The sequence below is a fragment of the Tannerella forsythia genome, from assembly GCF_003860135.1.
GTDB classification, from domain to species: Bacteria; Bacteroidota; Bacteroidia; order Bacteroidales; family Tannerellaceae; genus Tannerella; species Tannerella forsythia_A.
In genome coordinates this window covers 1-57,315 of sequence record NZ_RQYN01000015.1, presented here as the reverse complement: position 1 = coordinate 57,315, position 57,315 = coordinate 1, and the positions used below count along the sequence as shown (strand labels likewise).

45 protein-coding genes and 1 pseudogene are annotated in these 57,315 nt (G+C 48.8%); 28 read left to right on the top strand and 18 right to left on the bottom strand.

Annotated features, from left to right (window positions below; genetic code table 11):
* The 4 genes and pseudogenes from EII41_RS14545 to EII41_RS05740 all read right to left on the bottom strand — a co-directional run.
* A partial coding sequence (locus EII41_RS14545) for a DUF4469 domain-containing protein (RefSeq protein ID WP_260425497.1) occupies positions 1-234 on the bottom strand: 234 nt, incomplete at its 3' end.
* A 6-nt stretch (positions 235-240) separates the two neighbouring features.
* Positions 241-531: pseudogene (locus EII41_RS14540) on the bottom strand (DNA-binding domain-containing protein); the annotation flags it as partial.
* 678 nt (positions 532-1,209) lie between these two features.
* Complete coding sequence (locus EII41_RS05745; protein WP_124789794.1) at positions 1,210-1,683, bottom strand: CYTH domain-containing protein; 474 nt, start codon at positions 1,681-1,683, stop codon at positions 1,210-1,212.
* 4 nt (positions 1,684-1,687) lie between these two features.
* On the bottom strand, positions 1,688-2,758 hold the full coding sequence (locus EII41_RS05740; RefSeq protein WP_124789793.1) for a DUF2027 domain-containing protein: 1,071 nt from the start codon (positions 2,756-2,758) through the stop codon (positions 1,688-1,690).
* Positions 2,759-3,195: 437 nt separating this feature from the next.
* On the opposite strand from EII41_RS05740, the gene EII41_RS05735 reads away from it, so the two are divergent.
* On the top strand, positions 3,196-3,990 hold the full coding sequence (locus tag EII41_RS05735; RefSeq protein WP_124789792.1) for a hypothetical protein: 795 nt from the start codon (positions 3,196-3,198) through the stop codon (positions 3,988-3,990).
* Here the strand turns inward: EII41_RS05735 and ybeY are convergent.
* Together ybeY and EII41_RS05725 are read right to left on the bottom strand one after the other, a co-directional pair.
* Positions 3,983-4,411 (bottom strand): rRNA maturation RNase YbeY, encoded by a 429-nt coding sequence (ybeY, locus tag EII41_RS05730; protein WP_124789791.1) that lies wholly within the window; start codon positions 4,409-4,411, stop codon positions 3,983-3,985. The two genes, EII41_RS05735 and ybeY, sit on opposite strands and share 8 nt — an antisense overlap.
* Positions 4,408-5,643 (bottom strand): nucleoside recognition domain-containing protein, encoded by a 1,236-nt coding sequence (locus tag EII41_RS05725; RefSeq protein ID WP_124789790.1) that lies wholly within the window; start codon positions 5,641-5,643, stop codon positions 4,408-4,410. Before EII41_RS05725 ends, ybeY begins: the two co-directional genes overlap by 4 nt.
* A 97-nt stretch (positions 5,644-5,740) precedes the next feature.
* Between EII41_RS05725 and EII41_RS05720 the strand changes: the two genes are divergently transcribed.
* Positions 5,741-6,706, top strand: a complete 966-nt coding sequence (locus tag EII41_RS05720; protein WP_124751039.1) for a 2-hydroxyacid dehydrogenase family protein — start codon at positions 5,741-5,743, stop codon at positions 6,704-6,706.
* Positions 6,703-7,467, top strand: a complete 765-nt coding sequence (locus EII41_RS05715; protein WP_260425495.1) for a DNA alkylation repair protein — start codon at positions 6,703-6,705, stop codon at positions 7,465-7,467. Before EII41_RS05720 ends, EII41_RS05715 begins: the two co-directional genes overlap by 4 nt.
* 229 nt (positions 7,468-7,696) lie before the next feature.
* On the opposite strand, the gene EII41_RS05710 is transcribed toward EII41_RS05715, so the two are convergent.
* Positions 7,697-8,611 carry a ribonuclease Z gene (locus EII41_RS05710; protein ID WP_124789789.1) on the bottom strand — a complete coding sequence of 305 codons (915 nt, stop codon included), beginning with the start codon at positions 8,609-8,611 and terminating at the stop codon, positions 7,697-7,699.
* 118 nt (positions 8,612-8,729) lie between these two features.
* Here EII41_RS05710 and rpoN point away from each other — a divergent pair, with 118 nt between their 5' ends.
* The 7 genes from rpoN to EII41_RS05675 all read left to right on the top strand — a co-directional run bounded on the left by rpoN (position 8,730) and on the right by EII41_RS05675 (position 15,576).
* The gene (gene rpoN, locus EII41_RS05705; protein ID WP_124789788.1) at positions 8,730-10,187 is read left to right on the top strand and encodes an RNA polymerase factor sigma-54; all 1,458 of its coding nucleotides are present in this window, start codon (positions 8,730-8,732) and stop codon (positions 10,185-10,187) included.
* An 80-nt stretch (positions 10,188-10,267) separates the two neighbouring features.
* Positions 10,268-10,648: a glycine cleavage system protein GcvH gene (gcvH, locus tag EII41_RS05700; RefSeq protein WP_124751042.1), complete on the top strand. Its 381-nt coding sequence runs from the start codon at positions 10,268-10,270 to the stop codon at positions 10,646-10,648.
* A 4-nt stretch (positions 10,649-10,652) separates the two neighbouring features.
* Complete coding sequence (gene purE / locus EII41_RS05695; RefSeq protein ID WP_124789787.1) at positions 10,653-11,159, top strand: 5-(carboxyamino)imidazole ribonucleotide mutase; 507 nt, start codon at positions 10,653-10,655, stop codon at positions 11,157-11,159.
* Complete coding sequence (ispG, locus tag EII41_RS05690; RefSeq protein WP_124789786.1) at positions 11,156-12,904, top strand: (E)-4-hydroxy-3-methylbut-2-enyl-diphosphate synthase; 1,749 nt, start codon at positions 11,156-11,158, stop codon at positions 12,902-12,904. The genes purE and ispG overlap by 4 nt, the downstream gene beginning before the upstream one ends.
* Positions 12,905-13,158: 254 nt before the next feature.
* Positions 13,159-13,437 carry a hypothetical protein gene (locus EII41_RS05685; protein WP_124789785.1) on the top strand — a complete coding sequence of 93 codons (279 nt, stop codon included), beginning with the start codon at positions 13,159-13,161 and terminating at the stop codon, positions 13,435-13,437.
* A gap of 337 nt (positions 13,438-13,774) precedes the next feature.
* Positions 13,775-15,193: an adenosylhomocysteinase gene (gene ahcY / locus EII41_RS05680; RefSeq protein WP_124751045.1), complete on the top strand. Its 1,419-nt coding sequence runs from the start codon at positions 13,775-13,777 to the stop codon at positions 15,191-15,193.
* A gap of 119 nt (positions 15,194-15,312) precedes the next feature.
* A complete protein-coding gene (locus EII41_RS05675) occupies positions 15,313-15,576 on the top strand; it encodes a tetratricopeptide repeat protein (protein WP_124789784.1) in 264 nt (87 codons plus the stop codon).
* A gap of 1 nt (position 15,577) precedes the next feature.
* On the opposite strand, the gene EII41_RS05670 is transcribed toward EII41_RS05675, so the two are convergent.
* On the bottom strand, positions 15,578-17,383 hold the full coding sequence (locus EII41_RS05670) for a TonB-dependent receptor (protein WP_124789783.1): 1,806 nt from the start codon (positions 17,381-17,383) through the stop codon (positions 15,578-15,580).
* 32 nt (positions 17,384-17,415) lie between these two features.
* Positions 17,416-20,415, bottom strand: a complete 3,000-nt coding sequence (locus tag EII41_RS05665) for a tetratricopeptide repeat protein (protein ID WP_124789782.1) — start codon at positions 20,413-20,415, stop codon at positions 17,416-17,418.
* Between the two features lie 312 nt (positions 20,416-20,727).
* Between EII41_RS05665 and EII41_RS05660 the strand changes: the two genes are divergently transcribed.
* Together EII41_RS05660 and EII41_RS05655 are read left to right on the top strand one after the other, a co-directional pair.
* Positions 20,728-22,782: an alpha-L-fucosidase gene (locus EII41_RS05660; protein ID WP_124789781.1), complete on the top strand. Its 2,055-nt coding sequence runs from the start codon at positions 20,728-20,730 to the stop codon at positions 22,780-22,782.
* Positions 22,783-22,834: 52 nt separating this feature from the next.
* Positions 22,835-23,494, top strand: coding sequence for a MarC family protein (locus tag EII41_RS05655; RefSeq protein ID WP_124789780.1), 660 nt, complete (start codon positions 22,835-22,837; stop codon positions 23,492-23,494).
* A 124-nt stretch (positions 23,495-23,618) separates the two neighbouring features.
* Here EII41_RS05655 and EII41_RS05650 read toward each other — a convergent pair whose 3' ends face one another.
* From EII41_RS05650 to EII41_RS14530, 3 genes are all read right to left on the bottom strand, one after another.
* Positions 23,619-25,967 (bottom strand): carboxypeptidase-like regulatory domain-containing protein, encoded by a 2,349-nt coding sequence (locus EII41_RS05650; protein ID WP_124789779.1) that lies wholly within the window; start codon positions 25,965-25,967, stop codon positions 23,619-23,621.
* A gap of 88 nt (positions 25,968-26,055) precedes the next feature.
* Entirely contained in the window at positions 26,056-26,187 is a 132-nt protein-coding gene (locus EII41_RS14535; protein WP_260425494.1) for a hypothetical protein, read from the bottom strand.
* A gap of 62 nt (positions 26,188-26,249) precedes the next feature.
* Positions 26,250-26,381, bottom strand: a complete 132-nt coding sequence (locus EII41_RS14530) for a hypothetical protein (protein ID WP_260425493.1) — start codon at positions 26,379-26,381, stop codon at positions 26,250-26,252.
* A gap of 542 nt (positions 26,382-26,923) precedes the next feature.
* On the opposite strand from EII41_RS14530, the gene EII41_RS05645 reads away from it, so the two are divergent.
* The 4 genes from EII41_RS05645 (at position 26,924) to EII41_RS05630 (ending at position 31,708) form a co-directional block, all read left to right on the top strand.
* The gene (locus EII41_RS05645; protein ID WP_124789778.1) at positions 26,924-28,267 is read left to right on the top strand and encodes a sensor histidine kinase; all 1,344 of its coding nucleotides are present in this window, start codon (positions 26,924-26,926) and stop codon (positions 28,265-28,267) included.
* Positions 28,264-28,953 carry a response regulator transcription factor gene (locus EII41_RS05640; protein WP_124789777.1) on the top strand — a complete coding sequence of 230 codons (690 nt, stop codon included), beginning with the start codon at positions 28,264-28,266 and terminating at the stop codon, positions 28,951-28,953. Before EII41_RS05645 ends, EII41_RS05640 begins: the two co-directional genes overlap by 4 nt.
* Positions 28,954-29,332: 379 nt before the next feature.
* Positions 29,333-30,973 (top strand): fumarate hydratase, encoded by a 1,641-nt coding sequence (locus tag EII41_RS05635; RefSeq protein ID WP_124789776.1) that lies wholly within the window; start codon positions 29,333-29,335, stop codon positions 30,971-30,973.
* Positions 30,974-31,063: 90 nt separating this feature from the next.
* Positions 31,064-31,708: a carbohydrate-binding family 9-like protein gene (locus tag EII41_RS05630; RefSeq protein ID WP_260425492.1), complete on the top strand. Its 645-nt coding sequence runs from the start codon at positions 31,064-31,066 to the stop codon at positions 31,706-31,708.
* A gap of 276 nt (positions 31,709-31,984) precedes the next feature.
* Here EII41_RS05630 and EII41_RS05625 read toward each other — a convergent pair whose 3' ends face one another.
* The 4 genes from EII41_RS05625 to EII41_RS05610 form a co-directional block, all read right to left on the bottom strand.
* On the bottom strand, positions 31,985-32,572 hold the full coding sequence (locus EII41_RS05625) for an FKBP-type peptidyl-prolyl cis-trans isomerase (RefSeq protein WP_124789775.1): 588 nt from the start codon (positions 32,570-32,572) through the stop codon (positions 31,985-31,987).
* A 31-nt stretch (positions 32,573-32,603) separates the two neighbouring features.
* Complete coding sequence (locus tag EII41_RS05620; protein WP_124789774.1) at positions 32,604-34,148, bottom strand: glycine--tRNA ligase; 1,545 nt, start codon at positions 34,146-34,148, stop codon at positions 32,604-32,606.
* An 81-nt stretch (positions 34,149-34,229) separates the two neighbouring features.
* Complete coding sequence (locus tag EII41_RS05615; protein WP_260425491.1) at positions 34,230-35,078, bottom strand: hypothetical protein; 849 nt, start codon at positions 35,076-35,078, stop codon at positions 34,230-34,232.
* Between the two features lie 36 nt (positions 35,079-35,114).
* Positions 35,115-35,585, bottom strand: a complete 471-nt coding sequence (locus EII41_RS05610) for a CAP domain-containing protein (protein ID WP_124789773.1) — start codon at positions 35,583-35,585, stop codon at positions 35,115-35,117.
* A gap of 231 nt (positions 35,586-35,816) precedes the next feature.
* Here EII41_RS05610 and EII41_RS14115 point away from each other — a divergent pair, with 231 nt between their 5' ends.
* The 10 genes from EII41_RS14115 (at position 35,817) to EII41_RS05565 (ending at position 48,725) form a co-directional block, all read left to right on the top strand.
* The gene (locus EII41_RS14115) at positions 35,817-35,975 is read left to right on the top strand and encodes a hypothetical protein (RefSeq protein ID WP_185711841.1); all 159 of its coding nucleotides are present in this window, start codon (positions 35,817-35,819) and stop codon (positions 35,973-35,975) included.
* 2 nt (positions 35,976-35,977) lie between these two features.
* Positions 35,978-37,537 (top strand): SUMF1/EgtB/PvdO family nonheme iron enzyme, encoded by a 1,560-nt coding sequence (locus EII41_RS05605; RefSeq protein ID WP_124789772.1) that lies wholly within the window; start codon positions 35,978-35,980, stop codon positions 37,535-37,537.
* A 39-nt stretch (positions 37,538-37,576) separates the two neighbouring features.
* A complete protein-coding gene (locus tag EII41_RS05600; protein WP_124751059.1) occupies positions 37,577-38,974 on the top strand; it encodes a Gfo/Idh/MocA family protein in 1,398 nt (465 codons plus the stop codon).
* Positions 38,974-39,912, top strand: coding sequence for a TIM barrel protein (locus tag EII41_RS05595; protein ID WP_124789771.1), 939 nt, complete (start codon positions 38,974-38,976; stop codon positions 39,910-39,912). Before EII41_RS05600 ends, EII41_RS05595 begins: the two co-directional genes overlap by 1 nt.
* A 50-nt stretch (positions 39,913-39,962) precedes the next feature.
* Positions 39,963-40,820, top strand: a complete 858-nt coding sequence (locus tag EII41_RS05590) for a helix-turn-helix domain-containing protein (protein ID WP_260425490.1) — start codon at positions 39,963-39,965, stop codon at positions 40,818-40,820.
* Positions 40,821-40,836: 16 nt separating this feature from the next.
* Entirely contained in the window at positions 40,837-41,016 is a 180-nt protein-coding gene (locus EII41_RS05585) for a hypothetical protein (protein ID WP_124751061.1), read from the top strand.
* A gap of 784 nt (positions 41,017-41,800) precedes the next feature.
* Positions 41,801-42,541 (top strand): DUF6261 family protein, encoded by a 741-nt coding sequence (locus EII41_RS05580; protein ID WP_124751062.1) that lies wholly within the window; start codon positions 41,801-41,803, stop codon positions 42,539-42,541.
* Positions 42,542-42,617: 76 nt separating this feature from the next.
* Positions 42,618-45,854: a SusC/RagA family TonB-linked outer membrane protein gene (locus tag EII41_RS05575; RefSeq protein WP_124789770.1), complete on the top strand. Its 3,237-nt coding sequence runs from the start codon at positions 42,618-42,620 to the stop codon at positions 45,852-45,854.
* An 11-nt stretch (positions 45,855-45,865) separates the two neighbouring features.
* A complete protein-coding gene (locus tag EII41_RS05570) occupies positions 45,866-47,824 on the top strand; it encodes a RagB/SusD family nutrient uptake outer membrane protein (RefSeq protein ID WP_124789769.1) in 1,959 nt (652 codons plus the stop codon).
* A gap of 343 nt (positions 47,825-48,167) precedes the next feature.
* Positions 48,168-48,725 carry a hypothetical protein gene (locus tag EII41_RS05565; RefSeq protein ID WP_124751065.1) on the top strand — a complete coding sequence of 186 codons (558 nt, stop codon included), beginning with the start codon at positions 48,168-48,170 and terminating at the stop codon, positions 48,723-48,725.
* Between the two features lie 839 nt (positions 48,726-49,564).
* On the opposite strand, the gene EII41_RS05560 is transcribed toward EII41_RS05565, so the two are convergent.
* A complete protein-coding gene (locus EII41_RS05560; protein ID WP_124789768.1) occupies positions 49,565-50,305 on the bottom strand; it encodes a helix-hairpin-helix domain-containing protein in 741 nt (246 codons plus the stop codon).
* A gap of 49 nt (positions 50,306-50,354) precedes the next feature.
* The gene (ychF, locus tag EII41_RS05555) at positions 50,355-51,458 is read right to left on the bottom strand and encodes a redox-regulated ATPase YchF (RefSeq protein ID WP_124789767.1); all 1,104 of its coding nucleotides are present in this window, start codon (positions 51,456-51,458) and stop codon (positions 50,355-50,357) included.
* A 329-nt stretch (positions 51,459-51,787) separates the two neighbouring features.
* Here ychF and EII41_RS05550 point away from each other — a divergent pair, with 329 nt between their 5' ends.
* A complete protein-coding gene (locus EII41_RS05550) occupies positions 51,788-54,898 on the top strand; it encodes a SusC/RagA family TonB-linked outer membrane protein (protein WP_124789766.1) in 3,111 nt (1,036 codons plus the stop codon).
* 18 nt (positions 54,899-54,916) lie between these two features.
* A complete protein-coding gene (locus EII41_RS05545) occupies positions 54,917-56,521 on the top strand; it encodes a RagB/SusD family nutrient uptake outer membrane protein (RefSeq protein WP_124789765.1) in 1,605 nt (534 codons plus the stop codon).
* Positions 56,522-57,315: the final 794 nt, after the last annotated feature.

Below are 57,315 nucleotides of genomic sequence, written 5' to 3'. Positions count from 1 at the left end.
GATGATCATCAGCTCCGAGGGGTTGTTGATCACGATGTCGCCTTCGTCCACCTTCGTGGCGGTGTTCGTCGCCGTTTCGCGGAAGAAGATGCCGACGCCGGGCTTGTCGCCTACCACGCGGAGCTTCGTCCCCGTCACGCGCAGGTTGAACCCGGGCGTGAGCCGGTCGTTCACCGTACGACTCTTCATGTCCTCCACCTGTCCGATGGTGAGTCCCGTCTCGGCGACACCCATGATCTCGACCTCGACGCTCTCGATCTCGCGACGCATCAACTCGCCCTGCGCGAAATGGAACTGGAGCGTGTGACGCTGCGGATCGAACGTTTCGTTCGGATTGAGGAATACGCCGCGGATCACGGGCATGGCCGTAAAGTATCCGGTGTTGACGGCGAAGCCGTCGCACAATCGGTAGGCCATCTCCTTGAGGAAGAGTTCTACGGCGTGACTCATGGCGGCGTCGGAGACGTCGGCTCCGCCGCGCGTGGCGGCCGAGTGACAGATGTCGTCCACGGAAAGACTTTGTCGTAGAGATACGCTTTGATGGTGTGCCTTGTTTTACTCATCGTTGTGTCCTCCTGCTAAAAGGTTGGTTACCGCGGGTCCGCTTCGTGTCGTGCGGCCGGAACCCGTCGGCCGCGAAAGAAACTGTTCTTTTCATAAGCTTTGTGTTTTTATGATGAAACCATACGTAACGCCCTTGGCTCCGCATGCGACATACGGAGACGTAAAGGGGTATGATGTTTGTATTAATAAATGTTAACGGGAGGGGGGGTAAAGGGACGTTTGCGGGTTCGGGCGGCGGCGTGTCGTGCGCGTCGTCGTCGTCCATAGCGTTTGTTTCGGTATGCGTTTCATGCCCGTTCGTCCGTGTTTATCGTTCTTACCGGCACAAAGATACGAGTAAAAAGTGAAAAACGAAAAAGGAAGGGGGAAAAAAGTGGAGCCCTGCGGGCGTTGAGGGGGTGAGGGGAACAATTACGAATTACGAATTACGAATTACGAATTACGATGTTCCGAATTGTCAATGGTTATTCTTTACTACTCTGACTACCTTTGACTACTTTGCTTTACTTTTCACTATTCACTTTTCACTATTCGTTCATTTGCGTTGATTCGCGCCATTCGCGTAATTCGCGTTCTGAACATCGTCATTCGTCATTCGTAATTTGTCATTCGTAATTGTTGTAGCCAACCCTTCAACAAAAAAAGCTACTCCTGCCAGCGGGAGAAAGGGTGGCGGGAGAGCATGGCGTTATAGTAACGCGGGTCGCCGCTGACTTCTTCGCCTACCCACGCGGGTTTCTCGAAGGGTTCGTCTTCCGAAGGCAGCTCGATCTCGGCCATGACGAGGCCGGCATTGTCGCCGTAGAAGACATCGACCTCCCACGTATGACCGGCAAAGGGAATCCAGTGCCGTACCTTCTCGATCACGCCCGAACAGCAAAGCGTGAGCAGTTCTTCGGCGTCAGCGGGCGGTATCGGCTGTTCAAATTCGTAACGGCTCCATCCGCGTTCGTTCGTCGCGCTTTTGATGGTCAGGAAAGCCTCGTCGCCGCAGAGGCGTACCCGCACCGTGCGCACCTCGTCCGAGCACAGATACCCCTGCACGATCCGGCTGCGGCGAGCCACCATCGGCTCGAAGTCGCCCCGTACCAAAAACTTGCGTTCAATTTCCAATCCCATCGCCTCAACGTATTTTGACCATCGTAGCCCCGAATCCGTACTCACGAAACGACGCGTCCTGATAGTCGCACGATTTGTAACGCGTTTTCAGCTCCTTCTCGATGGCGGCACGCAACACGCCTTCGCCCTTGCCGTGTATAAACACGATCTTCCGGCCCTTCTGCCCGGCATGCTCCTGCATGACGGCATGAAACTTATCGAGCTGATAGTGGAGCATATCCGAAGCGCTCATGCCCGTCGTGTCGTCGAGGAGCTGCGAGATATGCAGGTCGATTTCGAGTATCGGAGCTTCGGGCGCTTTCGGCTTCGAAACGGGTTGAGGCTTGCGGCGGTCGTCGCGTTTCTTCTCCATCATCGCCTCTTGCAGGTCGGTGGCGGAAACGAGCAGCGGACGCTCCGGCACATCGTTCCGGACGAGGGGAAGAATGAGGGCGTCATCGTCGAAGAAATCGTTCGCGGTGAAGCAATGTATTTTGTAGAACTTGACCGTATCGAGCCGCAGCTCTACCGAGAGGGCATTCTTCAACGCGTACGGCTTCTTTTTCTTGAAAGCGATCAGTTGCACGCAGATCCGTTCGAGGTCGTTCAAGTCCTCCTTCCCGAACTCCTCCATAAAAATGCGTGTGTTAGGCTCGATGAGCCCCGACGAACGACTGGTCCAACTCCGGTTCGAGGCACTCATGTAGTTATAGTACAGATAATAGTTGCTGTCGTTCACCAAATACGCCTCGTATCCGCTCGACGTGAGGTTCTTCGGATCGACCGGCAGGTAGGCGATCGAGAGGTTGAGGCGTTCGCCTTCGGGCGTCTCCTCGACCCGATACTCTTCCGGCTCCTTACGCACGGGCGGTTCTGCCGGCTCTACCGCCGGCGAGCGTTCTTCGCGCGCGGCAAGGCTGTTACGGGCCGTCCCTCCGCCTTCGTCCACGACCACACATTCGCTCACCGAAACGGGAAACTCGAACCCGCTCTCATCTTCCACCCATGCCGTGTGCTTATCGCGGAACCCTCTGACGATTCCTCCGCCCACGCTATTCAAAAAACGTACCTTATCTCCTTTTTTTATCATTGTCATTGTATCTGTTCGAGTTGTCAAAGATAAAGAGAAAACACCGGCCGAAGAAGACAGGTGCCGTTTTTAACATTCCTCCGCGCATATCGAAAGATGAAAGAGAGCCTTATTATTTAATTGTCAGTTGTCAATGGTTATGCGTGTATCACCGATTCCCCCTTCGCTTGTTCATATCCACGCCATCGAAGGGCGAACACACAGGTTCGCCCCTACACGGCAAACAACTCAACACTTCAACAACTCAACACCTCAACACCCAATACAAGGGCTGAAGGCCTGAATGAAATTCATGCTTATTTGTTCTATTGCGGAATCCGGGTTGAAAACCGTACCATCCTCGTTCGTCTGTCATTCGGCACGCAAATAATTCTACCGAAAAGAGTAGACCGTTCTCGAAGTTTCCTTATCTTTGCGTTCGAATACTTTTGATATGTAGAACGATGAATGTACGAATGACATGCGTGAGTCGGCTTCTTCCGATCGTTCCTTACCGGACCACTCGCGCACAGAGGCAAGAGCGTTTGAAGCCGCCGTTCGTCCGGATAATAACGAAACTCTTGGGCGTAGGGTGTCTGTGTTGTCTCCCGCTTGTTTCCGCGGAGGCGCAAGAGCATGAAAGCAAGCTGAATCTGAGAACACCCGCCCTGCCGGCGATGGGAAAAAAAAGAGAGATAAAGATGACGCTCGATCTGCCCGATACTCGGTGGGAGTCTTCCCGTTATCCTCTGCTCAGCACGATGAATCTATCGGACTATTTAAATGTGGCTTCGTATACGGCAGACCAGAAACTCCGGCTCCTTCTGTATAACGACAGGGAAGTGGCGCCGGGGGTGAGTGACGTGTATAAGGCCGGTGGCGGCGTTCAAGCCCGCATCAACGAGTCGTTTCTCGTTCAGAGCGGCTTTTACGCGATGCGATATACCCATAATTTCGGTCATCGCCCGTATTATGACGGCGTGGGTTACCTTATGGCGTCGTATCAGGTAAACACATGGCTTACCGTCGGAGCTTACGGCCGATACTCGATGGGAGCGGACTATAATGCGCGGCACGGCTCCATGTTGCCTTCGCCTTTCGTGCCTAATACCGGTTACGGAATCTCTGCCACGACGATGTTCAACGAGATCTTTGGGCTTTATGGCACCGTCGGGCGGGAGTTTGATCCGTTCGAGGGCAAATGGAAAACTGTTTACGACGTATCTCCGGTGATCAACCTCTATAAGCTGTTCAAGTAGCCGGAGGCGCTTCGAGCAGTCGCAACGCCTCGTCCTCGTAGCGCTCCATCACGGCGCGGGCGCCCGGCGCTTTGTCGTCGATCCCGCACAGATGCAGGACGCCGTGGATGATCACCCGGTACAATTCGCTGTCGTACGCCACGGCGAACTTTTCGGCATTGGTACGCACCGTGTCGAGGCTGATAAAAAGATCGCCCGATATCGCGTCGCCTTCGGAATAATCGAACGTAATGATGTCCGTATAATAATCGTGCTGTAAATACGTGCGATTTACGTCGAGAATCTTCTCGTCCGAACAGAAAATATACGCGATATCTCCAACCGTTCTGCCGTGCAGGGCTGCTACGCGTTTAATCCAGACACTTGTCTTCCGCTTGGGAAATACGGGCATTTTTACATCGTCTGTATGATAAGTGATCATGCTGAAAAGAATAAATATGTCATGGCTATCGCGGTGAGCGCCCCGGCCAGATCGGCCAACAGCGCGCACGAAATCGTATGCCGCGTGTTACGGATGGCTATGCTGCCGTAGTAGACGGCCGCGACGTAGAAGACCGTATCCGTCGAGCCTTGCGCCACGCAGGCCAGCCGCCCCACGAACGAATCGGCTCCGTACGTCCCCATCGCATCCAACATCATGCCTCGCGCTCCGCTGCCGCTCAACGGCTTCATCAGCATGGTCGGCACACCTCCCACAAACGTGGCGTCCAAACCGACGGACGTTACGCACCAGCGCAGCCCTTCGACGAGATAATCCATCGCTCCCGACGCCCGGAACACCCCGATGGCCACCAAAATGGCCACTAAATAAGGAATGATTTTTACGGCGGTGAGGAAGCCCTCCTTCGCGCCTTCGATGAAAGCGTCGTAGACATTCAGCCTTTTCCGTACTCCGCAAACGATGAATCCGCAAATGATGGAAAAAAGCAGGGCGTTGGCGAACAGCGTCGAGTATAGCGATACTTTCTCTTGCGGAAGCGAGCGGAAGAACCATACCAGACTGCCGATAAAGGCGAACGCGCCCAGAAAGAAAAGCAATAAGTTGCGTTGGAAGAGGTTGATCTTTTGAACGATGCCGACGGCTATAATGGCTACAAGCGTAGAAACGAAGGTGGTAAGCAGAATAGGCAGAAAGATATCCGAGGGATTGGCCGCACCGTACTGGGCGCGATACATCATGATGGTAATCGGGATGATCGTCAGGCCGGACGCGTTGATGTTCAGAAACATGATCATCGCATTGCTGGCCGTGTCCTTCTTCGGGTTCAGCTCCTGCAATTGCTGCATGGCGCGCAGCCCGATGGGCGTGGCCGCGTTGTCGAGTCCCAGCATATTGGCCGAGATATTCATAAAGATAGAACCCGCGGCCGGATGATCTTTCGGTAGCTCCGGAAACAGTTTCCCGAAAACGGGAGACGCGAATCGGGCAAAAGCGTGTATCAGACCCGCTTTCTCGCCGATCTTCATCAAGCCGAGCCAGAGAGAGAGAATGCCCGTCAACCCGATGGACACATCGAAGCCCATCCGCGCCGAATCGAAAGTCGAAGAGATGATCTGTGTGAAAACATCGGTGTCCTGAAGAAAAATCAGTTTACACAAAGCGACCGCGAAAGCTACTAAGATAAAGCCGATCCAAATGTAGTTCAATGCCATTTTTTCTTTCTTTAGGGCAACAAAATTAGTAAAACTTCATGGCATTCAACGGATGTTGTGTATTTTTGTCCGACAGTAAACCGTTTTTTAAATGATCATGAAGAAGATATTGATTACGTACGACATGTTCCGCGAGGGGTTTGCGGAGCTGGAAAGCAGGTATGACGTGACCTTCCCGCCGAAAGGCAAAGATTTTACGTACGATGAGGTGATGGAGATGATTCCGGAGTACGACGTGCTCTGCTCCATGTTGGATTTTCCGGTCAATAAAGAGTTGATCGATCGGGCGACGAAGCTGAAGTTGGTGGCTAATTATGCCGTGGGATACAATAATATCGACGTGGCCTATGCGTTGGAGAAAGGGATCACGGTAACCAATACGCCGGCACCGACAACCGAGCCGACGGCCAACCTCGCGCTCGTACTCCTGCTCGATACGGCTCGCCGCATTTCCGAATGCGACCGCAAAGTGCGCCAATTCGGCGACCAAATGAAACGAGGCACGCTCGAAAACTTAGGGATGCCGGTGACGGATATGACACTCGGCATCATCGGGATGGGACGTATCGGGAAAGCCTTGTGCAAACGCGCCAGAGCCTGCGGCATGGAAGTGATCTACCATAACCGTCGCCGGCTCGATCTTCATGAAGAAACAACAGCCGAGGCAACATACGTTACGATGGACGAACTACTTACGCAGTCGGACTTTGTCTCCCTGAATGCCCCGTACACTCCCGAAACGCACCATATCATCGGCGAAGCGGAATTGAAGAAGATGAAGCCCACGGCCATTCTGATCAATACGGCACGCGGGGCCATGGTAGACGAGAAGGCGCTGATCAAAGCGTTGCGGAATAAAGAAATCTACGGAGCGGGGTTGGATGTCTTCGAGTTCAACGACCGTCCGTCTCCCGAACTGCTGACGATGGATAATGTGGTGCTCACGCCGCATATCGGTACGCAGACGACGTATTCGCGCATCAAGATGGCGCGCGCCGTCAGCGATAACGTCATCGGATTCTTTGAGGACGACCGCCCCGTCAGCCGGGTATTGCGTCCATGACAGCCGTTTTCATCATCGCGGAATTACAGTCTGTCGGTACGCCGGACAAGGCGGCGCATCTGCAACGCTTCTTTAAGACAGGCCCCGGTCAGTACGGCGAAGGCGACGTATTTATGGGGGTCGTTGTGCCGCATACCCGCAGCATTGCCAAAGCGAATCTCAAGATGCCCCTACCGGAGCTGCGCAAGCTGCTGCGAAGCGATTATCACGAAGCGCGTCTTTGCGCCCTGCTGATCCTGACGGAGCGATTCAAGAAAGCTTCCGAAAAGGAACGATCGGAAATCTACGCGTTCTACCTCAAGCATGCCGATCGGGCGAACAACTGGGATCTGGTAGACCTGACCTGTCCCACGATCGTCGGACTGTATCTGCTCGATAAAGAGCGGGACATCCTGTATCGGATGGCGGAAAGCGCGTGTCTGTGGGAGCAACGCATCGCGATCGTTTCGACGATCTCGTTTATCCGAAACGGTGAATTTGCCGATACGTTCGCGCTGGCCGAAAAACTTCTTTCTCATCCGCACGATTTGATCCACAAAGCCGTCGGATGGATGCTGCGCGAAGTCGGCAAACGTGACCGGGAGGCGTTGACGGGTTTCCTCGAGCAACACGCACTCCGGATGCCGCGTACCGCATTGCGATATGCCATAGAACATTACCCCGAACCGCAACGGCAATATTTCCTTCGAGGCAAGAAATACGATTGGCAACTTTTTTCAGGACAGGACACAACACCCGAAGGACTGACCGCTGAAAGCTGATTGCTGTAAGAGCCCTGAAAGGGCGCATTAATTTAGCCCAATGTGGAGCGAAGCGTTGGGGAAAAAGGCATCGCATCTCGGAGGAGGGCTGTAAGCCTGAATTATAATTGTTAATGGTTAATTGTCAATGGTTAATTGTTAATGGTTATGCACTGACACTTGACAATTAAATAATAATGGTAAACGCCGAACAGTGTATCGCGTAATTTGGTTTGAATAGGTCGTTGTGTCATATTTGTACAATCATACCTTCTTGGCCTGCAATGGTATTCGAAAAAACGGCTTGGGCTTCTCCAAGTAACGGATTAATATCTTCGTAACGAGCCGAATAATGTCCTATTACAAGTTTTTTTGCACCTGCCATACGGGCAATTTCGGCGGCTTGACGAGCCGTAGAATGAAACGTTTCTTTGGCCCGTGCCAACTCACTCTCCATAAACGTAGCTTCATGATATAAGCAGTCAACCCCTTCAATATAAGGAACAATAGACGGTTCAAAAGCGGTGTCCGAACAGAACGCGTAACGTCTCGGCGGTTGTGCCGGTCGCGTCAGCCGCGTATGAGGAACGGTTACTCCTTCGGGCGTGATGAAATCTTCTCCTTGCTTGATGCCTCTCAACGCTTTGACAGGCACTTGGTAAAAATCGATCATCTCACGTATCAGATGAGCTTCGCGAGGTTTTTCGGCAAAAAGGTAACCGCACGTAGGTATGCGATGCCTTAGCGGAATAGACCAGACACTGAGCGAACGATCTTCCATCACCAACGCATGCTTCTGCGGATCGATCAGGTTCAGTCGTACGGTGTATCCCATTTCTTTGCAGAATAAGGCAAGAACAGGACGGATAAAATCTCCGAGAGCATGAGGCCCGTGAATCACCAATTCGCCTTTGCGTCCCAACATACCGAGCGTTGAAAGTAATCCGGGCAGTCCGAAACAATGATCGCCGTGCAGATGGGAAATAAAAATATGGGTCAGACGATTGAATCGGATACGCATCCTCCTCATTTGTAGCTGCGCTCCTTCGCCACAATCGATCATATACAGTTTATCGTGCAGATTTACGACTTGAGCGGTTGCCTCGTGACGCAGGGTCGGTGTCGCCGAACCGCATCCCAGCAAGGTCACATCGAAACGTATCATATTTTTCTCTCTGTTCATGAGCCGCAAAGGTACGCATATTTTCTGCTTTCTTCTCGCTGTTCTTTCCCTGTTTCTTTTTTTGCACTACCTTTGCACATACGTTTTCAGATGCTTTTTTATGCAGAAACAGCAGTTACAACAAAGTTTACAACAACGTCTTTCACCCCAGCAGATTCAGATTATCCGCATGCTCGAATTGCCGGCCATCGAAATGGAAGAACGCATCCGGCAGGAGCTCGAAGAAAATCCGGCGCTTGAAGAAGGACGCGACCCTTTGTCGGATGGTGAAACCGATGGTACCGAGGCGGATGAAACGATGTATGAAAGTTCGGAAAACGAGACCGATTTAACCCTTGGCGACTATCTTACCGAAGATGACATTCCGGATTACCAGCTTCGTGTGATGAACGGCACAAACGAACGACGCGAAGATATTCCCTTTTCTGCCGGCCCTTCGCTCCACGACTTTCTTGTCGAACAACTCAGTCTTCGCGATTTGACCGAGGAAGAAAAGAAAATAGGCGAATACATCATCGGGAATATTGATGACGACGGTTATTTGCGTCGCGAACTGTCTGCCATTGCGGACGACCTGATGTTTAAGGCCGGGGTAGACGTCAGCGAGTCCGATATCGAACCGACCTTGAAAGTTATTCAGGATTTCGAACCCATCGGGATCGGAGCACGCAACTTGCAGGAGTGTTTGCATATCCAACTCGAGAAAAAAGAACAGACGCCTTACACCCGTCAGGCCGCAGAAATCATTGACTATCATTTTGAGGCTTTTATTCGGAAGCATTACGACAAGATTCAGCGGGCGCTGAATATAGATGACGAAACCTTGCGAGCTGTTTTGCATGAAATAACGGCGCTCAATCCCAAGCCCGGGAACGGTTGGAACGAATCTTCCGAGAGTGCGATGAACGAAATCACACCCGATTTCATCGTCGAAAATCACAACGGTGAACTCACGCTGAGCATGAATCAGCGGGACGTGCCCGACTTGCGCATCAGCCGTGAATACAGCGATATGTTTCGGGACTATGCCGGCAATAAGACGAATCGAAGCCCGGAGATGCGCAATGCCGTTCAGTTTGTGAAACAGAAGCTTGATGCTGCACAGTGGTTTATCAATGCTGTCCGGCAACGTCAAGAGACTTTACAGCGCACCATGGAAGCGATCGTCGTCTTGCAAACCGAGTTTTTCCTCACCGGTGACGAGACGAAGCTCCGCCCCATGATTCTGAAAGACGTAGCCGAGCGTGCTGGATACGATATTTCGACGATCTCGCGCGTTAGCAACAGCAAATACGTGCAAACGAACTTCGGGATTTTCCCGCTCAAGTACTTCTTTTCCGAATCGGCTCGTAACGAGAGCGGCGAAGAAATATCCACACGCGAAATCAAACAAATTATGCGCGAAACCATCGATGCGGAAGACAAACAGAATCCTGTCACCGACGATGCGCTTTCAGTCCTGCTGAAAGAGAAAGGCTATCGATTGGCACGCCGTACCGTGGCCAAATATCGAGAACAAATGGGAATCCCCGTAGCCCGTCTGCGAAAAGAAATTTAAAACAGATTGCTCCATTACGGTTATCGGAAAGTTTTTTATCTTTGTCGCGGAATAACATTAACCCATAAAAAATTAGAATCATGAATTTCCCGACAGAATTGAAGTACACCAAGGATCATGAATGGATCCGTGTCGAGGGCGACTGCGCCTATGTAGGTATTACCGATTATGCACAGAAAGAGCTGGGCGAAATCGTTTATGTTGACATTCCCACCGAAGGCGAGCATGTGGCTCAGGAAGAGGCTTTCGGCTCTATCGAAGCCGTAAAAACCGTTTCGGACCTGTTGATGCCTGTATGTGGCGAGATTCTCGAAGTCAATTCCGAGCTCGAAGACAAACCGGAATTGATCAATGAAGATCCGTACGGCAAAGGGTGGATCGTAAAAATCAAACCGGACGACGTGAGCAAGGCCGATGCCCTGCTTTCTGCCGCCGATTACCAGAACCTTATCGGGCAATAAGCGAATGAAACCGGTTGTAAGTATCATCATGGGCAGTACGTCAGACTTGCCCGTGATGAATAAAGCGGCACAATTCCTCGACGAGATAGAGATCCCGTTCGAGATGAACGCTCTCTCGGCACACCGTACTCCCGAAGAGGTGGAACGGTTTGCCAAAAACGCCGCCGGACGCGGAATCAAAGTTATTATCGCGGCTGCCGGTATGGCGGCACACCTCTGCGGCGTGATCGCTTCGATGACAACGTTACCCGTTATCGGTGTACCCATCAATGCTTCGCTCGACGGTATGGACGCGTTATTGGCCATCGTACAAATGCCGCCCGGTATTCCTGTCGCGACAGTAGGCATCAACGGAGCACAGAACGCCGCTATTCTCGCCGTACAGATGCTTGCGCTTGGCGATGAGGAGTTGAGTTCTCGTCTGGCGGCTTATAAGGAAGACTTGAAGAAGAAGATCGTCAAGGCCAATGAAGAATTGGCCGCTGTGAAGTTCAAATATAAAACGAATTGAAACGCCGTCATACATCGGTTGTAACGATCGGGAATACTCCCCTCGGAGGAACCAACCCGATTCGCATCCAGTCCATGGCCGACGTTTCGACTATGGATACGGATGCGGCCGTAGCTCAGGCGCTCAGTATGGCCGAAGCGGGTGCCGAATACATCCGCTTCACCGCGCAAGGCGAGCGGGAGGCGCATAACCTCGGTCTCATCCGCGGCAAATTGCGCGAAAAGGGTTGCGAGACTCCGCTCGTGGCCGATATTCATTTTAATCCCAAAGCGGCCGAGGTGGCTGCCGTTCATGTCGAGAAAGTTCGAATTAATCCCGGTAACTATGTAGACGGAGTGCGTAAATTTCGAAGCGTAGACTATACGGACGAAGAATACGCAGCCGAGCTTCAAAAGATACGCGACCGTTTCGTTCCGTTTCTCCATCTCTGTCGCGAGCATGGCACGGCGATCCGCATCGGGGTGAATCACGGCTCTCTTTCCGACCGTATCATGAATCGTTACGGCGATACGCCCGAAGGCATGGTGGCTTCGTGTATGGAGTTTCTACGTCTTTGTAAAGAAGAGGATTTTCAGGATGTCGTACTTTCCGTCAAGGCTTCGAATACGGTCGTTATGGTGCGTACCGTACGACTGCTCGTGCGCACGATGGAAGAAGAAGACATGCATTATCCGTTGCATTTGGGGGTGACCGAGGCCGGTAATGATGAAGACGGACGCATCAAAAGCGCCACAGGCATCGGAGCGCTGCTGACCGACGGCATTGGCGATACCATCCGCGTATCGCTTAGCGAGCCTCCCGAAGCCGAAATACCCGTCGCGCGTAAGCTGGTGCGTCATATCGAGGCTTGCAGGGAGACCGAATTCACCGGTATGCCTTCGACCTATCAAGGCACGGCCACGGATTATACGCGGGTGACGGACGCCGTCGAAATCATCGGGGGAGAACATCTTCCTGTCGTTATTTCATGCCGGAAACCGGATGATGTCGCGATTTCATCGACCGATCGGCCGGATTATCTTCGGATATCTTCCGAAGTGAACGAAACACAACTCTACCGTACAGGCGAGACTTCGACGCCGAGTCATGCCCGTTTCATAGAGGTGACCATCGCCGATCTGACTCCTGCGTTTGTGGAAGAAATCAAGGGAAAGGGAAGAGATACGGCTGTCTTAGTTTTAAAGAATCTGTCGGCCGACGGGGTCAACGAGACGCGTGCAGCCGTTCTGCGTCTTAAAGAAGCGCAATGTCAAACACCGCTGATCCTGCATCGTCATTACAATGAGACCGATCTCGAAAGTCTTCAGATCAAAGCGGCGGCCGATCTCGGTGTACTGCTTCTCGATGGAATTGGCAACGGCATTATGATTACAAGCGATGGATTCGATGCTTCGGTGACCGATCGCCTTGCTTTCGGTATCTTGCAAGCCGCGCGTGCCCGAATCAGCCGAACGGAATACATTTCATGTCCCGGGTGTGGACGGACACTCTACAACCTGCAAACAACCATCGCCCGTATCAAGGCGGCGACTTCGCACTTAACGGGGCTGAAGATCGGGATCATGGGCTGCATCGTCAATGGCCCCGGCGAAATGGCCGATGCGGATTACGGCTATGTCGGCGCGGGACGTGGCCGGATCAGTCTGTATAAAGGGAAAACGTGTGTGCGGAAGAATATTCCCGAAGAAGAAGCCGTAGAGCAATTACTCAAGTTGATTGCCGAAAACGAACAGCGTATTGATTGATAGCATCTCTCACCGGAAGAGATGCTTTTTTTTTTCGACAGCTTACAATACGGTGCTCCCTCTCTTTGTACTTTTTCGGTGTATGCTCCGTAAGACAATGTATGAAAAACAAAAACGAACGAGGCATTGACTAATAGTCAAAGTGCCGAAAACAGAAAAAAAGTGACCATTGACTATAAGTCAAAGTGTCGAAAACAAAAAAAAGTGACCATTGACTAATGGTCAAAGTGTCGAAAATGAAAAAAAAGTGTCCATTGACTATTAGTCAAAGTGTCGAAAACAAAAAAAGTGGGTCATTGACTAATGGTCAAAGTGCCGAAAACAAAAAAAAGTACACATTGACTATAGGTCAAAGTGTCGAAAACAAAAAAAGTGGGTCATTGACTAATAGTCAAAGTGCCGAAAACAGAAAAAAAGTGACCATTGACTATAGTCAAAGTGCCGAACTCATGTTTAGCCCGAATTCCGCAATAGAACAAAGAAGAATGAATTTAATTCAGGCTTTCAGCCCTTGTATGCCCTGCCGGCGTTGAGGTGTTGAAATGTTTATTTGTTGAGTTGTTTGCTGTGTAGTGTTTGCCCGCGATGGCGTGGATATGGACATCCCCCCTGTCCCCCCTTCGAAGGGGGGAAAAGCGAAGCGAAGAAGGAATGCCCGGTACACACCGAACCATGTACCCGGCATAACAATTGACAACTGACAATTAACCATCGACAATTCATTTGTCATTCCGAACGCAGGGAGGAATCTCACCCGGAAAAGGAAAGAGAAGAGCGAGATTCATCGCTCGCGCTCTGAATGACAAAAGAGGTGAAAAGTTATATCCGAAATTTTCATACCTTTGCGCCATAAAATCATACAAGAAAGTTATGGCAAAGGAAACAACGAACACGCTGCCCTATAAAGTGGCAGACATTACACTGGCAGATTTCGGACGTAAGGAAATCGAAATCGCCGAACACGAAATGCCGGGGCTGATGGCGCTGCGCAAAAAGTATGCGGATAAGAAACCGCTTCAAGGAGCACGCATCACCGGATCGCTGCACATGACCATTCAGACAGCCGTTCTGATCGAGACACTCGTAGACCTGGGCGCCGACGTGCGCTGGGCAAGTTGCAACATTTTTTCTACGCAAGACCATGCGGCGGCAGCTATCGCCAAGGCCGGTGTGCCTGTATTCGCGTGGAAAGGCGAAACGCTTGAAGAATACTGGTGGTGTACCGATCAGGCGCTGCGTTTCCCCGACGGCAAAGGGCCGAACCTTATCGTCGACGACGGAGGAGACGCTTCACTGCTCTTCCATCAGGGATATGCGGCCGAAAACGATCCCCGGATTCTTAAACGCAAAGCCGCCAATCACGAGGAACAGGTGATTCTCAATCTCCTCGAAAGCATCCATAAGGAAGACCCGCAACGCTGGCATAACATGCTCAAAGAGATGAAAGGCGTATCGGAAGAAACGACGACGGGTGTACATCGTCTTTATCAGATGATGGAGCGCGGCGAACTGCTCGTGCCTGCCATCAACGTAAACGATTCGGTAACGAAATCGAAGTTCGACAATCTGTACGGCTGCCGCGAATCGTTGGCCGACGGGATTAAGCGCGCTACCGATGTGATGATTGCCGGTAAGGTCGTGGTCGTAGCCGGCTACGGCGATGTGGGTAAAGGCTGTGCCCATTCGATGCGTTCGTACGGCGCCCGCGTGATCGTGACGGAAATCGACCCTATCTGTGCGCTTCAGGCTTCGATGGAAGGTTTTGAAGTGACGACGATGGAAGAAGGCGTAAAAGAAGGCGATATCTTCGTGACGACGACCGGCAACTGCGATGTCATCACCATCGATCACATGAAGGCGATGAAAGATCAGGCAATCGTCTGCAACATCGGACACTTCGACAATGAGATTCAAGTCGAGAAACTGGTGACGTTCCCGAATATCAAGCATCAGAACATCAAACCGCAAGTCGATAAGTATACGTTTCCCGACGGACATTCGATCTTCCTGCTGGCCGAAGGTCGCCTCGTCAACCTCGGCTGTGCGACGGGACATCCCTCGTTCGTGATGAGCAATTCGTTTACGAACCAGACGTTGGCGCAGATCGATCTCTGGCAGAAGAAGTACGAAGTAGGCGTTTATTGTCTGCCGAAGCATCTCGACGAAGAAGTGGCTCGGCTGCACCTCGAGCGGGTCGGTGTCAAACTCACGAAACTTACCCAAAAACAAGCCGACTATATCGGCGTTCCGGTAAACGGGCCGTTCAAGTCGGACATCTACCGGTATTGATACACGCGAACGGCGCTGTTCCTCTAAAAAGGCAGCGCCGTTCTTGTATACCTGCGATTCGGACGATTTTTGCGGCAGGGGAGCCTCGTTGTTCGCAAACAAGTCCCTATCTTTGCCGTATGAACGAGATAAAACAACTGATTCACGAAGGGCAAACAACCGAAGCTATCCGCCGGCTCGATGCCTATCTGACCGACCATCCCGAGTCGGACGAGGCTTTCTTTTTGCGTGGCAATGCGTATCGTAAGCAGGGCAACAGCCGCGAAGCGTTAAATAACTATTTGGCGGCAATGGAGCTGAACCCTGACAGTCCTGCCCATCGCGCCTATCAGAGCGAGATCGAAATCCTCGACTTCTTCGATAAGAATCTGTATAATCAGTGAATCAGAAATTGATGTTGACACCTGCCAGCGCATGAAGCTGCTGCGTCGGGTAGCCGTACCACAACTCCTGTTGCCGGTTCAGCATATTGTTCACTTTCACATACGCCCCGAACGTATCGTTGAGGTTGTACGTCGCCGTAAAATTGAGATCGTTAATATTCGTCAGCTTGATTTCCCGGGCATGGAACAGCGTATACCGATTGGCTCCTAAATAATATCCGAGAGCCAGCGTTAGCGGACGGATGGGGCGGATGGCAAGGTCGGCATGGACTTCCAACTCCGGGCGTCCGTAAGCCTTTTTGTAGCCATTCTCCTTGCCCGAAAGCCATGTGTTTCCGTCTCCGTCGCGCAACGACCAGTTATGATATACGCCTTTGATCGAGGCATCAAACCATTTCTGATAAGCGTATTTAAACGACGCACCGACGCGGAACAGCGATGCATCCGGCTGATAGGCGAGGCTGTAGTTCCCAAAATCGTGCTTGGCACCGATATAATTGGCCGGCACGAAGAACACCTCGTTCTCCGTGATCTTGAAACCTCCGAAAAACTCCATCCATACATTCGGAACGACTCCTGTCCGGATTCCCGCCTCCAGATCGAGCCACGTACGCGACGGTTTCACCATCAGCGCGTGGTCGGTATAACGGTTCAGGCGCGAGATCGAGAGCGCGTCATTCACCCCGATTTCGCCTCCGGCACGTACATAACACACCGTCTTGTCCGCAATCTTTCCTTCGGCCGAGATGTTGGGCGATAAGAAAAGTTTGGACGAGTCGCCGGTGATAAGCATCACGTTAGCTCCTAATTGTAATTTCCAGTTAGCGTCTTCGTAACGGTAATAAGGCGTCACCGTGATTTGAGCATGGTTCTGATAACCGAGCGAATCACCGCCTGTCTTGCTTGAGGGATACGCATACTTGAAGTAGTCCATTTTGCCGGCAAGACCTACCCGCTGGTTGCTATGGCTGAAACGTGAGCTAAAGCCCAGTTGCAGGGTGAATCGATTTTCACGTATGCCATCCACGTCGACGGTACGTCCGTATTTTTGTCCGAAGCGTTGATATTCTATGTTGAGCAGATAACCCAGCAAAGCGTCTTCCCTCGATCGGATGCCGGCATACGCGTTCATGGTTTGATTCGCCTGATTCTTGTTCCGATCGACAGAATGACTTTGCGGTAGCAGGATGTGGTTCGTCTGTTGGAGTCGATAGAGCGAATCTAACGGGAAGCCGTAGTAATTAAAGGCCGTATAACCGTATTTTCCGCCAAGGCGCAACGTCCCGAAGTTGAAATGATGATGGAAATGTACGCCGCCGAGGTTATCATTGAGTTTGGCTTGTTGTTTGATGCCGCTTCCGTCATAGTCCTTGAGCTTGCTATTCGTCGAACGGTGAGAGAAGAAGATATTCAACAAATCCGTCTCGTTATGTAAGATATGATAGCCTAAATCTCCTTCCACATTCATATTCATCCCTGTGCCCAGACGAAGATATCCGCGACGTTTATTGTAAGGGATGGCCGTCATGATCTTACCCGACGGAAGTACGACGATCTCTTTTTCCGGATCGACAGGGAGGGTGAACGGTGAGTATTCGATGGAATGCTTCGTTATTTTCGGATCTTTCACGTCGGGGAGGCGGTTGACCTTATTGGCATCCTGTACAGTCGGGTCGTATTCGCGTTCGAGCGTCATTTCACGGTTCAACTTCGTTTCCTTTTCCTGAGCCTGAAGCATAAGGCCGCTGCCCAATAAAACAAGGGTGATATATATCTGTATCCGGTTTTTCGTTCTCATCTTTTTCATTCTTTTATTGACATTTCGACTATCTCTTTCCTTTATTTCAGTTTGGCAAGCCGCTCGGTAATCATTCCGGCGATGTCGTCATTTCCTTTGTAATTCTTTTGCAGACTGGTGAGGTATTGACGTGCCTGAAATTTATCTCCTTTCCGAACATATACGTCAGAGAGCAACACGAATCCGCGTGCAAGCCAATAACGGTGTGTCGTACCTTTCTCGATGAAGTTCAGCAATTCCTTTTCGGCTTTGTCCATCTCGTTTCCGTCGTAATAAGACTGAGCCAATAAATATTTAGCCTCGGCTCCGTAGACCGTACGCGTATCTTTACTCAATGCTTGCAGATCGATCCGGGCTTTATTCTCTTCGCCCAAGCTGAGATACGATTGAGCACGCAAGTAACGCGCTTCGGCCTCTACTTCGGGTTTGAGCTTCGTGCTTTTCAGCAGTTCTTCGGCTGCCAGCAAAGCTTCGGCCTGTTGTCCTGTCTGCCGCGCACAGCGCATGATGCCCAGTCTGGCCGCCTCACGGTTATGAGTCGTTTCTGCGATGGCGGCCAGCCATTTGAAGCTCTTGATCGCCTCAGTGCAATCTTTTTGCAGGTATTCCGTTTCGGCCTTACGCGCCACCGACTCTTCAAGAAACTTCGTATTTCCACTCTCGGCAACAGCCGTATATCTTGTTCTCGCTTCGTCGTAATTTTTCTGGCTGAAAGCAATTTGAGCCAGATAATAATTCGCATTGGGGCTGAAGGCTCCACGCGGGAATTGTTGCAAATAATTGTTCAAACTCCGGCGGGCTCCCTCATTATCGCCACGCATAAAGAGTTTTTCGGCAGCAAAATACGTTAAAGAATCCTGCTCGCTCGTATCGAAACGGGTCGATGTATTGCCAAGCGAGTTGACATAACTCGCATACGATGCCACATCGTTCATATCCACATACACAGACTTCAAATCCTGTAGGGCGGTCTTGGCTTCTTCGCTACCGGGATAATCGCCGATCACTTTCTTATAAGCTTCGATCGCTTTCTGGGGTTGGTTGTCGTTGAAATACAAAAGGCCGAGTTGCAAGCCGGCCTTGCGTGCCAGACTGCTTTGCGGGAAGCGTTGCTGCAGTTCGTTGAAGGCGTTGGCCGCCAAGTCGTAATTTTCTGTCAGTACATACGATCGCCCTTTTTCATATAAGGCATCGTCTACATAGTCCGATTCGGGATACTCACGAATCACACGGTCCATCAGGTTGATCTTTCCTTTGTAGTCTTTCTGCAATCCCAGAAGGAATCCTTTCTGATAAAGCGCATAATCTCCACTCGAAGGTTGAAGCGATGCGGCGCGTGTGTATTGTTCTTCGGCCGAAGTGAATTGACGGCTGTGAAACAAGCAGTCACCGATACGGTTGTACGCGTCGGCCAGCGATACCGCCGACGTGTTTTTTTCGAGACCGACATACTGCCGGAAAGCCGACAAGGCCGACTCATAGTTCTTCTGCTTGAAATAGCAATATCCCAAATTATAATGTGCAAGCGCATAAGCATCGGAGGCACGGTCAGTCGTATTGGCTGCGAAGGCATGGAAATCGGAAGCGGCCTCGCTGAAATTATGCTGACGGTAATAAGCCTCTCCGCGCCAAAAGTAGGCGTCGCTGTAGGCTTCCTTATCGTAATTGCCTAAGGCAACGGCACGGTTCAAATAGTCGATTGCCTTTTCGGGCTGTTGATTCGTAAATGCTTGCGTACCCAGTCGGAATAATACGTTTTGACGCGCGGCTTGAATCTTAGCACCCGGTTGCCGGATTTTATCGATCGATGCCAAAGCCGCCTCATAATTCTTTGTGGTAAGATAGACTTCGCTCAAATAGTCATTGACTTTATCCGTGTATTTCGAATCCGGAAAGCGATTTAAAAAGTCTTCGAAAATAGTTACCGACTCTCCAAACCCCGAAAATGACGTCTCATGAATCAGCAACGCATAGTTATACATGGCTGTTTCCTGCACCTGTTTGTCGAATTCGGATGTCGTGGCCATCTCAAAAGCCATGCGCGCGTTATTTTTATCATTCGTCTTGAGGTAAGATTGTCCCAAATAGAGGTAGGCATTTTGTGTCAGAGCATCTTCTTCATCGATGGCTTCGGTCAATGCTTCGATAGCCTGATCATAATTGCCTTGATTATAGTGGCAGACTCCTAAAATATACATGTCGCCACGAAGTACGGAATCCGTATGAGCCACATATTTCTCCAGCCGGTCAATCGCTTTCGATGGTTCGCCGTTCTGATAGTATGCATTTCCCAATAACCGGTATATCTCCGAATTATTCGCGCTATTCGGGTAAGCCCGCAAGAGCTCTTCACCATCTGCGATGACCCGGTCATAACGATTCTCGATGTAATGAATCTGTGTAATGTAATAAAGAGCCTGTTCGCGATAAGTCAGATTATTTTTCAGTCGGTTAAATCCGGTCAAGGCTTTTTCATAGTTGCCTGTGGCATAATCGATATAAGCCAGATAATAAGAAGCCGCTTCTTTGTATGTCTTTCCGACCTGCTGGATGCGGGCGAAGTAGTTCCGTGCCGTGCGCAGGTCGTTCGTCTGCAATAACGCGTAAGCCATACGGAACGCGTAAGCCTCTTGCTGCTCTTCGCTCAGATAATCGATTTCCGATTGACTGAACCATTTGATGGCCTCCTGATATTTTTCCTGTGCGAAGTAAGCCGAGCCAAGCATAAAACATACTTCGTCTTTATGACGCGTATCCGAATAAGTGGTCAGATAATTTTCGAGCATTTCCACGACCTTCGGATGACCTTGCTCAAAAGCAACACAAGTCAACATAAAGTCTGCTTCCTGAATTCGATCATGATCCGTCGATTTTGCTTTATAGGCAGTCAATTTATCGAAACAGCCGGGATAATTCTGCAAACGAAACAGTTCTTTTCCCTCGTGAAATAACCGCTCGGACGACTCGAATTGATGTGTACGCTGACCATACATCAGGCAGCATCCTGTCATCAAATACAGTAAGATAACAATTTTCTTCATACGTTTCTAATGGCTAATGGCTTACATTATTATTTGCGCAAAGATAGCCATCCTTTCCCGAAAACCGGACTAATTTCTGTTATTTTATTGTAATTATCGTACGGTAGAGGTCGCCCTTTGCGCTATTGATGACGCTCGTGCAACAAGGGACATCCGTAATATCATTTGTTGAAAGAGGGTTTCGGAAGAATCTCTTTTCTTCGTCGCCCTTTGATTCTTCCGAAAAAGCACGTAGAAGCGTTAAAAGAAGCATCCTTTTCAAAAAAAGTCATACCTTTGTGGAAGAATTAGTCATGATCAACAAATTTAGCGATGAATATAAAAAAACTTCTTGTCCTCGGTTACATGACAGCGACATGGTGTGCATGTGATCACGGCGTTACGGAAGCTCCGGCACCCATTTTACCGACTCCGACGCCCGAACAGGTGGCCTGGCATAAAACGGAAATGTACGCTTTCGTTCATTTCGGGCTCAACACGTTCAACGATCTGGAATGGGGCTATGGCGACACGCCCGCGTCGACATTCAACCCTGAAAATTTGGATTGCGACCAATGGGCGCGCATCATCAAGGCCGCCGGATTCAAAGGAATTGTCATTACGACGAAGCATCATGACGGTTTTTGCCTCTGGCCGACGGAAACCACGGAATACAGCGTGAAAAATTCGCCATGGAAAGACGGCAAGGGCGATGTGGTACGTGATCTTTCCGAAGCATGTAAGAAATACGACCTGAAGTTTGGCGTTTATCTCTCGCCATGGGATCGGAATCATGCCGAATACGGTCGTCCGGGATACGTTGAAACCTATCACGACCAGATACGTGAATTATCATCGAACTATGGCCCACTCTTTGAATTCTGGTTCGACGGGGCGAATGGCGGCGATGGCTGGTATGGCGGAGCCAATGAGAAACGTTCGATCGATGCGGTGACGTATTACAACTACGAGAAGGCGCGTGAAATCATCAAAGAGAAACATCCCGATGCGATGATCTTCGGCGGGACAGTGCCCGATATTCGGTGGATCGGCAATGAAAGCGGATGGGCCGGAGATACGCAATGGAGCATCTTCGGAACAGAGCCGGAGCACAATTATCATTACAAACAGAGCCAATGGGGTGATGAGCACGGATCGAAGTGGCTCGGTGGCGAAGTAGATGTGTCGATACGCCCGGGATGGTTCTATCATGCCAGCGAAGATCATCAGGTGCGTACGCTCTCGCAGATGGTCGATTACTATTATCGCAGCGTGGGACATAACGCGAATCTGATTCTGAACTTCCCTATCTCTCTGCGCGGGACGATTCATCCTTTCGACTCGGCACGGGTGATGGAATGGGCCGAAACGATTCGCAACGATTTGAAAGAAAATCTGCTTGCTCAAGCTACGGTGAAAGCCTCGGCCGAGCGGGGAAGCAAGTACGCCGCCAAAAAGGTGCTTGACGGAGACTGGGATACTTACTGGGCTACGGCAGACGGCGAAGTAAGTGGCGATCTGACCTTCTCTTTCTCGGAACCGACGGCTCTGAATCGCTTCCTGATTCAGGAATATATTCCGTTGGGGCAGCGGGTTCGCTCGTTCGTTATCGAAGCCGAGCACGAAGGTCAGTGGGCGCCTGTCGAGGCGTATGATTCTACGACAACGGTCGGTTATAAGCGTATCGTCCGTTTCCAGACCGTGACCTCAAAACAGTTCCGAATACGTTTTCTGGATGCTCGTGGCCCGCTCTGTATTAATAACGTGGAAGCCTTTTTGGCGCCGGCCCTGATGGTTGAGCCGCGTATCGTTCGCAACGAGAAAGATGAGGTAAAGATTCTGCCGGGCGATAAAAACTCGGTAGTTTATTACACAACGGACGACTCACAGCCTACCCTCGAGTCGACGCGTTACGATCAACCATTCTCATTCGCACAAAAAGGACGAATCAAAGCGGCCTGCTATGATGAAACCTTCCGGAAATGGAGCCCGGTTACTACGGCAGAACTCGATCTCCCCGCGTCGTCTTATGAAATAGCGGATGATCAAATCGTTTCGCTTTATGATGGAGACGGAACGACGCTTTATACTTTGCCGAAAGGTGAGACCTCGCTAACCATCGCGCTGAAAGAAAAGAAGAGAATAGCCGGGTTCCGCTATTTACCGAATCAGCGACGCAATGCCGATGGACATATTTCGTCTTATCAGGTCTTTGTCGATGGGAAAGCTGTCGCCCAAGGGGAGTTCTCCAATATCCGCAACAATCCGGTCATGCAGGAAGTACGGTTTACCCAGCCGGTCGAAGGGAGAACGCTTCGCCTTGAGGCAAAGAGTATCGTTCTGAATCCGCCCGTAAGAATCGGCGACTTCTCCCTGATTACAGAATAACAACATGAGAATAGAAAAACGTTTTTTCCAGCCATATAAATAATTCATAAGAATGGACTCAGGACTTTTGCCTTTTGCTTTACTCTGTTTCACCTCTTTCTTTACACTGACGAACCCGTTAGGAACGATGCCCGTCTTCCTGACCATGACAAACGGTATGACCGAGAAGGAACGCCGCGCCATTGTGCGCCGCGCCACCATCGTCGCCTTTCTCACCCTGATGGTCTTCATTTTTTCCGGTCAGTTTTTATTCAAATTCTTCGGAATTTCGACGAATGGCTTTCGCATCGCCGGAGGAGTGATTATCTTCAAAATCGGATTCGATATGTTGCAGGCGCGTTATACTTCGCTCCGCCTGAAAGATGAGGAAATCAAAACATACGCCAACGACATCTCCATTACGCCGCTCGGCATCCCGATGCTCTGCGGGCCGGGAGCGATTGCCAATGCCATCGTTCTGATGCAGGACGCGCATACCATCGAGATGAAAGGCGTGTTAATCGGAATCGTAGCCCTCATCTATCTCTTCGCTTTTTTCATGCTCAGCGCCTCAACTCGTCTTGTTAAAGTGCTCGGAGAAACAGGGAATAACGTCATGATGCGTCTGATGGGCTTGATTCTGATGGTGATTGCCGTCGAATGCTTCGTCAGCGGGGCCCAACCGATTCTGATCGATATCTTAAAGGAAGGGGGCTTTCCTTCTCATCTTTGAGCAGAAATAAGGGTAATGAATGGGATGAAATCGTCAGGTACTTTCATCTGATTGTCCGGTGAGATATCGTCATCTCCCCGCGCACGGATCATGAATAGATCTATTGATCGGTCTCTTATTTTTTTCAGAAGTTGATCTTACAACCGGCATTAAGTCTGAAAGAAGCCTCGGTGCGCAGATTGTCGGGGACGTAACCTTTTGTTTTATAATCATAGCCCAAAAAGATCGACAGACGATTCTGCTTTGTATAGCGATTATACAACAGCCGATATTCAAGTTCCTGCCCTATACGAAAACCGCTTCTGAACGTCCGGTCGTAAAATCTCAGGTTAGCAGGTTGCAACCAGTAATCGATGTTGGATGTGAGATGCAGGTGTCGGTTCAATGAGACGTCGTATAGTTTATAGCCCAGCCCCCAACCCGTTTTCTCATGATTCACATATTTTCGTACGAATACGCCGTGCAATTGGCGCTTGTATGATAACCATATATTCTGCTCCATCTGTTCGCCGAAAGGAGTGCGGAGATAGCCCAAACTGAACGAGCCTTGCCAATGTCTGCCGAGGGGTATTCTACTGACTCCGAAGAGTGGTAACGAGCACAAGTTAAGCCATGAAAGATAGGACGATCGCCGCAAATAACGCTGTGCTTCATCTGACAGTGACGAGCGGGTAATGTGTGCGGAGAATGGAGTCTCCGGTTCAAACAGGTACTTCACCCAACTTTTATTTACATCGACAATCAAAGGAGTTTCGGATTCATTGTGCTTTTCGACTACGATATCTTTGAGCGGTGTCCACGAAACGGAATACATCCGATTATAAAGCAGATCGAGAGAATAGTATCGGAGGTAATCGAGGAGATTGTTCCGATCTCGCGTATCGACACGTACGATTTCCTCCTCCTGCATTCGCGCTTTAACATACCGGTATTCGCTACGCACAGTATGCAAACGCATAAAATCTGTATAATCCTCTGTCTTCAAACGATCCATCTGAGAAACAGGAACACCGTAATGGTATGAACGGCCGAACGAATTAAATGCAAAAGGATGGTAGCGCATCTTTAGACCTTTGCCTGAGAGAAGCTGCTGCTCGACAGCAATCTCTTCCCATGGGGCGATGATGGAATAATGAAGTGCGGCAGAGAGGGCTAGCCCCACATACAGATTGCCTGTTCTATGTTGGAATGTATAATTGGCAAGTTGATTAATCGATGTAGCATTCCGTGCCAATAGATGCATATCGTTGGGAAACTGAGTCGATACGGACAGCGTCAGATTTGGGCTATAGAGCCTTTTATATACCGTTTCTCCGGCCTTCGATGTGGAAGCGTCACCGGATACGAGTTGTCGGGAAGCATATCCGGCCATCTTATGCTGCATAGATCGATCGGGCAAGGTTTGGTTATGAGCCTTCCAGAAAGCCGTATCCTCTTCGGCGAGAGGAGTCGAATGAAGAATCTCATTCTCTTCATCACGAATAAAAACTCCTTGAATATCTTCAGGACGGAATGTCCGATTCATTTCTGTCAGCACCCATTCGGCCGAGACTTTCATATCGCTTTCCGCTCCCCGATCCATATTATACATATAACTGGATGTTAGAAAATAAAGGCTGTCCATCTTCTTATATTGCGTAATATGTCGCTTTTGGCCATCGCTTAACTCCACACGCACAAAGGCCAAGTCGTCCGTATCGATATAAAACCGCCCGACAGTGCTCCTTCTATTTTTCGCATCTTTATTCAGTTCTACTACATACACGCTTCGGTTGTCATAACTGCTGAAAGGTCCGTAAGTCAACTGATTTTTACGACTAACTTCCCGCTGATCGTTCAATACTTTCACATAGTCGAAAAGTCCCATACCGCTGATACGTCGGCGTCCTTTGTCGAAATTGAAATTGCGATTTCGAACTAAGAACGTCCGATCCTTCGCCTTTCGCCGGTACGATTTGATCTGCTCTATGGCTGCTTCTTCGGCATACAACAGCGAGTCGGTTGCCGGGTCATTTATCTTGGCACGATAAAATATGTTTGTCAGAAATTCGGTTTGCGGATAGTTTTGCGGGATTTTCTCGATCGCTTTTTGTAACAGCTCGCGAGCCGAAAGATTCGTAACGATGACTTCGTTCAGTGGTACATCGGCGGGAACTAATCGAATGGACAAAGTAAACCTGTTCTGCGCTATGGGTATGGCCTGCGTTTCGTACCCGATACACGATGCGGTCAGCGTATCGCGTGTTTCGGGCAGCCGAAGTCGGAATTGCCCGTCGGAGTTCGTGACGGTTCCTCTTTTTGCCTGTTTGAAGAAAAGGTTCACATTCGGAAGCGGCCGGTTATGCTCATCTACGACGCTTCCCGTAATGGCCGAACGAGCTTGACCGTACAGCAACGTCGGCACGACGAAAAGCACCCAAAGAACAGTCTGTAATCTTCTGGAAAAGATGGTGGTAAATACACGTGAAGCCATACATCAGGACAATAAAACAAGAAGCAAAACACGTCGCGTCTTGCTTCTTTTAAGCATTCATAAATCTTTATCGGTTATAATATACCGATTATAACATATTCATGCAGAAATCCATGCCGGCTTTAAAAGCTTCGACACTCTCAGGTAAGTTGCTGATGATATCGTACAACACCCATACCCCAAGGATAATCAAGACCGTTTTCCAAGTTGTTTTTTTCATGTTCTAAATTAAAGCTTTATAGTTCTACTTAAAAAATCATTCAGAGGGACTACGCGAAGCTTTTACCCCGCAGCTAAAGCTTGTCCGAATTGGTATGCTATTTCGCCGGTCACATAAATGATAATGGACAGGCAGAACAAAATCACGAGTGCCTTATCCGCATTCGTCTCTTTTCTAAAAATACACTGTTTCATCCGTTCCTTTTTTATTGTTAGACATTTATTATTGACACAAAATTAAAAAAAAGATTTCAACGATCTCGCTCTGCAATACGTTTTTTTTGATATGGTATTTATTACGTCATCATAACACACATCAACCATCTGTTTATATATCCACGAACATGCTTAAAATCAATAGGACCAGCGAACATGCCAATAATGGATATTTCATCTTTTTATTCTTGCATGGTATAGCTAATGTAAGAAGACATGCACCAATCACTATAAGTATCATCATTATATGTATTTCGTTTTCTACGCTCACAATCGAATCATTTCCGATTCATATCGCAAAAATAAAACGGTTTTTTACGTCGCTATGTTAACGCTACGTTATTTTTACGTTAATGTTTCAGGGTGGAACGAAAACGTTTCAGTCGACTTCCTTATTTGTCTCATGGCGACATAAGGTTTCTCATCATTAGGGGCCGGTTGTTTTTTTTCCGCCTGAAAAATTTGTTCGATTGAAAAGATGTTTTATATCTTTGTAACATCTTTATTTATGCCATGATATCATGAATACAAGAAACCCTAAGATTGTAACAGCGGCATCGTTACTTGTACTGCTTAGCCTGCAAACGGTGTGGTCGGTTTATACGTATCGGACATTGTACACTCATCTAGAAAAAACGTATAATGAAACAATAGAAACAGCCGTACATAGGGATGTAATCACTCGGTTGGAAAGTGGAAGACTTCCGGAAGGGGCGAGGATTGTTGGTGGAGGATTAAAAGAAAATGGAAGAGAAGATTTCATCCCAGTTCAGGAAGCTCTTATCAAGTATAATATTCCCGTTTCACTGACACAGTTCGATTCGATTTACCAAACTTTTCTGATTGCCGAGAATATCCATACAAAAACGATTATCGACAAAATCAATCTGCGTACGGGCGAAGTATTGGAGAGCACCGACCCCACGTTTCGCGCATGGTGGGGCACGGTCGAGACGGAGCCTGCGCTCCTCCGCCGAGACAGTACCGAAGCACTTCGCGCCGTTATCGTTTCACCTCACAGGAACGTCCTCAATCGGCTGGGGTTGCTTCTGTTCGGTTCCTTGATCTCCATGATTTTTATCGTATGGGGGATTGCCTATCAGATTAAAATCATCATCACCCAAAACCGGATCGCCCAATTACGCAGAACTTTCTCGAACGCGATGGTGCATGACATGAAAACGCCGCTGAATACCATCCTGATGGGAACGAGAATTCTGAGCAGCGGTAAGATCGATCACGATACGGAGAAGAAAAAGAAACATTTCGACATCATAGAAGATAAATGTCATCATTTGCTTTCGTTGAGTGATAAAGTTTTGACGCTTGCGAAAATAGAAGAAGACAAACTGATCCTCGACCGTACCGAGGTACCCTTGAAGCCGATGATCGAAGAGCTGGCACGCAACCTCTCGATCCGTACGGACAAAAAGATTACGTTCGAAGTACATTGTCCGGAAACGGAGCAAGTCTATGCCGATCCGGTACATTTGCGTGAAATCATCAGCAATCTGATCGACAACGCCGTCAAATATTCCGGCGACTCCGTACATATCGATCTATCGTGCCGGACCACTCCGAACGAGACCAGAATCAGCGTTTCGGACAACGGATTCGGCATCCCGCTAAAAGATCAGGCGCTGATTTTCGAAAAATTCGAACGCGCCTCGGCCGCCAACAAACGCTCGCTGCGCGGAGGAGCGACCGGCTTCGGACTGGGACTGACCTACGTGCAGCAAGTCATGCAGGCGCACGGCGGAAGCGTAGAAGTAGAGAGCATCGAAGGACAAGGCAGTGAATTTACGCTGATCTTCCCCCACCTGATGCAAGAAATATCCTTTCAATTAACCCCCGAAACAGCATGATTAAACTCCTACTGATCGAAGACGATGCCCAACTGCTCTACATGGTGCGCAGCGGATTGGAAGATATGATTGGCGGCTACGAAGTCCTCACGGCCGTGAACGGTCAAGAGGGCTTGCGGCAATGGAAAGAACAGACGCCGGATATCATCGTCTCCGATATCGAAATGCCCGTGATGAACGGCTTCGAAATGGTCTCGAAAATTCGCCAGACAGACGGCCGGACACCGATTATTTTCGCTTCGGGACTCCTTTCGCCCAAAGATTTGACATACGGCTATCAGGTCGGCGCCAATAATTACATCAAGAAACCGTACATCCCGGAAGAACTTGACGCGCACATCCGGGCGATGCTCAGGACACGGAACAGCGAACGGACCAAAGATACCACATCACAGTTTACGCTGGGCAGCTTCCGGTTCGACGCGTCGAAATCGGAACTGCATGACAAGGACGGAAAAACGATTTCGCTCAGCCCGCGCGAAACACAGATCCTGCAACTCTTATGCGAGCACCGGAACGAAACCGTCAGACGCGAAGCCATTCTCGAACGATTCTGGCCCGAAGCCGATTATTTCACTTCGCGCAGTCTGGACGTATTCGTTACACGATTGCGCAACTATTTCGTCGGAGACGAACGCGTTTCCATCGTAACCGTGCGAGGCGTCGGACTCAAATTGACGTACTGACGGCAAGCGAAAACATGACAAAATGTCCGATTCTACCCCGTTGTTGTACAACAATGCTATTCAAACAGCTGTTTTTGCCCCGTTGTTGCACAACAATGACCCCTAAACAGCTGTTTTACCCTCGTTGTTGTACAACAATGACCCCTAAACAGCAGTTTTTGACCCGTTGTTGTGCAACAATGGCAGTTAAACAGCGTGTTTGACCCTGTTGTTGTACAACAACGAGGTTTTTCGCCCCTAAATCACCGGGTAACGACGGCCAGAAGCCAACGGCCGAAAATATCGCGGCTAACCGTTCTCCATTCTCAATCTTATATGTATCTTTGTGGGCAGGAAATTTATTGATGTCGATTTAACGTAAAAATCAGAGCATAAAATTATGGCAACAACACCTGAATTCAAGTATCAGCCGCCGTTCCCGCTGGGAGAAGACACGACGGAGTATTATCTGCTGACGAAAGACCATGTTTCGGTCAGCGAGTTTGAAGGACATCCGATCCTCAAGATCGAGCCCGAAGCATTGACCCTTTTGGCCAATCAGGCTTTTCGTGACGTATCGTTTCTGTTACGGCGCGAACACAACGAGCAGGTCGCGAAAATCTTAACCGATCCCGAAGCGAGCGATAACGACAAGTTCGTTGCCCTGACCTTCCTGCGCAACGCCGAAGTGTCGTGTAAAGGACAACTCCCGCTTTGTCAGGATACGGGAACAGCCATCATCCACGGCGAAAAAGGGCAACAGGTATGGACGGGCTTTTGCGACGAAGAAGCGCTCTCGAAAGGCGTCTTCAAAACGTATACGGAAGAAAACCTCCGCTATTCGCAGAATGCTCCCCTGACCATGTACGACGAGGTGAATACGAAATGCAACCTGCCCGCGCAAATCGATATCGAAGCGACCGAAGGGATGGAATATCATTTCCTCTGCGTCACCAAAGGAGGAGGCTCGGCGAATAAGACCTACCTGTATCAGGAAACGAAAGCCTTGCTGAATCCGGACACGCTCGTACCTTTCCTCGTCGAAAAGATGAAGACGCTCGGTACGGCTGCCTGTCCGCCTTACCATATCGCGTTCGTCATCGGCGGAACATCGGCCGAGAAGAACCTTCTGACCGTCAAACTCGCTTCGACGCATTACTACGACAATCTCCCGACAACGGGCAACGAAGGCGGCCGCGCCTTCCGCGATATCGAGCTGGAGAAGAAAGTCCTCGAAGAAGCGTACAAATTCGGTCTCGGCGCGCAGTTCGGCGGTAAATATTTCGCTCACGATATTCGCATCATCCGTTTGCCGCGTCACGGCGCGTCGTGCCCTGTGGGAATGGGCGTTTCGTGCTCGGCCGACCGCAACATCAAGGCCAAGATCAATAAAGACGGTATCTGGATCGAGAAACTCGACGATAATCCCGGACGCCTCATCCCCGAATCGCTGCGTCAGGCCGGCGAAGGCAACGCGGTGAAAATCGACCTGAACCGTCCGATGGCTGAAATCCTCGAGCAGCTCGATAAGTACCCCGTTTCGACACGCCTGTCGCTTTCCGGCACCATCATTGTCGGGCGAGATATCGCGCACGCCAAGCTCAAAGAACGTATCGACAAGGGAGAAGGGCTGCCGCAGTATATCAAAGATCATCCGATCTACTACGCCGGACCGGCGAAGACGCCCAAGGGCATGTCGTCCGGTTCGTTCGGCCCGACGACGGCCGGACGTATGGACTCGTACGTCGATCTTTTCCAGTCTCACGGCGGAAGCATGGTGATGATCGCCAAAGGAAACCGCAGTCAGCAGGTGACCGACGCCTGCAAGAAATACGGGGGCTTCTACCTTGGCAGTATCGGCGGACCGGCTGCCGTGCTCGCGCTCGAAAGCATCAAGAAGGTCGAATGTCTCGAATATCCCGAACTCGGCATGGAAGCGATCTGGAGAATCGAAGTCGAAGATTTCCCGGCGTTTATTCTCGTCGATAATAAAGGCAATGATTTCTTCAAGCAATTGAAACCTTCTTGCGCCTGCAAATAACAAACATTTAACAAGAGAGGGAGTGGGTCTGCGTTCGCGCGTCATTCCCTCTTTTTTCATATCATAACACACATCTCACGAAACTACATCATGATGAAAACATTGAAAGTGCCGTATTGCCCCGAATTGGACGGCATGGATTTGAAGAGCGCAACGGCTGCGATGGAAACAATCGCCTTACGCCAAAGCATCGACACGATCAATTGGCCCGAATTTCCGTACAAACCGATCGTGGCGTTCGATATCGCACGTGGCGACAAAGAATTGTATCTCCATTACTTCGTGCGTGGTTTATCGCTCCGGGCTGTAGCCGGTCAGGACGGCCAACACGTACATCCCGACAGCTGCGTCGAGTTTTTTGTGCGTCGTAATGACGACTCACTCTATACGAATTTCGAATTTAACTGTATCGGCACGTGTCTGGCAGCACGGGGAGCAGGACGCCATGGTCGCACCCCGTTCACCGATAACGAATACCGCAAGATACGCCGTTATACGACCGTAGAAAGGCAGACCTTTGAAGAAAAGAAAGGAATCTATGCGTGGGAGGTGACGGTCGCTATTCCCTTTGATTTGATGGGCCTTGACGCTTTATATTTGCCGCAAAATATGCGGGCAAACTTCTACAAATGCGCCGACAGTACGGAAAACCCGCATTTCGTGACATGGAGCCCGATAGATCTACCGTCGCCGGACTATCATTGTCCCGAACACTTCGGGGAGTTGCGCTTTTAGCCACCAATTACACGATACACTGTTCGGCGTTTGCCATTATTTAATTGTCAATTGTCAGTTGTCAATGGTTATTTTCCGGGTATATGATTCGGCGGGTATCACGCTTTCCCCTTTGAAGGGATGACATCCCCCTTTGCTCCACTCTTCCCCCTTTGAAGGGGGGTAGGGGGATGTTCACCGGCCAACAACTCAACAAATAAACATTTCAACAACTCAACGCCCGCAGGGCATACAAGGGCTGAAAGCCCGAATTCAATGTGGGGTGAAGCGAAATTCCTACTGGATGACTTCCACGACTTCGATTTCGAAGACGAGTGTCGAATAAGCCGGAATAAGATGGAGCGGAGCGGAACCGATTGTCAAGGCCGACGCTTTACTCTTTCCTCCGCCTAACTGATAGGGGATCCAGATCTCCCATTTATCGCCTTGCGTCATCTTCTGCAAAGCAGCCTGTATCCCTTTAAGCGAAACGGTGAGGCCATTTTTTTTCGAAACGAGCTCGGACACCTTTAGCTCTGCCGGTATACCATCTTCCGCGAGCCATTTCTGAAATACCATGCCTTTTGTGATACCATACTCCTTCGAGTCGGCCGCAAACCACCCTTTCGAATACACCGTCGCAGTGCTGGTGTAAAAAATTTGCTTTGTGCCGGTTCCTTTTTTAAGAACTCTGTAATATATACTCCCTTCGTTGCCGGGCGACTTGAACTCGGTATACGCCGGATTATTTTTAACCGCATTGAACGCTTGCTCATTGGCGAGCTTCCATACCTGATCGGTCTTATCATCGTCCTTTTTGTCACAGCTTACCGCGGCGAACAGCACCGCAAATATCGTGATCAGACAGAAAATGTTTTTCTTCATTTTTCGTGTGTGTATCCGTTAGTTTCTATGCTTACTTCAAACCTTCGAGCAGACTGCGCATGCTCACCTTGTCCGAGATGATTTCGTGTAGTTTCGCGATCGGTACGCGTTCCTGCTGCATCGTGTCGCGGAAACGGATCGTGACCGTATCGTCTTTCATCGTATCATAGTCGATCGTGATACAGTACGGCGTACCGATCGCGTCCTGACGACGGTAACGCTTGCCGATGGAATCTTTTTCGTCGTACTGGCAACGGAAATCGAAGCGCAACATGTGCAGAATTTCCTCGGCTTTTTCCGACAGTCCGTCCTTACGCACCAGCGGAAGTACTGCCAACTTGACCGGAGCGAGCGCGGGCGGCAATTTCAGCACGACACGCGACTCTCCGCCTTCGAGCGTCTCTTCCTGATAGGCTCCTGCCATAATGCTCAGGAATAACCGATCGACTCCGATCGACGTTTCGATCACGTACGGCGTATAACTCTGGTTCAGTTCGGCATCGAAATATTGGATCTTCTTACCGGAGAATTTCTCGTGCTGAGACAAGTCAAAATCGGTGCGACTGTGAATCCCTTCCACTTCCTTAAATCCGAACGGCATTTCAAATTCGACGTCGGTAGCGGCATTGGCATAATGCGCCAGTTTATCGTGGTCGTGGAAGCGGTATTTGTGATCGCCCATACCGAGGTTACGATGCCATTTCATACGCATCTCTTTCCACTGTTCGAACCATTTCAACTCTTCGCCCGGACGAACGAAGAACTGCATCTCCATCTGTTCGAATTCGCGCATGCGGAAGATGAACTGTCGCGCCACAATCTCGTTGCGGAACGCTTTCCCGATCTGTGCAATGCCGAACGGTATTTTCATGCGTCCCGTCTTTTGAACGTTGAGGTAGTTGACAAAGATACCCTGTGCTGTTTCGGGGCGGAGGTAAACTTTCATGGCGCCGTCGGCGGTCGAACCCATCTCGGTGGCAAACATCAGGTTGAACTGCCGAACTTCCGTCCAGTTGCGGGTACCCGACACGGGACATACGATCTCGCAGTCGAGGATAATCTGTCGCAGCTCTGTGAGGTCGTTGGCGTTCATCGCCTCAGCGAAACGGGTGTGTACGGCATCGCGCTTGGCTTGATTTTCGAGCACACGCGGGTTCGTAGAACGGAACTGTTGCTCGTCGAAAGCTTCGCCGAATCGCTTGGCCGCCTTTTCAACTTCCTTGTTGATCTTTTCATCGAGCTTCGCGAGGTAATCTTCAATCAGCACATCGGCGCGATAACGCTTTTTGCTGTCCTTATTGTCGATCAGCGGATCATTAAATGCGTCGACATGCCCGGAAGCTTTCCAGATGGTCGGATGCATAAAAATGGCGGAGTCGATCCCGACGATATTCTCATGGAGTAACACCATGCTGTCCCACCAGTATTTTTTGAGGTTGTTTTTCAGTTCTACGCCGTATTGACCGTAATCATATACAGCGCCTAATCCGTCGTAGATATCGGACGAAGGAAATACGAACCCATACTCTTTGCAATGCGAAATCAGTTTCTTAAATACATCTTCCTGTTGTGCCATAACACCTGTTTTATACCATTTTTTCTAAAGGGAGACAAAGGTAAAGATTTATTGAGAATTGGCAACCGGCGAGTGGTTTTTTTAATCCTTTTTCAGCATTTCGCCGTTGCCGAGCTTCTGATCGATGTACGTAATTTTCTTCATCGATTTTTCTTTCTCCCGACGCATATTTTCGAGGTCGCTCAGAATAATGGCCAGCTCGAACGTGGCACGGATGGCTTTCTTGTCATCGTTACTCAGTGTGAGTGAGAAAGGTTTGCCTCCGGTATATTCGGCCTTCACACGCGCCTTGTCATCAAGCCCGCAAACAAACTTGACCGCATCGATACCGTTTTCAGCTTTGTACGTAACGATCTCGGTCGTATTGCCCAAATCTTTGAAGCGATAATTCACACCACCATCGTAAGGGACGGAAGCGGTCTCGGCGTATGTTCCGTCAGCAAGGCAGAACTTCAGCCCCGTGTGGTTGAGCGGTGCTCGTCCGAAGTAAACGCTCGCCAGATAGATTTCGCCTTTCTCATCGACCCCACAGCGGATGTAGCTGCGCTCCACATTGCGTTCGACGGTCTTTTGCTTCCATATATAATGCCCCACGTCCTCGTACGCCGTATCTTTTTCGAGCACAAAGTTTTTCTTCATCGCTTCGGCTTCTTCCGCACGAATCGGCATCATGCTGTCGCAAAAAGCGATGTTACGCTCACTCTCGCCCCGCTCTACAAGACGCATCAGCGTCAGCGACTCTTTCAGCACGGCCACTTCCTCCGGATAACGCATCCGGAGCGTATCGATCGCATTTTTGGCCGCAGCGAATTGCCGGTCTTCATACAGCACCCGGGCACGCTCCAGATCAGCCCTTGCCTCTTTTTCATTTCCGCACGCGGAGAGCAAAAGCATCCATCCGCAAAGGAAAACTATATACTTTTTCATCATCAGGTTTTATAATATCATTTCTATTTCTTTCTCTTTTTACTTCTCGATAAACAATTGCGCCCAATAGAAGGTTCCGTTGTCGCGATGGCAACCGACTCCGATATGCGTGAATTCTCCGTTCATGATGTTTTCTTTGTGTCCCTGTGAATTCATCCAGCCCTTCATCACATTTTTAGGCGACGCATATCCTTTGGCTATGTTCTCACCCGCAGATGCGAATTTCGTCGTGATAACGGTAAAACACGAGCTGCCGTCGGGACGGGTATGAGAAAATTTGAACACGATTTCTTTGGCGCGCACATCGCACGAAGCCATCAACGACGGATCGATTTGCAAGGCATTCAGTCCGGCGGCTAAACGCTCTTTATTGACAAGTGCTACGACTTCTTTCTCGTATTCCGTAAGTGAAACAGATGGAAGGTCTCCACCATCATCTACAAGGTTTTCTTTCGCACACCCCGAGAGCAGCATAATCCATCCGCAAAGGAGTATGATTATTTTTTTCATCTTTATTTTCCATCAGAAGTGAATTGCAAAAGTAATGCTTCTTTTCGGAATACGGATCCTATACGAAACTCCGTAAATGATCTTCCGGACGAATGATGAATGAAACGAACCGGTTTGAATTTGGCGATTTGTTGAAAAAGTACTACTTTTATCGGCCGAATCAGTATTTTTTCTAACGAAAGACATATTCTTTCATGAGAAACAGAACGCTACGTGTGGGAATGATGGAAGGTGGCACTAATGAATGTATTGGAGTCGCTCATCGTTCTGCCGTTCTTATGGTGGATGGCGAGATGGATCTTATTCGTGGGAAGTATAGCCATAACGAAGAACGACAAGCAGCAGGTATGGATCGACTATAACGAAATCAAAAAACAACGAATAGACTAATTATGACAACGAGCTACCGATCGAGAAGAGACGAAAAAAAGAAAAAGAAATGGCCCCTGTTTCTGTTCGGCTTTATCGTCGGCATGGCCTTTTTTATGTCGCTCTATGAAGTATCCGTCTACTATTCGACGGACGAGGCCTGCATGAGCTGCCACGTCCATCCGCATGCGGAAGAGACATGGAAGTTATCGTCGCACGTAAATAACGGGAGCGGTGTCACCGTGCATTGTGTCGACTGCCATCTGCCTCCGAAGAATCAGACATGGAACCATTATTCGGCCAAGATACAGCTTGGCGTACGCGATTTGTGGGGTTATTTGACAAAAGACTCGTTCGATTGGGAAATGAAGTCGCAACTCGAACATGCCGTAAAATATATCCCGAACGAGTCGTGCAAAGAATGTCATAAGAATCTGTTTCCCGCAGGTATTACGGATGCGGGCATCACCGCGCACCTTTACTACGAAGAAAATGAGAAAAAACTGAATTTGCAATGCATCAGTTGTCACCTCGATGCCGGACATTACAATCCGAATTACAAGCACGGACAGATGACCGGTATTCCGGGAGCCTCCGCCACGGCTTCGGGCCCGCCGTTCGACTCGGCAACGGTCGTGACGTCTTTCACCGATTTCACGGAACAGATTCCCGGTACTCCGGTATCCTTCAAGATGATTGCGATACCCGGCGGCACCTTTAAGATGGGCAGTCCCGATAAAGAAGATTTCCGCCGGGAGGATGAGTCGCCGGTGCGAAGCGTGACAGTCAGTCCGTTCTTTATGGCCGAGGTGGAAGTGACCTGGGATCAATATTGGGCATTCTACGCGGCGACGCTCAGCGAAGGACGTACCCCGCCCGAAACGATTTATGCCAACAATACCCGCGCGGACATCGACGTGGACGGCGTGTCGGGTCCTACGCCGCCGTTCGGATTTCCCGATCAGGGATGGGGAGGAGGTACGCGTCCGGCCATTACCATGACGCACTACGCTGCCGAGACGTTCTGCCAGTGGCTCTCTCTCAAGACCGGCAAGAAATATCGTCTGCCGACCGAGGCCGAATGGGAATACGCGGCTCGCGGAGGGACGGTAACTCCTTACTTCTTCACGGGACGACCGAAAGATTATTCCGACGAAGGTTTCATCCGCAAGTTTATTAGCGCGAAGACCGAGCCGATCGGCGAATTTATCGTCTACGGCAAAAACGCGAAGAACAAGACACAAGAACCCGATAAAGTCAAGGCGAACCCGTTCGGGCTGAAAAATATGCTCGGCAACGTGATGGAATATTGCGCCGACAAATACGATCCGCAGGCGTATGCCAAAGGAGGCTCGACCGTTACCGATCCGTTGGTGACCGAAGGTGAAGAATGGGTGGTACGCGGCGGCAACTATACGAGCGATGCCGCTGATGTGCGGTGTGCCGCCCGCAGCCATACGCATCACGACGATTGGCTGAAAACGGATCCGCAACAGCCCAAGAGCATCTGGTGGTATTCCGACATCCGGGGCATCGGCTTCCGTGTGGTTTGCGAGCCGGACTCGTCGCTGAAAGCGAAATAATCAGAAACTAAGAAACAGTACATTTAACTCAAATTTGTCATGACAAAAAAAAGCAGTATCAGTAGAAGATCATTCCTCAAAAGTTCGGCCCTTGCCGGGGCTGCCGGAATGGTCGGTACGGGGGGAACTGCCACCCTGCTTTCCTCGTGTGGAGGAGGCGCAAGCAGTAACGAGAACGCAAATGCAGCCAACAAGCCGCTGAAAGAACCGGGAACGTATTATGTACCCGAGTTGCCCGATATGGCGGCCGACGGTAAAGAATTGAAGGCCGGTATCATCGGTTGCGGAGGACGCGGAAGCGGCGCAGCGATGAATTTCCTCGCGGCAGCGAACGGTGTCACGATTGTGGCGTTGGCCGACACGTTTCAGGACCGGGTGGACAGTCTGGCCCAGAAACTGAAAGACGAGAAGAATATCGACATCCCTGCCGATAAGCGCTTTGTCGGATTGGATGCGTACAAGCAGGTTATCGACAGCGACGTCGACGTGGTGATCATTACTACGCCGCCGAATTTCCGTCCGGCCCAATTCCAGTATGCGGTAGAGAAGAACAAACATTGCTTCCTCGAAAAACCGATCTGTGTCGACGCGGTAGGCTACCGCACCATCATGGCCACGGCCAAGCAGGCACAGGCCAAGAACCTGTGCGTAATCACCGGTACGCAACGCCACCATCAGCGGAGTTATATCGCATCGTACCAGCAGATCATGAACGGTGCGATCGGCGAAATCACGGGCGGAACGGTTTATTGGAATCAAAATATGTTGTGGTACCGCGAACGTCAGGCCGGATGGAGCGACTGCGAATGGATGATCCGCGACTGGGTGAACTGGAAATGGCTCTCCGGCGATCATATCGTCGAGCAGCACGTACATAACATCGACGTGTTTACATGGTTTTCGGGGCTGAAACCGGTGAAAGCCGTAGGCTTCGGCTCGCGTCAGCGCCGGATCACGGGCGACCAGTACGATAATTTCAGCATCGACTTCACGATGGAGAACGGTATCCATCTGCACAGTATGTGTCGCCAGATAGACGGCTGCGCCAACAACGTCAGCGAATTTATTCAGGGAACAAAAGGTTCGTGGAACAGTGCGAACATGGAGATCAAAGACCTCGCCGGAAATGTGATCTGGAAATATGACTTTGACGCCGAGAAGGCATCGTTCAAACAGAATGACCCCTATACGCTCGAGCATGTGAACTGGATCAATACGATCCGCGCCGGCAAATCGATCGATCAGGCTTCGGAGACAGCCGTATCGAACATGGCCGCCATCATGGGACGCGAATCGGCTTATACGGGCGAAGAAACGACATGGGAAACCATGACGGCTTCCGCGCTCGACTATATGCCGGCTGACCTGAATCTGGGTAAAATGGATATGAAACCGTTCGTGGTTCCCGTACCCGGTAAACCGTTAGAGAAAAAGTGATGCGCATCGACAGACGAAATTTTCTGAAAGCCTCTTTGGGCAGTGCGGCGTTGGCAACGATGGCCGCCTGCTCCGGAGGCGCGACGACAGGCGCGGAGACGAAATCATGCTGCAAGGACGAAGGCGATACGAAGAAAGACGTGAAGCTGAACCTCTCGTTTCAGGAGTGGACGCTGGGCGATCTTGAGCTGACGGCCAAGCTCGACGTAATGGAAAAGCTCGGTGTGACCGGTCTCGAAGTGAGCGGCAAAGGGTTGGCCGCGCGGAAGGACGAGTTGAAGAAAGCGCTCGAAGGACGGAATATCAAAATCAGCGCGATATGCGCGGGATTCGAAGGGTTTATGCTTTCGGAAGAAGAAGCCGTGCGTAACCTGTGCCGTGACACGATGCGCGAGATTATCGCCGCGGCGGGCGAACTGGGCTCGACCGGAGTCATCATCGTGCCGGCATTCAACGCGCAACAGCCGGCCATGCCGCATACGCAGGAGACGCGCGATTTTCTTTGCCGGTGGTTCGACGAGCTCGGCACGTTTGCCGCCGAACACCGGACGACGGTGATCTTCGAGCCGCTCAATCGGAAGGAAGCGTTCTACCTCCGTCAGGTAGCCGACGCGGCATCGATCTGTCGCGACATCGACAACCCGGGCGTGCGTTGCATGGGCGACTTCTGGCACATGACGTGGGAGGAGACCTCCGATATGGGCGCTTTCCTTTCGGCCGGGTCGTTGCTTCAGCACGTACATATCGCCAGTCGCAAGCGTCGCCTGATGCCGGGCGAAGACGGAGAGGCAGACCGCTACGTCGACGGTTTCCGCGCCCTCAAGATGCTCGGCTACGATCAATACGTGAGCTTTGAATGCGGCTGTCAGAACGACGACCGCGTAGCTACGGCTACGGCAGCCGTCGAATTGCTTCGCAAGCAATGGGACGAAGCGTAATCATTATAAATAATGTATAGCGAAGACGGATGCCGTTGGTTTATGCAAATATGAGAATGAGCGAGGTGGTGAGCGAGCACCTCTCGCTCATTCCGGTTATCAACCGCTTCGGCATACGGCTTGGGGTAGGCGATGAAACGGTCATGGCGCTTTGTGAAGCAAACGATATCCATACGGACTTTTTCCTCACCATCGTCAACACGTTTATCAACGAAGATTATTTTCCGGAGAAAAAGCTGCAAAGCTTTCACCTCAGCCAGATCATCGATTATCTGAAGCAAACGAACCGGTATTACCTGCAATATCAGCTGCCCAACATCGACCGACACCTGCAGATTTTTATTCATACGTCGGGCGCAAGCAATACTTCGTTGCAACTGCTGGGCAATATCTTCGCCTCGTTCAAAGAAAAATTGTGCGGACGCATTCAGACGGACGAGAAGGAATGGTTTCCCCAACTCCTTGCGCTCAGCGAAAAAGAGCAAAACAGGAGAAGCATGCGTGCCCGGACATCGCGCGAAACGGACGAAGCCATCGAAGCCATGATGGACGATATGCGGAACATCATGATTAAGCATCTGACGGGAGCGTACGACCAAAACCTTGGTTACGCCGTTCTGTTCACCATCGATGCGCTGGGACGTGACATCCGGCAGCACAACCGCATCCGGAGCCGGATCCTCCTCCCGATGGTCGACGATAACAGCGAACTCTCGAACCGCGAAAAAGAAGTACTCAAGCTCATTGTCAGCGGGTACACGAACAAAGAGATTGCCGCGCGGCTCTTCGTCAGCCTCAATACCATCCTGACACACCGCAAGAACATCACGGCCAAACTCGGCATCAAAACGATTCCGGGGCTTACGTTCTATGCCATCACCCATAAAATCATAACCGAAATTAAATAATTCATCGTATTCTCACATGGCACGTCGCAAAATCACGAACACGCAAGCCGTCTGCATCATCCTTCTCTGGGGCTTTTTGGTATACATCCTGCTGACATCGGCTAAGGCAATCGATTTTATGACGATTTTTGCCATTATCGCTTCGGGTATTATCGTCTTTGTCCCTCTTTATAAAAACCGCAAGAAAGAGCCATAGTTCGCTCCCTCCCCTGCCACCGATGATACACGTCATGTTTTTTTACAACTTTTCTCGTTTTCTCTCTAAAAAGTGTTATATAACATAGAATAATCTTATCCTTTATCGAAAGGATTGCATTATCTTTGCCGCCTCAACACACTAAAAAGGGAAATGAATTTTAATACGTTCAATTTGTGCTGGCCGGCAGCGTGGAAATCTGTTTTCCATGTACGGAAATACCCTTTCGCTTGTCTGTTAATAAAAACTAACGGGGGGGGGTATTTATCACATAATCAGACGAATGTAGATTCACCCCTTTGCTATTCTCTTTTTCTTGACGACATTTTCATAGTTTTTCGCAGCATCCGGCGCATGGCCGGTATGCTCGCTTGGCCTTTTCATACCATTACCCTATCTTTTCGCGGACGGATGAGGAATACTTTCCTATCAGCCGGGCATGATCATACCATGCGCGAAGACGTTCCGATTCGCCGGGAGATGTCCGTAGAATCTACGATGACTTCCCGCCGTAACGGGCGATTCCCGTACCATCTATTATCTTTTCCCGGCATGGCGGGTGCTTCCCGTAAAACCTATGATCTTTTCCCATCGCGGCAGAACATCTTCGTAAGGTCTATGATAACTTCCCGTCGCAGCGGGCGATTCCCGTACGGTATATTATCCTCTTCCGTTGCAACGAACGATTCGCGTAGGGCTTATGCTCCTTTCCTGTCGTACGGGAGAAAGCCTCTGTCACGCTGCTACGACCATTTCATTTTTCAACCTATAAAATACCAATCTTATGTTACGTGTTAATTACAATGAATTATCGACTAAAGTATTAGGAAACTTGTCGAACCGTACGATCGAAGTGATCTCGCCGGTGTATCAGAGCGGAGTGCTGCAACATAATCCGCTGGTAGAAGTATTGATTGCCACGAATAAATCGTATCAGGCCATCGTCATTAAAAATACGTACAGCGGCCTGGGTAACCCGGTAGCACAAGCCGATTTGGTGCGCGACAAGGTGTACCGGAATCTCCGGCGGATGCTGCAAGGCATGGCCGGATTCAACGATACGCCCAAAGGAAAAGCGGCGGAAGCGCTGCTGACGGTCTTCGAGGAAGCGGGCGACATCTACGGCCTTTCGTATGCCGATGAGAATGTGGTGATGCAAACGTTGATTAAACACCTCGACGAGCCGGTTAATCTGGGACATCTCTCTACCGTGATGGCCAAAGACGAATACGATGCCTTGAAGCAGGCACAAGCGGCGTTCGAGGCCATCAGTGCCGAACAGACGGACGCCAACTCGGCGTTGCGGCAGAAACAGTCCGCCTCCGGTGCGCGCCGCGCGCTGCATCAGGCTTTGCGCGACATATTCTCACTCGTCTCGGCCATGAAGAACGTGGCAGGCTGGGAAGACTTGTATCACGATCTGAACGAACTGATCAAAGAAGCGCGCCAAAGCAACCGGAAACCCTCGAAAGGAGAATCCGAACCTCCGGCTGCATCCGGAGACGGGCATCCGGAAAACGAATGAATATTTTGTACATTTTCAACCCTGAGATTGAAAATCGACTAAATAGAAACAATTGTATAACGAATCATTAAAAAACATGAGAAGAAAAAAACTTTTTGGAGCGAGAGGCTTGCTTACACTGTTGCTGTGTATCTCGGCGCTTTCGCTTTCGGCACAGACCATCACGGTACGAGGTACCGTGACGGATGCAAACGATGAGCCGCTGACTGGAGCGACCGTCGTAGTAAAAGGAGATCCGTCGAAAGGAGCAATAACCGATGTGGACGGGAAGTACACGCTGGCTAATGTTCCGTCGAAAGGAACGCTTACGTTCTCGTTCGTGGGAATGAAGTCGCATGATGTGGAGATTGACGGCCGCACGGTGATCGATGTCTCTATGAAAGACGACTCCGAGATGTTGGACGAAGTCGTGGTGGTAGGTTTCGGTACCCAGAAAAAAGAAAACCTGACCGGAGCCGTAGCCACGGTCAATGAAAAGGTACTGAAGGGCCGTCCGGTGACGACTGTTACGCAGGCGCTTCAAGGCGCCGTGGCCGGTATGGATATCTCGGTAGGCAACGGCGGTGGTGAATTGGGGAACTCGTTAGGTATCACGATTCGTGGCGCCGGAACGATCGGTAACACCAGTTCGTCTCCGTTGATTCTGATCGACGGGTTGGAAGGGAATATCAACGCGCTCAATCCGCAGGATATCGAAAGCATCTCGGTGCTGAAAGACGCGGCATCGGCTTCCATCTACGGATCGCGCGCAGCCTTCGGGGTGATTCTGATCAAGACCAAATCGGGTAAATCCGGTAAAATCAGTGTGACCTACAACAACAACTTCCGTTGGAGCAGTCCGTTGTTGCGTCCGAAGATGCTCGACTCCGAGCGTTTTGCCGAATACTTTAACGAAGCAGCCAAGAACGGAGGACAAGCAGCGCCCTTCAGCGACGAGACATTGCAGAAAATCCGCGACTACAAAGCCGGTAAAATCCCTCACGAAACGGAATGGAACGAGTCCGGAAAAAATTGGAAGGGGTACACGAACGGATTTGCCAACAATAATTGGTATGATATCTTCTATCGCGATTACGTGCCTTCGCAGGAACATAACATCAGTTCGAGCGGCGGTACGGAAGCCGTGAACTTCTATTTCTCGGCCAACTGGCTCGGGCAGGATGGTTTGATGAAATTCAATCCCGACAAACGCGATCGCTATTCGGTCGATGCTACGGTGAATGCACAGGTACACAAAATGCTTAAACTGAAATATTCGGGTAAGTTCTCGCGCGTCGACTACGGACGCTCTTCATACGATCACGGGCTGTTCTATCACAACATCGCCCGCCGCTGGCCGACCTTACCCCTCAAAGATCCGAACGGAAACTATGTGTACGGGAACGAAATCGCACACCTGAACAACGGACGGAACGAAGAGCAAACGGACGAATTTATTCAACAACTGGCACTTGTCTTTACCCCCATCAAAGGATGGAATACCCATGTAGAATTGAACTATAAAACGGGAACAAAATTTACGCATGTCGAGATATTGCCGATTTATTCGTACGACAAGAACGGTGTGGCCAACGCTGCCGCGTTGCAGTTCGGTTCGTTTTGGTCGGGCGGGCAGTCGCGCATTACCGAGTATGGGCGTAAATGGAATTTCTTTAACCCCAACATTTATACGGAATATATAAAGTCGATTAATGATACACATAATTTTAAGGTCATGGCAGGATTCCAGTCCGAACTGGACCAGTCACGTGGTTTGGGCGCATGGAGAGAACAAGTCTATACGCCTGACGTACCGGCCATCGACGCCACATACGGCGATAACGACGGAGTAAACGGATATTTCAATCATTGGGCAACGGCCGGTTTCTTCGGACGTCTCAACTACGATTACATGGGTAAATACCTTGTCGAATTGAACGGACGCTATGACGGATCGAGCCGCTTCCTGCGCGACAAGCGCTGGAACTTCTTCCCCTCCTTCTCGCTCGGATGGAACGTGGCCAAAGAATCGTTCTGGACAGATTCACCGCTGGGAGAATACGTGTCTACCTTGAAACTCCGTGGCTCATACGGTGAATTAGGTAACCAAAATATTGTTGATGAATATAAAAACCCGATCTATTATCCGTTCTATCTGAATATGCCGGTGGGGGTAGCCGATGGAAACTGGCTTGTGAACGGCAAAAAGACGAATCGCGCATGGGCGCCGGGGTTGGTAAGCCAATTACTCACATGGGAGCGTGTCAACTCATGGAATATCGGAGCCGATATCAACGCTTTCAATAACCGCCTGAATATCGTCTTCGACTACTTCCAGCGCAGAACGTTCGATATGGTCGGTCCGGCTCCGCAATTGCCCAATGTTTTAGGAACAGACGTTCCTAAAATCAACAATACGGACATGGAATCGAAAGGATTCGAGCTTGAAATAAGCTGGCGCGATCGCATCGGAGAACTTTCGTATGGCGTGAAAGCGACATTGGCTGACAGCCGCCAGACCGTAACGAAATATCCGAATGAAAATAAAAAAATATACTACTATGATAGAAATGGAGGCCGACATGACGCCTATTATTCCGGTAAAGAAATCGGAGAGATATGGGGCTTTACGACGGTTGGTATTGCCAAAACAGATGCCGAAATGACCGAGCATATTAAAAAGAATAAACCCACATGGGGCAGCGATTGGGCAGGTGGCGATATTATGTACAAAGACTTGAATAATGATAACGAAATCACCAGAGGAGAAGAAACAGTCGATAATCCGGGCGATTTGAAAGTTATTGGTAACAATACGCCACGGTATAATTTCGGTATCGATATCGATATGCAATGGAGAGGATTCGATTTCAGAGCTTTCTTCCAAGGCGTGGGTAAACGGGATCTTGCCGTAGGTGGTCCTTATTTTACCGGTGGTAACGGGAACATGTGGCAGAATGCCGGTTTTGAAGAGCATCTCGATTTCTATCGTCCCTCCGATACGAAAAGTTTCTTCGGACCGAACGAAGACGCTTACTACCCTCGTCCCAGCTTCGACAAAGGATGGAAGAACTTCGAGACACAAACGCGCTGGATTCAAAACGGAGCGTATATGCGTCTGAAAAACTTACAGCTTGGTTATACGATTCCGTCGGTTTACACGCAGAAAATAGGCGTTAGCAACTTCCGTGTGTATGTATCGGGTGAAAATCTGCTGACGTTTACGAAGATGACAAAAATATTCGACCCGGAAACCTTCTTGGGTGGTTGGGGCAATGGAAAGATTTATCCGCTTTCGCGTGTATGGTCTTGTGGTTTAAGTGTAACATTCTAACAAAAAACATAATGAAAAAGAAATCTTATTTATTGTATATTGTCCTGATAGCAGCAGGAGCATTCAGTATCTCTTGTAACGATTATCTGGATAGAGGCCCCTTGTCGCAGGTTACTCCCGAAGTCTTTTTCAAGTCCGAGGCAGACCTCGAAGCATATAGCATTACACGCTATAAATTCCCATCGCATAGCGGATGGAATGCAGGAACATTTATTGACGACAATCATACGGATAATCAGGCCGGCGTACATGCCAACAACCGGTGGCTTCCCGGAGAATGGCGTGTAGAAGCATCCGGTGGAGCATGGAACTTTGACGAAATCCGCCATTTTAATTATTTTCTGGAAGCCGTTCTTCCGAATTGGAAAGCGAAGAAGATTACCGGTAATGAAGAAAATATCAAACATTATATCGGTGAGGTCTATTTTCTGCGTGCCTACGAATATTATTCGAAGTTGCGTTCCTTTGGCGATTTCCCGATTATTCGTCGCACTTTCCCCGATCAGAAAGACTTGCTGGTTGAAGCATCTAAGCGTCGTCCGAGCCATGAGGTGGCACGATTTATCTTGTCCGATCTCGATTCGGCCATTATGCTGATGAAAACCGGTCCGTTTGCGAACAAAAACAGGCTGAGTAAGGAGGTAGCTCAACTTTTCAAATCGAGAGTGGCACTCTACGAAGGAACATGGTTGAAACATCACAAAGGAACGGCACAAGTACCCGGCGGTACAGGTTGGCCGGGCGCAGGGAAAGTTGATAACTTCTCGATCGATATCGACGGCGAAATCGCTTTTTTCTTAGGGCAGGCAATGGAAGCTGCTAAAGCGGTAGCCGAGCGTGTGAAATTAGTTGAAAGCAACAAGGTACTGACTGGAGTGGCTGCACTTGAAAATCCGTATTTTAAAATGTTCGGCGATCTGGATATGTCCGGATACAGCGAGGTGCTGCTTTGGCGACACTACGATGCGCAATTTGTCGGACATCATACGATGCACTATCTCAATGGCGGAGCTGCGTCGGGATATACCCGCAACTTTGTGGAATCGTTCTTGATGGAAAACGGACTCCCGATTTACGCTGCCGGGTCGGGGTATAAAGGCGACGAAGACCTTGCCGATGTACTCACGAACCGCGACCATCGTCTGAGACTCTTTACCGCGGCTCCCGGAGATACGCTCGTCAAAGATAAGGGTGAAACATTGGTGGCATCTTATCCGGATATCCTCGACTTGCCGGAGCGTAGAGCCGTGACCGGATATAACGTCAAAAAAGGAGTATACGGTTTCGAAGCGAAATTCCTCAAAGGTGAAAACCCTACAACGACCGGATGTATCATTTTCCGTGCTACCGAAGCCTATCTGAACTATATCGAAGCAGCTTATGAAAAGAACGGAAGTCTTGATCAAACGGCTTCGACCTATTGGAAACAGCTTCGCCGCAGAGCCGGATTACCCGAAGACTATAATGTGACCATTTCAGCTACTGATTTAGCACAGGAACAAGACTGGGGAAAATATTCGGCCGGAAAGCTCATCGACAAAACGCTCTACAATATCCGCCGCGAACGCAGATGCGAATTAATGGCCGAAGGAATGCGTCTGGATGATCTGCGCCGCTGGAGAGCACTCGATCAGGTAAAGAATTATCAGATCGAAGGCTTTAAGCTCTGGGGAACGATGCAAGACAAATATGTCGATAAGGATAATAATAAATCCAAGCTGATTACGCTTCCAAGCGATAAACCGAATGTGTCGCGCAAGGAAAACAGCATGTATCTGCGTCCGTATCAGATCGTAGAAGCTAATAATAAATTCTACAATGGATACAATTGGACTTCGGCACATTATTTGTCACCGATTGCGTTTGAGCATTTCGTGCTGACAAGCCCCGATGGAAAAGCTGAAAACTCGGTGATTTATCAGAATCCCGGATGGCCTCTCCAAGCGGGAGGTAAACCGAATGGGTTCTAAAACGCTTTCGTAGATCATAAATAAAAAAGAGGGTGTGTCAAAACGCAATGTTTGGGCACACCCTCTTTGGGTGTGTAAGAATGGGTGAGATGCAAGGCGTTAAAGATGATGGCGAGGGAGTATATTAAGGTATGTGACTGAACTTACATTCCGCAAGCAACGAAACCGTTCGCCCGTTATGCCACATCGTCCTTTTTATACGTGCGTTGGTATAGTATGTAGAGTTTTTTATCCCCGGCTCAAATAAAAGATGTATATTTGTGGAAAAATTCTGAGAGAGAACTCATGATAAAGGTGTGACAGAAATGAAACAATAGATAAATCAACACTAAAAAAAGAGAACATGGAAACAGAAAAAAAAGATTATCCGGTAAACCTCTATGCGTATTATGAGGCAAGCAGTGACATTGAAAAAAGAACAAACGGGACGAAAAAGATCGTCTACTATGTATTGGCAGCCATCTGTTTGTTGCTAATCATCCTTCCTACCATCCTTCCGCTCTCCTCTTTTCTGGTTCGTGTGATTGGTGTAATCGGGCTGCTATATTTTGGTTTCGCGGCTTATTTCGGAGGCGAAGCATACTATAATAAGCGGAGTGGTGGCAAAATCGTTAAGAGCGCTGTGAAAAAGTTCGATGCTTCAGCTGTGAGTGAAGAAGCACTTTTGCAAATGTTCGAGGGCGGGGATTTCAAAGGTCTTGCTGATGCGGCGGAAGCGAACAATCAGCCATTGCAACTCTATATTCACGAAGATGCGACAGGGAAAGTCTTTTATTTGCAACTGATGAAATATTTTTCTTCTTCCGATTTCAGAGGGATGAGTGAAGTTCGAGAAGTACATGAGCCCGAATATACCAAAGTGTACTCAACCATTAAAAGTATTCGTACCACAACCTCCTAAGTGCCGTGATTCGTTGCCTATCGTGTGATGTTGTAATCGTAAGGATAGCATCGTAATCGAAGGTGTCATACTGACCGTTTTCGATAATCATAAAGAAAGAGGGTGTGTCAAAACGCAATGTTTGGGCACACCCTTTTTAGGTGTGTAAGAATGGGGTAGATGCAAGGCGCTAAGGATGAACCCAGATTCCGCAATAGAAAATATAAGCATGAATTTCATTCAGGCCTTCAGCCCTGCGAACAAGGTCCGGATGTCGATCCCCCACCCTTACGGGATGGAGCTGAAATAATCCGGGCTTTCAGCCCTTGTATGCTCTTCGGATGTTGAGTTGTTGAAATGTTTATTTGTTGAGTTGTTGGCCGGTGAACATCCCCCCTTCCCCCCCCTTCAAAGGGGGAAGAGCGAAGCGAAGGGGGAATCCGTGGTACACGCATAACCATTGACAATTAAATTTGCGTTATTTGCGTTCTGAACATCGTAATTCGTAATTTGTCATTCAGAGCGTGAGCGATGAATCTTTCCTCTTTCGGCGTGAGATTCCTCACTATGTTCGGAATGACAGATTAATTATTAATTGTCAATTGTCATGCGTGGTACCCGCCGAACCATGTATCCGGCATAACCATTAACAACTGACAATTGACAATTAAATAATGGTACCCGCCGAACGGTCTATTGCGTAATTTGGGATGACGGCGAGGGAGGATACTAACGTATGTGACCGAGCTTACATTCCGTATCAAAGAGAAAGCCTCCGGTAATGTGTTGACGGTTCTTTACCCACTCCGATCGATATATGCAAATGTCAAGCGCCGATGTCCGAATAAAGATCGCCGGATTCATTTATCGAACGAGAGGTAAGGTTTGAGACGCTGCCGGTCTGCGTCGGTAAATTCTTCCACAAGCATCAGGTCGTGCCATCCGGTAAGGCCGTTAGGCTGTCTGCGTAAGCGTACGATCAGCTTTGCCTGACGATAGTCGATATAAGGATGACGACGTAGCGAGTCTTCCGGCAGACGATTTACATTCAGCCTTCGTATTCGTGTCGGATCGACCGTAAACCATGGTGCCAATGCCGTGTACTTTTCCTCATCGATCCCGTATACTTCCGCCAGTTGAGAGACATCGGCGTATCCTCCCAATAAGTTACGGTATTTGACGATGCGTTTAGAGAATGTGGGGCCGATACCCGGAATTTTCTGAAGGTCGGTCGTGTCGGCCGTATTCAGTTCAAGGGTGGAGCCCACTGGGAGTTTTTGAGTTCGAGGGTATCGTGGACGCGTATCAGTCAATCGTTTGATACGTTCGTCGGTGGTTTCACGTGTTCGAGACGTGGCGGGTCTCGCTCTGCTGACCGACTCTCTCGACGGCCGTGTGGTCTGATGAGCAGCCTGATCCGCCGCCGTGTTTGCAGCCGGCACCTGACGAACGAAGGTCGCATCTTCATGTGCCGACTGTTCGTGATCCGATGAAGGGCTTTTCAGCAACATGATGATGCCTGCCAGAGCAATCAAACAGAGCAGAACGATTAGCCCTCGGCGTTCACCTCGTGAGAAATAAAAGAAATCACGCCAGCTCAATATGTTTCCTCCTTCAATGTTTTACACAATGTCTCTCTTTATGGGAAGACTACACGTTGAAACGGTAGTGCATAATATCTCCGTCCTGCACCATATATTCTTTCCCTTCCACGTGCATCTTTCCGGCTTCTTTCACGGCCGCTTCCGAGCCATAATGGATATAATCATCGTACTTGATGACCTCGGCGCGTATAAAACCTTTTTCAAAATCGGTATGGATTACTCCTGCGCATTGCGGTGCCTTGCTTCCTTTGCGATATGTCCATGCGCGTACTTCTTCCGGACCGGCTGTCAGGAACGTTTCCAGATCGAGCAACTTGTATGCCGCTTTGATCAGACGATTTACGCCGGACTCTTCAAGGCCTGCTTCGGCCAGAAACATCTGTCGCTCTTCGTATGTATCGAGTTCCGCAATCTCACTTTCGATTTTTGCTGCTACGACGAGGATGCCTGCCCCTTCGTCTTTTACAGCCTCACGTACCTGTTCTACATAGGCATTGCCATCCACCGCGCTTGCTTCATCGACGTTGCAGACGTAGAGTACGGGCTTGTCGGTGAGCAGGAACAGCTCGCGGGCCACCTTCTGTTCATCTTTCGTATCGAATGAAACCGTGCGGGCATTCCGACCTTGCTCGAGCGCTTCCTTATATTTGACGAGCACCTCGTAGGCGAGTTTGGCCTGTTTATCGCCTCCCGTTTGGGCTTGTTTCTGTACTTTCGATATCCGGCTGTCGACCGTTTCCAAATCACGGATCTGAAGCTCGGTGTCGATGATTTCCTTGTCGCGTACGGGATCGACGCTTCCGTCTACATGCACGACATTGGGATCGTCGAAGCAGCGTAGTACATGAAGGATGGCGTCCGTCTCGCGGATATTCGCCAGAAACTTATTGCCCAATCCTTCGCCTTTGCTGGCTCCTTTCACCAGACCGGCTATGTCGACAATCTCGACCGTTGTCGGGACAATCCGTGCCGGATGTACCAGCTCGGCCAGTTTGCCAAGTCGCTCATCGGGGACGGTGATCACCCCCACATTCGGTTCGATGGTGCAGAACGGAAAATTGGCCGCCTGCGCTTTCGCATTCGATAAACAATTAAATAAGGTCGACTTCCCCACATTCGGTAGTCCCACAATGCCGCATTGTAATGCCATAATGATACGTGTTTATTTCTTTGATGAAAGTACAAAGATAATGTAAAGCCTCATGTAGCACAAATTTTTTATGAATCAAGGCGGTTTGGAAAGTCTTGTTTTGAATAAAAAGTTTTTTTTTAGCAGAAAATGTTTGCAAATGATAAATATTCGTTATTTTTGCAGGCGATGATTGTAAAGGAAAAGCGATATGGGGTACATGAAAATTTATTTGAAAGTGTCGATAAAAATCGAAGAAATAGATACAATAATTTATCCTGAAGCAGTAAAATCGGATGTATGAATGGAGTGATTAGTAAATCGATGTTGTTTTTTAAAATTAGTAGAGTATGAAAAGAAAACTAAAACTGTTTTTAGCCCTGTTCTTTGTTGGAATAGGCGTAGTAATGGCTCAGACGCAGGTGCGAGGCACTGTGACGGATGAGAATGGCGAACCCGTTATCGGGGCTTCGGTATTGGTAAAAGGTACGACTGTCGGCACAGTAACGGATATAGACGGGAAATTTACTTTGCCTGAAGCACCGAATTCAGCCAAAACATTGATGATCTCGTATATCGGAATGGTTACGCAGGAAGTCACGATTGCACCCAATCTTCAAGTTGTTTTGAAAAGTGATACGAGAGCGTTGGAAGAAGTCGTGGTTGTAGGTTATGGAACGCAACGAAAGAAGGATGTAACGAGTTCTATCTCTAAGGTGAGCGGGGATGCACTTGCAAATTTGGCGACTCCCGGTTTTGATAGCCAGCTTGCTGGACGAGCAGCCGGAGTACAGGTGATTCAACCGTCAGGTGTATTGGGTGCCCCACCTAAATTCAGAGTTCGTGGTATCAACTCTCTTTCCGGAGGAACCCAACCCTTAGTTATTGTAGATGGTGTTCCAATGACCAGTGGTGACATATCTCAGGGCTATGTGGCTGCTAATGCATTAGGAGATATAAATCCTGACGATATTCAGAGTGTTGACATCTTAAAAGATGGTGCGGCCAGTGCAATCTATGGCTCACGTGCTGCCAACGGAGTTATCTTAATTACAACCAAGAAAGGTCAGAAAGGCTCTGTAAAAGTCAGTTATAGTGGTTATATGGGAGTTGCTAAGGCTTCAAAGCTACACGACTTGTTAAATGGAGAACAATTTACTGAAATAGCGAATGAAAAATACAAAAACTGGGGTGACGAAGGACTTGCCGTTTATGACGGGACTAATACGAATTGGAATGATTATGTATATCGAGGAGCATTCCAGCACAGTCATACATTAAGTGCAAGTGGCGGTACTGAGAAAAGCCAATACTATTTTTCATTGGGATATACGAATCAAGAAGGGATTATTCGAGCGAATGACTTGAAACGTCTATCTGTAAAAGGAGATATATCCAGTAAAATTAATCGCTGGTTAAATATTGGGATGAGTTTGAGTGCCTCCAAATCCAAAATCAATGGTATCGTGGAAGGTGCTAATTCGCTTAGCGATGCCTCTTTTTCCGGAATTAGGATGTTGCCGAATGTTTCTGTTTTTGATGATAAGGACATTACCGGATATAATATTGATGCGCAAAACCGAAAGGCTTTAGGCAGAGGTGCAAATAAAGATGTTATTTCGAATGGAATTCCCAATATTGTATACGTACTCGACCACAACGTAAATAGAGCGACGAATTATCGTATCATATCGAATGCGTTTGCAGAACTCTCCTTGATGAAAGGTCTGACATTTAAAACGCTGGCGGGCGTTGATATCGCATTGATGAATAACTATATGACTTGGGATCCTTTCACGGGAGACGGCCTTGGATACGGAGGACTAATCGATCAGATCTATACGAATTATTCCACTTGGAATTGGCAAAATATACTCTCTTACAATACATCAATCAATGGCCTTCATAATATTGATTTGACAGCTGTTCAGGAGTATACTCGTTCCGATACGGATTGGGATGAAAGTTCGGTAAATAAGATTTCAGACCCTTTCTTTATGGATCATATTATATCCGGCACATTTGGTGAAAAATCAGTGGCTGGTGGTAAGACTTTTAGCGGACTGGCTTCATATTTGTTTCGAGCAAACTATAATTATGACAGCAAATATTATTTAGGATTTTCAATTAGACGAGACGGTTTATCTAAACTTCCTAAAGATACTCGCTGGGGTACTTTCTGGGGGGCTTCTGGAGCATGGCGTGTGTCACGTGAGAATTTCTGGAATAGTACGATCTTTAACGATTTCCGAATAAGAGGAAGTTATGCTACCGTAGGGAATCAGAACCTTGGAGGTCCTTATCCTTATTTGGGAACATACAGTGCTCAAAAATATGGAGAACAAAATGCTACGGCATGGTTGAATATGGGGAATAACCAATTGAAATGGGAGACAACGGAAACATTTGATATTGGTCTCGATGGTTCGCTATTTGACAGCAAAGTAACTTTTGAAATCGCTTATTGGAAGAAGAATAGTAAGAATCTGGTTTTGAAAGTGCCGACGTCTCCTTCCATGGGAATACCGGGTAACTCATATATTAATAATGTAGGAAAGATACAAAATAGTGGTATTGAGCTTACGTTAGGAAGCACACTTATTCAGAATAAAGATTTTATGTGGAAGTCTGATTTGAACTTTTCAACATTAAAGAATGAGGTGGTTGAGTTGGTTGAAAATGCCGATATTATAGGAGGTTACACAATTATTCGCGAAGGTGAATCCATGAATGCGATTTATGGATACCAGTATAGCGGTGTCAATAAAGAAAACGGTTATCCGATTTACGAGAAGGCAGACGGGACACAAGTTCAATTTGATTTGCTCGGTGATTATACGTGGAAAGTTTATGATCCGTCAAATCCGGCGGATGTATCCAAGAGAGGGAGTTTAAGCGCGAAAGAAGATAGAAAGATATTGGGAGGTACGATTCCTACTTGGTTTGGAGGTTGGAGTAATACCTTTACATATAAAAATTTTGATGCAACGATGTTTATTCGTTTCTCCGGAGGAAACAAGATATACAATCGCACCCGTCAAGATGACTTGTTAAATATGGCATTTTCCAACAACGGAACGGAAATTTTAGGCCGTTGGCAAAGTAAGGAAAAACCGGGGGATGGCGTAACGCCAATGGTCGGTGCCGGAGATGATAGTGCATTAAATATGCAAGGTTCTGCAACTTCTCGATTCGCAGAAGATGGAGCGTATGTAAAACTCTCTACACTTAGTTTAGGATATACTTTGCCTAAAGATATTACTAAGAAATTGGATATGTCTAATATACGCATATATGTTTCTGGACAGAACTTGTTGACACTTACGAAGTACAAAGGACTTGATCCGGAAATCATCACAGACCTATCGACAACTGCTGAGTTTGTCGGAGCATTTGGAGTGGATGCCGGAGGAAAGGCACAACAAAGAGTATTCACCTTTGGAGTAAATATTAGTTTTTAAAAAAATAATACGAAGAATATGATACGCAAGAATATAATTAGAATAATAGGCATTTTCTGTCTTATTTATGGGTTACAGATGTTCACTTCTTGTGAAAAAGATACGGTAGACCTCGCTCCAATAGATAGAATAACGGACGAAACGGCATTTGACACTCCTGAAAGATGCGCATTGGCTGTGACGGGGGTTTATGATGCTGTTCAAAGCGGATATTATGTCGGAAACAATGCACGAAGAGGATACCCCTTTGGAGCGGCCTCCATTATTCAATCTGAAATGAGGGGGAACGATTTGGTGAATATGGCTGCTTTTTACCAGTATACTTATGAAGCAACATATAATCCGACAACAGCTAATAATAATAGCATGTGGGAAAACTCCTTGGCTGCGGTTAATCGAGCGAATGTAGTGATAGAAGGTATACAGAAAGCTAAGGAAACAAATGTGATAACGGAAGAAATAACGAACCAGTACCTTGGGGAGTGCTATTTCTTAAGGGGATTAACTTATTCCAATATGCTAATTCACTTCTGTCTGCCGTATGGAGTTGAGGGCAATAATAATTACGGATTACCTTATTACGAAAAAGCCGTTACTACTCCGGAGAAGATGCAGGAAGCTTTGCAAATAGGGCGCTCTACTGTTGAAGAAACATATCAAAAGATTCTTGCCGATTTGGACAAGGCAGAGAGTTTACTGCCTGCAAAAAATCCGGCCAACGCGATCACGAGAGCCTCGAAGGGAGCAGCTATTGCGCTGAAAACAAGGTTGTATTTATGGAAGAAGGATTGGAATAAAGTGGTAGATGAAGCTAAAAAGATCGTTCCACAGAGCGATGCGCCATTCTCAAGTTCGATTGGCGGATACAAGCTGGCGGATTCTCCTGAAATTCCTTTTGTAAACTTTAAAAGTAATCCGGAATCAATCTTCTCAATTGAAAATAGCAGTGACGATAATGCTACGGTAAATGGTTCCTTAGGACAAATGATGAGTAATCGCACTGGAGGCCGTGGACTGATCTCTTTATCTCCTATTTTGTACAACTCAAAATATTGGATAGAAAGTGACTTAAGAAGAAAACTTCTGTATAGTGGAGAGGATAAAGCTAAACGTGATGTTCGATATTATGTCGATAAATATAAGAGACCGCAGGAACAAGATGAATATGCTCCTATTATTCGTTATGCGGAAGTATTATTAAACTATTCAGAAGCAGAGCTGAGAAGTGGGAGACCTGAAATGGCATTGAAACTTCTCAATGCGGTACGTAATCGGTCAGTTAAGGAATCAGAGGCATATAAATCAACAGACTTTGCAACAAATAAAGAAATGTTGGAAGCTTTATTATGGGAGAGACGCATAGAATTTTTTGGCGAAGGAAGAAGGTGGGAGGATATTCACCGTTTAATAAATGATCCTGATTTTGATTCAAAAGGTATCCCCGCTAAAGTAGACCCAAAGAAATTGACAAATTTGAATGTGTATCAAATTGGAAAAGAGACTGAAGGACTTTTCTACAAAGCCGCTATACCTTATACGGACAGAAGGTTTTTGTGGCCTATTTCCCAAAATGATATTATTCGCAATCCGACTTTAGCTAAACAGCAGAATAGAGATTGGTAATAATTAAAATCTACCATGGCGATGTTCTGAAAAGAACTTTTCCAGTATAAAAGTAGGGAGAGTACATGTGTTCTCTCCCTACTTTAATTTTGTTTTGGTTTTTTTTAAAATCAGGCTTTCAGCCCTCCCAATGGGTGCTACCTTTTTCCCCAACGCTCCGTTTCGCTTCGCATTGGGCTGAATTAATGCGCCCTTTCAGGGCTGTTTTTCAATTGTTAATTGTCAGTTGTCAATTGTTATGCCGGGTACATGGTTCGGCGGGTACCACACATGACAATTGACAATTAACATTAATATCTCATTCCGAACATAGTGAGGAATCTCACCCCGGAAAAGGAAAAATTCATCGCTGGCGCTCTGAATGACAAATGTCCGAACGCGTAAATCAATTACGAATGACAAATTACGAATTACGATGTTCAGAACGCAAATGACGCAAATGAACGCGAATTTAATTGTCAATGGTTCGGCGGGTACCGGGCATTCCCCTTTTGAAGGGATGACATCCCCCTTCGCTTCGCTCTTCCCCCTTTGAAGGGGGGGGATGTCGAGCGGCAAACAACTCAACAACTCAACACTTCAACAAATAAACAACTCAACGCCCGCAGGGCATAACGAACCATTAAATTAGTGCAACTTGTGGTTAAATCTGATGGCTGACCACTGACTACTGATTGATAACCGATTGATAATATGTTCCAAAAGTAGTTCCGAGGTCATCGGTGAGTAGTTCCGAGCTTGTCGGCAGGTATTTCGGAAATACTTAACGGGTATTTCGGAACTTGTCGGCGGGT

Excerpts from the sequence above, each read along its gene's own strand:
- EII41_RS05575 (WP_124789770.1), top strand. The coding sequence starts at position 42,618 with ATGAGAAGAAAAAAACTTTTTGGAGCGAGAGGCTTGCTTACACTGTTG.
- EII41_RS05720 (WP_124751039.1), top strand. The coding sequence starts at position 5,741 with ATGAAGAAGATATTGATTACGTACGACATGTTCCGCGAGGGGTTTGCG.
- EII41_RS05570 (WP_124789769.1), top strand. The coding sequence starts at position 45,866 with ATGAAAAAGAAATCTTATTTATTGTATATTGTCCTGATAGCAGCAGGA.
- EII41_RS05550 (WP_124789766.1), top strand. The coding sequence starts at position 51,788 with ATGAAAAGAAAACTAAAACTGTTTTTAGCCCTGTTCTTTGTTGGAATA.
- EII41_RS05645 (WP_124789778.1), top strand. The coding sequence starts at position 26,924 with ATGAATACAAGAAACCCTAAGATTGTAACAGCGGCATCGTTACTTGTA.
- EII41_RS05580 (WP_124751062.1), top strand. The coding sequence starts at position 41,801 with ATGTTACGTGTTAATTACAATGAATTATCGACTAAAGTATTAGGAAAC.
- EII41_RS05710 (WP_124789789.1), bottom strand. The coding sequence starts at position 8,611 with ATGATACGTTTCGATGTGACCTTGCTGGGATGCGGTTCGGCGACACCG.
- EII41_RS05735 (WP_124789792.1), top strand. The coding sequence starts at position 3,196 with ATGAATGTACGAATGACATGCGTGAGTCGGCTTCTTCCGATCGTTCCT.
- EII41_RS05675 (WP_124789784.1), top strand. The coding sequence starts at position 15,313 with ATGAACGAGATAAAACAACTGATTCACGAAGGGCAAACAACCGAAGCT.
- EII41_RS05545 (WP_124789765.1), top strand. The coding sequence starts at position 54,917 with ATGATACGCAAGAATATAATTAGAATAATAGGCATTTTCTGTCTTATT.
- EII41_RS05600 (WP_124751059.1), top strand. The coding sequence starts at position 37,577 with ATGACAAAAAAAAGCAGTATCAGTAGAAGATCATTCCTCAAAAGTTCG.
- EII41_RS05660 (WP_124789781.1), top strand. The coding sequence starts at position 20,728 with ATGAATATAAAAAAACTTCTTGTCCTCGGTTACATGACAGCGACATGG.
- EII41_RS05740 (WP_124789793.1), bottom strand. The coding sequence starts at position 2,758 with ATGACAATGATAAAAAAAGGAGATAAGGTACGTTTTTTGAATAGCGTG.
- EII41_RS05615 (WP_260425491.1), bottom strand. The coding sequence starts at position 35,078 with ATGATGAAAAAGTATATAGTTTTCCTTTGCGGATGGATGCTTTTGCTC.
- ahcY (WP_124751045.1), top strand. The coding sequence starts at position 13,775 with ATGGCAAAGGAAACAACGAACACGCTGCCCTATAAAGTGGCAGACATT.
- EII41_RS14530 (WP_260425493.1), bottom strand. The coding sequence starts at position 26,381 with ATGAAACAGTGTATTTTTAGAAAAGAGACGAATGCGGATAAGGCACTC.
- EII41_RS05715 (WP_260425495.1), top strand. The coding sequence starts at position 6,703 with ATGACAGCCGTTTTCATCATCGCGGAATTACAGTCTGTCGGTACGCCG.
- EII41_RS05635 (WP_124789776.1), top strand. The coding sequence starts at position 29,333 with ATGGCAACAACACCTGAATTCAAGTATCAGCCGCCGTTCCCGCTGGGA.
- EII41_RS05670 (WP_124789783.1), bottom strand. The coding sequence starts at position 17,383 with ATGAAAAAGATGAGAACGAAAAACCGGATACAGATATATATCACCCTT.
- ybeY (WP_124789791.1), bottom strand. The coding sequence starts at position 4,411 with ATGATCACTTATCATACAGACGATGTAAAAATGCCCGTATTTCCCAAG.
- ychF (WP_124789767.1), bottom strand. The coding sequence starts at position 51,458 with ATGGCATTACAATGCGGCATTGTGGGACTACCGAATGTGGGGAAGTCG.
- EII41_RS05725 (WP_124789790.1), bottom strand. The coding sequence starts at position 5,643 with ATGGCATTGAACTACATTTGGATCGGCTTTATCTTAGTAGCTTTCGCG.
- EII41_RS05620 (WP_124789774.1), bottom strand. The coding sequence starts at position 34,148 with ATGGCACAACAGGAAGATGTATTTAAGAAACTGATTTCGCATTGCAAA.
- EII41_RS05590 (WP_260425490.1), top strand. The coding sequence starts at position 39,963 with ATGAGAATGAGCGAGGTGGTGAGCGAGCACCTCTCGCTCATTCCGGTT.
- EII41_RS05625 (WP_124789775.1), bottom strand. The coding sequence starts at position 32,572 with ATGAAGAAAAACATTTTCTGTCTGATCACGATATTTGCGGTGCTGTTC.
- EII41_RS05565 (WP_124751065.1), top strand. The coding sequence starts at position 48,168 with ATGGAAACAGAAAAAAAAGATTATCCGGTAAACCTCTATGCGTATTAT.
- EII41_RS05605 (WP_124789772.1), top strand. The coding sequence starts at position 35,978 with ATGACAACGAGCTACCGATCGAGAAGAGACGAAAAAAAGAAAAAGAAA.
- purE (WP_124789787.1), top strand. The coding sequence starts at position 10,653 with ATGAAACCGGTTGTAAGTATCATCATGGGCAGTACGTCAGACTTGCCC.
- EII41_RS05640 (WP_124789777.1), top strand. The coding sequence starts at position 28,264 with ATGATTAAACTCCTACTGATCGAAGACGATGCCCAACTGCTCTACATG.
- rpoN (WP_124789788.1), top strand. The coding sequence starts at position 8,730 with ATGCAGAAACAGCAGTTACAACAAAGTTTACAACAACGTCTTTCACCC.
- EII41_RS14535 (WP_260425494.1), bottom strand. The coding sequence starts at position 26,187 with ATGAAAAAAACAACTTGGAAAACGGTCTTGATTATCCTTGGGGTATGG.
- EII41_RS05655 (WP_124789780.1), top strand. The coding sequence starts at position 22,835 with ATGGACTCAGGACTTTTGCCTTTTGCTTTACTCTGTTTCACCTCTTTC.
- EII41_RS05630 (WP_260425492.1), top strand. The coding sequence starts at position 31,064 with ATGATGAAAACATTGAAAGTGCCGTATTGCCCCGAATTGGACGGCATG.
- EII41_RS05595 (WP_124789771.1), top strand. The coding sequence starts at position 38,974 with ATGCGCATCGACAGACGAAATTTTCTGAAAGCCTCTTTGGGCAGTGCG.
- EII41_RS05745 (WP_124789794.1), bottom strand. The coding sequence starts at position 1,683 with ATGGGATTGGAAATTGAACGCAAGTTTTTGGTACGGGGCGACTTCGAG.
- EII41_RS05610 (WP_124789773.1), bottom strand. The coding sequence starts at position 35,585 with ATGAAAAAAATAATCATACTCCTTTGCGGATGGATTATGCTGCTCTCG.
- EII41_RS05585 (WP_124751061.1), top strand. The coding sequence starts at position 40,837 with ATGGCACGTCGCAAAATCACGAACACGCAAGCCGTCTGCATCATCCTT.
- gcvH (WP_124751042.1), top strand. The coding sequence starts at position 10,268 with ATGAATTTCCCGACAGAATTGAAGTACACCAAGGATCATGAATGGATC.
- EII41_RS05650 (WP_124789779.1), bottom strand. The coding sequence starts at position 25,967 with ATGGCTTCACGTGTATTTACCACCATCTTTTCCAGAAGATTACAGACT.
- EII41_RS05665 (WP_124789782.1), bottom strand. The coding sequence starts at position 20,415 with ATGAAGAAAATTGTTATCTTACTGTATTTGATGACAGGATGCTGCCTG.